The following is a 57,671-nucleotide window of genomic DNA, read 5'->3' on the forward strand; positions in this document are numbered from 1 at the left end:
ACATTTCAGGACGGGACATTCAGATACGGAAAAGCCCAAAGTTATTAGCTTTGGGCTTTTCTTCTAGCGACTGTGGTTGATTACAACCGAGTGATACGACAACCGAGTCTTACAGCGTCATATGCAGAATTGGAAATGGTTTTCCCATATCATCAAGTGGTGAGCGTGATTCTACTTTAAACCCCATGTGCTGATAGAAACCTACCGCTTGTGGGTTTTGCTCATTAACGTCAACTTTGGTGGCTGCTAACTGCTCAATCGCATGTTGCAACAGCACCGTACCTACGCCTTGCCCTCGAACTTCATTCAAAACGAAAAGCATCTCGACTTTTGCATCATGGACACCCACGAAGCCAACTATCGAACCACTTTCATTTTTAACGCATTTCAAAGAAACCGCAGGGAACGCATGTTCCATGATGATAGGTTTAAAAAACTCAATATCTTCTTCTGTAATAAAGTCATGAGTTGCTCGGACCGAATTCTCCCAAACCTTAAGCATTTCTGCATAATCTTCAGGAAGCACATTTTCTATAGTCATAATTTTCTCTAGATTAAATTGAATATAAACATGTGCAGCCGCGAGCCTGTAGTCTATCAATGGTTAGGAAAACAAAACAACCGCCTTCTCTATACCATTTACTCGCTTCGCTAGCCCTATTAATCGGGCATTACCACAATACCCATGGTTTCAAGCAGTTGCTCTTGCTGCCAAGCAACGATTTTAATCCCCGATGTGTCTACCTTGCGAGGGTCTAACCCTTCTAATTCAGCATGACATAAATTGGCACCTTGCATACTGAATTGCCCCCATACGTCTTCCGAGAACACACCTCGGCTTAGATCAGACTCTTTCAGAGACGCGCCGCCAAGGTAAGTGCCTATCCAACGGTTCTCAAACAGCTCGCACTTCTCTAAACAAGCTTGTTCAAAATTGGCATATGACAGGTTACAGCCCGTAATATACGCTGAGCAAAAATACATTCTATTGCTTACCTGATTGGCAAAATTCGCACGAGTAAAGTTCGCCCCTTTCAAGTCGCAATCACGTAGCTCAATACCATAGCAATTCGCGTTACTAAAGTTCGCCATCGCCAACTGACAATTCTGGAAGCTTGCGTCTCGTAAGTCGGCAATATCAAAGTGGCATCCCTCAATATCGCCTTGTTCAATAAACTTACAGTTAATAAACGTTGCGTCACGTAAGTTCGAACGTCTGAAATCACAACGGATAAACGTACAGGCTGTAAATGTAAGCTCTGATAAGTCTTGCTGAGCAAAATTGTGGTGATGATAAGTGCTGTTATTGGTGTCCATTTAGCCCCCTAAAGAAATTAAGCTAAGACTACCATTGCGATCTTAAGAAAACATCAAATTAAAAACCAACAAAAACAGCAACTTAAAACACCCTAATTTAGCCATTTTAAGACACCAAACAAGCCCTTTAAGGTTGTTATTTTCGATTTATAGGATTTGCTTATCTTGAAAAAAGTTTTGTCGCTTAGAAGTGCCAATAAGAGAAAAATCACTTTGACGAAACGAGTCAATTATTGACCGTGCCCTAACGCGCTAGACTGGACGGTTGGTATGTTGCTGGTTACACTATTCCTCATTCTCAGCATAAAGAGTAAGAACAATGAAAGACATGCGACAAGCTATGCTCGATGCAGGGTTTAGCCTTATTAATGAACACGGTTTTGCTGGTGTTGGCCTGATGAAGATCATCAACCAAGCGGAAGGCACGAAGGGTTCTTTTTACCACTACTTTAAATCCAAAGAGCACTTTGGTGAGATCCTTCTTACTAACTACTTTGATGAGCATCTCGCTAAGCTGGATGACTTTTTAAGTGATGAGTCGCTTTCTCGTCGTGACCGCGTTAAAGCCTATTTCGAGTTTTGGTGTGCGTCGAAACTGACTGAAGACTTCAATATCCAATGTCTTGTCGTAAAACTGGCGGGAGAAGTAGCTGGTTCTGAAAACCCGTTGCAATCGACCATGGCAGAAGGTGCAGAAAAGATCATCCTGCGTATGGCAAAGCTGTTTAAAGAAGGTAATGCCGATGGTGATTTCACTATCGCAGAGCCAGAATCGCTATCTCGAACGCTTTATGGCTTATGGCTAGGCTCAACGCTTATGGCCGCTATGCAGCGCAACCGTTCGATTCTAAACAATGCCATGGATGAGACCATTCTTGCCATGATCTCGGCACAAGAATCGGCTGACTAAATACCCCCGTAACCAGAAGCCAAATACCAAATACCAAATACCAAAAGGCTCGCACAATTTAGTGAGCCTTTTATCTAACTTTAAATCTTGATTGAATCCATTCACGCCTACTCCATTACCCCAGACGAGACGCAATATTATTGGCTTTGAGTAAACCCTTAATAACCGGGTCGACATGCTTGAAGAAGCTCAGCCAACCTTCACAGAGATAATTTAACCCCGCTTCACCATCTCGGCTTGTGATGATACGGTTTTTGGGGCATTCGCCATGACATGCAAATTTAAACTCACAGGCTTGGCATTGTTTCGGCAGAGACTTTTGTTTGGCGAACCCAAAACGCTGCTGCTTTGGCGAAAAGGCTAAAGTTGAAAGTGCTTGTTCCTGAATATTACCCAGCTGAAATTCGGGAAAGACATAATGGTCACATGAATAAACATCGCCATTGGGCTCAACCGCTAACCCTTTTCCGCAGATCTCACTCAAGATACACATGGTGCTTTCTCTGCCCATCCATACTCCGACAAAATTTTCAAAGTACGGCACTAATACCCGACCAAAATCGTGCTCAAACCACTCGTCAAAAATGGTAGTGAGGAATTGTCCCCATTGCGCAGAATCGACACTCCAAGCTTCAACCTCGCCTGATACGGGAATGATCGCTTGTTGGTTGCTCAACCATTTATTGTTGGTGTGAGCTTCGCGCTTATCGACCACAGGAATAAACTGCAATTGCTTCGAACCCACTTCATCACGCAGAAAGCGATAGACCTCTAATGGATACTTTCCTGTCACATCATTCACGCAGCTTAAAGTCGCGAACTCGACGTTATGTTGCTTCAAGTAGCGAATGCCACGCATTGTTTGAGAAAAAGTGCCTTTGCCTGCACGGTTGGTTCGGTAGTGATTATGTAAGTGCTCTGGTCCATCAATACTCACACCAATGATAAAGTCATTCTTCTTGAAGAACTCACACCACGCATCATTCAGTAAGGTGCCGTTGGTTTGAAGGTCATTGCTGATCTTGCTGTGACTAGGGCAATATTTTTTCTGCAGTGCGACCACCTTTTGAAAATATTCAATCCCCAACAAAGTAGGTTCTCCACCATGCCAAGAAAAGATGATTTCAGGCGTGTTCTGCCCTTCTATATATTGCTTGATATAACGCTCTAACAGAACTTCATCCATCGTATATTGAGAGCCTTTTGGGTAATCAAGCAGCTGTTGTTTTTCTAAATAATAACAGTAGGTGCAACTGATATTACACACCGCCCCAATCGGTTTTGCTAACGCCTGAAGTTTGCTGTGTGCTTTGCCATTGAACTGCGGAACTGAACTCAAATTTGATAGCGATAATGTCGTCATGAAGAGTGCCTCGATGTAAAAGTTATTGTATTAGCTAAAACAATTCGTAATTCCTTTACACGGTGTTCATCGGCCAACCAAGCTTGATGGCATTAGGTTGGCCGAGTGGTTTTTCCTCTATTTCACGTTTTCAAACGGGTTCCACGCTTCGTCAACCGGGACGATATTTTGCGCTTTTTCGTATTCTTGATATTCAGCGACCATTTCAAGGAACAGATCTGGCATTTGGTTTCTCAAGTCATGTTGCTCAGCTGGATCTTTCTTGATGTTGTATAAGTGCCACTCACTGTCACCGCCCATTCCCGTAGAAATTCGGATGATCTTATGATCACCTTTAAGCAGAATTCCGCTACCAAACAATTCAAATGGAATCACATTGTTGGCACTGTGCACGTCTGCCGTTTCGCCTTTGAAGTAAGGCAACAAACTCACACCACTCATCGGCGCCACTTCTCGACCTTGATATTCGGTTCCTGGATGATCGACCTCTGCAATCTCAAGAATCGTGGCTGCAATGTCCTTCACTTGGGATAAGTCGTCTGTCTGAGTTCCCGGTTGCAACGCATCTTCACCGTCTAAAAGCGCTTTGGCTGGCTTAACGATAAATGGCACACGGATACCGCCCTCTGCTGTGTAAGCTTTGTACCAAGATAGGCCACCGGTTGAAGCGCTTGCCCACTCAGGACCAAGTGACACACTGGAGTTCGCCTTACCCAAGTTTTCAGTCGAATTATCGAAATGATGAGCAGTCCATGTTCGGATCAAATCACTGATATTTTCACCGGTAATATCCGCCGCTTCTGGGCCGTTATCCGCTAGGTACATGATGTAAGTATTATCGTATTCCCCGATTTCTTTCAGGTAATCGACTATCTGACCGACTTGTTGGTCCTGCATTTCCATCATGCCCATCGCGACAGCCATTTTCTTGCCGTGCCACTTTTGTTCTTTTTCAGAGAGCGAGTCCCAAGGGCGGCTTAATGCGTTACGACCTGAAATATCGGCGTCTTTTGGAATCACGCCCATCTCTTTCATGCGTTGGAAACGATCTTCTCGAACCGAGTCCCAACCATGTTCAACGTAGTAATCGACTTTATCTTGATAAGCAGACTCAGGCGCTTGCAGTGGTAGATGAATACCGGTGAATGGGACGTAGGCAAAGAAAGGCTTGCCGTCGTCTTTCTTGCTGTCGATCATCTTGATGATCTCGTTGGTGTAAACTTGGTCTGAGTACTCGCCTTTGTAATTATCCTCAACCACTTCACCGTTGCGGTAAGTTGGCTCAACTTCAACACCGGGAATATCGCCTTTTTGCAACGCATCCGCTGTCGCAGCGTTTTTGGCCGGGAACATCATATCTCGGTTAAAGTGATTCGAGCCGCCCGCTAAGATACCGTAACTCTCACCAAAACCTCGATCGTCAGGTAAGAAGCCATCGTCGTGCCCCAAGTGCCATTTACCAGAGAGGTAAGTGTTATAGCCACTCTCTTCAAGCAGCGTGGCGACCGTAACACCTTTCTTGGTGAGGTAACCTTCATAACCCGGCTTACCAATCGCGCCCGGATACACGGCATAGTCGAAGGTGCCTAACCCAACCTCGTGGCTGTTTGCTCCGGTTAACATCATAGAGCGCGTTACCGATGAAGTTGGTGACGCGTGAAAATTAGTAAACTTAACCCCCTCTTCAGCCAGCGCCATTAGGTTTGGTGTATTGGCTTCTGAGCCATAAGGCTGAGTATCGGCAAAGCCCACATCATCGCCAACAATGACAACAATATTCGGTTTTTCTGATTCAGCCGCAAGAGCAGCACTGCTTGCCGCGGCCATTGCAGTGAAGACTAAAGATTTCTTGAATGTCTGCATAAGACGTTCTCCAATTTCTGTGATTAACTTGTTTCAGTAATTAACTTTTCTGCGAGTAACTTTTCTGCGAATAACTTTTTCTGAGGTTAACCTTTCTGTGATTAACCTGAGTTAGGATTTGAATTAGTGCGCGGCTTGCGACATCCAATGTAATAAGTCGAGCGCAGGGTCATACTCTTGAGCTGCTGCCATGCCGATCCAGGTGACAGCTTCCGCTTGGCTGGCTTGAACGCCACTTCCAGAGATATACATCAACCCAAGCTGCGTTTGAGCTTCAGGGCTACCGTTGTTGGCTGCGGTGACGAACCACTCCGCGGCTTTTTCATCATTCTGTTCTACGCCCTCTCCGCTCAGATATAAGTAAGCGACAGAGAGCTGGGCATCCAATTGCCCTTGGTAAGCCTCATCCAACAATTGCACGACATCTTGATACTGCTGCGATTGATCCATGGTGGCTGCGTTCTTAGAGCTTTCGCTTCCAACGCTTGCTTTGGCAAAAAACAGAGCAGCCAAAACACCAGTCAGAATCACGGTAGTTAAACGTTTATTGATCATTTATTTCCTCCTCGGGAATAAAGGTCACAACGTCCCTGTCGAATGAATTAGGTGAAAAGTAGGAATGGCGCGATGATGCACAAGCTTGATAGCAATACGTTTTCAATTTTCATAATTGGCTCTCGAGTAATAGTTGTAAGTGAATCAGGGACTGAACTAAATGGTCATAAGATTCAGTCGATTAAGACAGAGACTTAAATCGCTTTCTCAATGATGGTTTCAATCGTCTGTTTCGAGATAGGGTAGAACTGAAAGCAGATGTCTTTTTCAATCGCTTCTGCAATGTTGCTCTTCTCTTGCTCATCAAACTCCCAGCTGCTGAAACGCTTCATCGCACCAACACTCGTTTGGAAGTTGTTTAAAAAATCCAAAACTCGTTGGTAAATCATCTCATCGGTTCCCGTCGTGTCGACAGAGAAAGCTTGAGCTAACTTCGCCGCATTCGGCATATAAAATTCCGGCAGCGCTTCAATCACAACCGGCATCAGCACCGTGTTGGCATCGCCATGTGGAATGTGGCTAATCGCACCAAAGGCGTGAGCACAGTTATGAATCGGAATGCCGCCCAAAGACGAATAGAAAGCAGAGATCGCCATGGTACTTGCTTGAAGAAGATTGCCGCGCGCTGTTAGGTTCTCTGGCTCTTTAAGTGCCAAGGGTAAGTTTTCAACAATCAGTTTTGCCGCCTGAATCCCGTAAGCGTCGGTGAATGCATTACTCATTGGCGAGACAATTGCTTCAACAGCGTGTGTTAGTGCATCCATGGCGGTAGAACGAGTCAGGTGAGCTGGCAGCTTAGTGGTCACCGTTGGATCAAGAATCGCGATATCAGCTTCCAATCCCGATGCGACTAGGCTTGCCTTAATGTTTTCATGTTCGTTGTAAAAAACAGCAATCGGAGAGGCTTCTGCGCCCGTACCAGCCGTTGTCGGAACAGCAATGTGGGGCACTCGAATATCTTCATTGTTTGGCCACACATCCATATGACCACCACCTGCAATTACGGTGCGAATGTCATCTATCTTCTTATGAAATGCGTATTTCACACCTTTAGAAGCATCAGTCACGCTGCCGCCGCCAACAGACAAGATCGCATCAGCATTGACGCTGTTTGCAAACTCAATGGCTGCGTTGATGTTGTCGCAAGTCGCGTCTGGCGCGATATCGGTGTACACGCCAACAAGCTGAACCGCTTGTTGGTTCGCTTCCTGATTCGCACTCTGGTTTACAAACAACGCCGAGAACTGCTCAACAAAGCCAAGAGACTCCAAACCTTTATCAGAAAAGAGCACGACTCTTTGCGCACCTAAGCGACCAAACAGAGAAGGGATATTTTCAATGCCGTTCTCTTGAGCATGAACAATGGTTTTAAGTTGAAAGTTAAAATTATTGGTTGTCATGGTGTTTACCTCATTTCTAGTTGATGACTAAACAATAACCAAAACAAACCGGTCGGTCTAGAGTGTAAATGTCAAAGATATGTCAATTAAGATCTTTATGGATCATTGCCCCAAAACGAAAAAAGCCCGAAAATGCGGGCTGTAATCATAAGTAAGCTATTGATCATTATAGAAGTGTTATTGACTCACCCTGAGTAAGTCACAAACGGTTAACGATTAACGAAGGTGAGCTGGGACCTTACTCTTATCTCTAGTGAGGTAGTAGTACAGATAAACCAAAGAATAAACGGTCACAAAACCATCGAGCGCAAACACGCCGCTCCAGCCATAGAACCACTCATAATCGTTGATACACACGTTGTATAAGAAGATGCCAACAAACATCGACTTCTCAAATGCGCTGTAAATCATCGTCGAGGTGCGCAGCGATTTGTACTTCGCCGAGAACATCAACAACACACCAATACAGCCAACCATCACACCCCAGTGTTGATAAGTCCCCAGCAAGTACTCTTTGTTTTCCATCATGGTATCGTTGTACGAGAACAGCGTCTGCATACTCCAATCTGGCGCTAGGAAAGTGGAAAAAGCCGTCGCTGTTAAGAAACCGGTAATCATCAAATACGATTTGATCGTACGTTCAAAAAAACGTTCTAACATAAAAGTAACCTCTTAAAATAATTTCGTGAAAATAACTTTTTGAAAAATAAACAGTGTCATACCAACAGTGATTTACTGGCCAAGCATGCCCATCACTGCTGTTTTTAATTCGTTGTCTTCTTTTGAAAACAGATGTTTAACTCGATGATCTAAACCCGTTTCCAAGACTGTTTTGGCGTGGGAGAAAGTCAGGAAACCTTCTTTACCGTGATAGTTGCCCTGACCTGATTCACCAATGCCACCAAACGGCGCATCATCAACCGCTAAATGGAACACACAGTCATTAATACACATGCCACCGGAGTGAACTTGGTGCTTAACCTGAGCCTGTAAACTCAAATCAAAGCTCATCAGGTAGAGTGCTAACGGCCTTGGTTTGCTATTGATGACTTGGAACGCCTCTTCAACATTGCGATACGTAATCAAAGGTAATAATGGGCCGAAAATTTCTTCGTTCATCACTTTGGATGACAGGCTTGGTTCAACGATCAAATGTGTCACCAATCGATGAGTATCTAGGTCCATCGCTTCGTCATGGCAAGCAACGATTCGTGTCCCAGCTTCCTGCTCTTCATTCAATAAACCAACAATACGATCACATTGGCGAGGGTTAATGAGCGAGGTTAAACTCTCAGAGTAGATCCCTTCATCAAACAAGAATTGGTACTGTTTTTTATACTCAAGAATGAAGGCTTCAAGCTTATCTTCAGGGAGTAGCACGTAATCTGGAGCGACACATACTTGGCCGTTGTTTAGGCTCTTGCCATAAATGGTTCGCTCTACCGCAATATCTATCGGCATGTCTTCTGCCACGATAACCGGCGACTTTCCACCCAGCTCTAGCGTGACTGGAGTTAGCGTGTCAGCCGCTGACTTCATCACTTGGCGACCCACTTGGGTTGAACCCGTAAACAAAAGATGATCAAACGGCAACGCCGAAAATGCGGCTGAGATTTCTACCTCACCTTCAACCAAGCACACCTCATCGGCATGGAATACTTCCGCCAATAGCGCTGTTAATACTTGGTTCGTCGCTGGGGTAAATTCGCTCATCTTGATCATGGCGCGATTGCCAGCAGCCAGAGCAGAAATAAGCGGGCCGACGGATAACATGATCGGGAAATTCCACGGAGCAATAATCCCGACAACGCCTTTGGGTTGATAAACCACCTCCACACGAGAGGTTGAAAGTAATGGACCGGAATGACGAATTGAAGATGTCGACCAATGAGGCAAACACTCAATGCTGTGATCAATATTTCCGATACAAGGCAATATGTCAGCCATCAAAGTGTCTTGTCGGCTACGGTGACCATAGTCCTCACTCACGGCTACACACAAACGATCTGTGTAATCGATAAGCGCAGATTTAAGTGCGAGTAGCTGCTCAATTCTCTCCGATATCGCTGGCATCGGTTTCTGTGCAAAAGCTCCCTGCATGCTGTTCAACTTCATAGTCATTTGTGTTGGCGTCAATTCGTGTTTCATACATCACCTCGTGGTTAAGATGAACACACAATAATACACAACAGACCGGTCGGTCTAGAGTTTTATTGTCAGAGAATCGTCAATGGAGTTTTGATGACAATCCAATAAGGCGGCTACAAACGGGGCAAAAAGTCAGGGGAATTTAAAATAAGAAGGCGTAACTAACACGCAAGGCAAATAGAGATTTTAAATGGCAGGATCAAAAATGGCCGCTTAATGCGACCATTTGATAGTTATCTAAGTTGTTGTTCTAAATAAACAATTTAAAACTGACGTTAGCTCTTGGCTACGTTTGCAATGCCTTCAAGTTGAAGTACTGGAGCGGCGTCGATGTCTTCTGCGTTCATCATTGATGATACTCGCTGCATTGAAGAAAGCAGTAAGCTTTGCTCCCACGGCTCTAGGTTTTGGAATTTTTTAACGAAGTTATCTTGCAGCGGTGGTGGCGCATTGTTTAGCAACTCTTGACCTTTTTCAGTCAGATTTGCATGTACTTTGCGGCGATCTGACGAGCTGCGAACACGTTGTACATAGCCGTTCAGTTCCAAGCGATCGATGATCGTGGTTGTGGTGGCTTGGCTTACATTGGTGTGATTAGACAATTCTTTGATCGTCACATTACCCATTTCTTGGATTGCTCTCATTAAGATTAATTGAGGGCCAGTCAAACCATACTCTTTACTCAGCTTTTTCGAGTGTAAATCGATAGCGCGAATAATTTGGCGAATAGCGACCAGGATTTCGTCATGTTTGTCCAAGATGCAGACCTTTGTACTAATATACTGTGAATGGTTTTACAGCGTCGAAGCGATGATATGTCCTGATTATTTACGTCAGGCGAGCTCGAATTACACTGTAAATTGATAAATTACTTCATTGATTTTTCCGCATTGTACTGATGTTCATACTATTCTCAATCTTTTCTATACCACTAAACTTGCGTGGTACGGCACTTTTACTTAATGAAGGGGAAATGAAAGCTTCAATGAAGGCAAAAATAACGAGTCAGAGAATACAAGTTAAAAGAATAATATATTTTAATAATCATAGAGGTAGAGAGACTTAACCCTCTCCACCTAATAAAAAACCAGCCCTAATCGCCAAGCTGGAAAACGAAATTTTACGCGGCTGTATTCATCTGAAAATTACCCGTTAGTGCGTTGTAAAACTCGCTGTTATCCAGAATACCGACCAATTGATTGTCTTCCACCAGCAAAATCGGGTGATTACTTAGCTGTTTCAGTTTAATCGCATCACGCATGCCAATTTCCGGGCTTGCCACAACTACACTCGACTCGTTGATCGCAGTTAAGTCGTCAGATTCACTCCACTCGACAAGCGCCAAAGCAGATTCACCTTTTACTGATAAAGCACCTTCATTCTGTTCAATCCAGAGATCTTTAGAATCGCAGATCTTCCAGCTTTCATTCTCTTGCGTCAGTAAATCAAGAGGCTGCATTAAAGAGCGACCTTTAAGCACATTCAATGGATTGGTGTGAGCAACGAAGTCTTTTACGTATTCTGTTTTTGGCGTCAGTACGATCTCTTCAGGCTTACCGTGTTGAATCAGTTTACCTGACTCCATGATCGCTATGTTGTTACCAATTTTCAGTGCTTCATCTAGGTCGTGACTCACGAACAGAATCGTTTTGTTGAGTTTGTTTTGCAGCGTGATCAGTTCATCTTGCAGTTGAGCACGAATCAATGGGTCAAGCGCCGAGAACGGTTCATCCATCAATAGAATGTCGGTATCCATTGCAAAAGCACGCGCCAAACCAACACGCTGCTGCATGCCGCCAGAAAGCTCATGCGGGAATTTGGTTTCCCATTCGGCTAGGCCGACCATTTCTAGTTGTTCACGCGCTTTTGCACGACGAACATCTTTCGCTACGCCCTGCATCTCAAGACCAAACGCCACGTTGTCTAATACGTTAAGCCATGGCATCAAAGCAAACTTTTGGAAAACCATGGATACACGGTGAGTACGAAGATGACGCAGAGTCGCTTCATCACATTGCGCTAAATCGACTTGTTGATCACCGTCTTTGATTGTTAGTGAACCACGGCTGATCTCATTCAAACCGTTAACTGCGCGAAGCAAAGATGATTTACCAGAACCAGACAAACCCATCAATACACAGATCTCGCCTTCTTCAACGGTCAGCGACACATTGTCTACGCCGACAACTTGACCTGTTTCATCGATGATCTCTTGGCGAGTTTTACCTTGATCGAGTAGTTCCAGCGCTTGATTGGCTTTGTTACCAAACACAACATCAAGGTTTTTAATGGTAATCGCGTCCATTGCCTTTTGTTCCTGAGAGATAGACATGATTAAGCTTCCTTCTGGTTTGGTGTTTTGCACAAGCGGTCAAGGATGATTGCGACTAAAACAATCGCTAATCCGGCTTCAAAACCTTGTGAGATGTTCACTGTGTTCAATGCACGAACAACCGGTTTACCAAGCCCGTCAGCACCAACAAGAGCGGCGATAACCACCATCGAAAGCGACAACATAATACATTGGGTGACACCCGCCATGATGCTTGGCAGAGCGGCAGGTAATTCAACTTTGAGCAGTAACTTCATGCGACTTGCACCAAAGGCTTTACCCGCTTCAATCAGCTCTTCAGGGACTTTCGTTACCCCTAAGTAGGTCAAACGAATCGGTGCAGCTATCGCGAAAATAATGGTCGAGATTAAGCCAGGAACGATGCCCAAGCCGAATAGAACCAGAGTTGGAATCAGATACACAAACGTTGGGACGGTCTGCATTAAATCGAGAATTGGACGCAAAACTGTATAGAGCCAAGGACGGTGAGCAGCCATGATGCCAACCGGTACGCCAATTAATACGGAAATCGTTGTCGCCGCAAAGACGAGAACAAAGGTTTCCAGCATTTCTTGCCAGTAGCCGAGGTTAAGAATAGTCAGCAGTGCCGCGACCACAAAGATCACTAGCGAAGGTTTTCGGTGTAAGTACCATGCAATCGCAGCAGTAATCACGATTGGCAGAGCAGGCGGCATCCACTTAAATACGTCGACTAAAAACATAATGACGGTTTCTAGAAAAATCGAAATAGCGTCAAAGAATCCTGCTGCATTGATTGTTAGCCAATCAACACCCGCTTCCATCCATTGTCCGACAGGGATTTTGTTTTCCGTAATAAAATTCACAATATTGCCTTTTATTATGGGTGGGCTACTTCAAACCAATCGATAAATTGGCAAGCCCACCTTTATTATTTATGTAGCTGTTGAGATAGGTAGAACTAAGCTTTAACTTGCTTTAGGTATTCAGTAACGGCTTGAGTCGCTGATTCACCTTTATGCGTTTTTACGTTGTCTAACCAAGCTTCAACTTGTTGAGGGTTGTTGTTCAACCATTGTTGAGCCGCTTTTTCTGGCTTCACTTTTTGGTTAAGAATCTCTTCCATTAACTGGTTTTCCATCTCAAGAGTGAATTCTAGGTTTTGTAGAAGTTGACCGACGTTTGCACACTCAGACAGGTAGTTTGAACGAACGTTGGTGTAAACATTCGCGCCACCGTAGTTAGGGCCGAAGAAGTCGTCACCGCCTGAAAGGTATTCCATCTCAACATTGCTGTTCATCGGGTGCGGAGCCCAACCAAGGTAAACAATCCATTGGCTACGGCGTGCTGCACGAGATACTTGAGACACCATGCCCGCTTCGCTTGATTCCACTAAGCTGAAATCTTTCAAGCCAAACGCGTCAGAATCAATCATTGATTGGATTAGGCGGTTACCGTCGTTGCCCGGTTCGATGCCGTAGATGCGGTCTTTGAATTTGTCGGCATGTTTTGCTAGGTCTGCGAAGCTTTTTACACCTGAGTCGTACACGTATTTTGGTACGGCTAGTGTGTATTTTGCGCCTTCAAGGTTGGCACGAACGGTTTCAACCGTGCCCTCTTCACGGTACTTAGCAATATCGCCTTCCATGGTTGGCATCCAGTTGCCTAGGAATACGTCAATATCGCCGTTCGCCATTGAAGAGTAAGTCACCGGTACTGAAAGTAGATCGGTTTTGGTTTTGTAACCAAGACCTTTTAATAGTTCAGAAGTAACGGCGGTTGTTGCGGTAATGTCAGTCCAGCCTACATCAGCGAAGCGAACGTTTTCACATTGCTGCGGTTCTACTGCAGCATTGGCATAAGCACTGAACGCGAATGAACTGATTGCTAGCGTTACAAGCGCCTTTTTTGTAGCGGTTTGTTTATGTTGAGTCGTCATAATGATTCCTTTTTATCTTTCCTTTTTCTGCCCTAACTCATACTAATCAGGGCAGTTTTGCTGACTTTTGACTAATTTTGGTTGTTACTTTTTATTATTTTTATCTCAATAACAGCGACTTACACTTCTCTTACTGGTTTATTGATTCTTTGCTTCTCTTGCCATTCAGGTGCAATCCACACTGGAACGTCCTGCGCTTTGAGCATTGGCTTACCCAAAATCAAATCGGAAGCACGCTCAGCCACCATGATGGTCGGGGCGTTCAGGTTGCCGTTTGGAATAACAGGGAAAACAGATGAGTCGACAACACGCAGATTATCAATGCCGCGAACACGACACTCTTCATCAAGCACTGCCATTGGATCATCATCAGCGCCCATTTTGCATCCACATGAAGGGTGATACGCACTTTCCACGTTCTGCTTAACCCATTCGTCGATTGCTTCATCAGAAGTAACACTTAGACCCGGCTGAATCTCTTCGCCTCGATACACATCCATCGCAGGTTGCGACAAAATCTCGCGCGTCAGACGAATACAATCACGCCAATCTTGGCGATCTTGCTCTGTCGAGATGTAGTTGAAAATGATCTCTGGCTTGGCATGCGGATCAGCGGAAGTGATCGCGACCGTACCGCGACTTTCTGGCTTATTAGGCCCAACGTGTACTTGGAAACCGTGACCATCAAAGGCCGCTTGTCCGTCGTAACGCATCGCGGCTGGCAGGAAGTGATATTGAATATTCGGCCACTTCAATCCTTTGCGAGAACGAATGAACGCGCACGATTCAAAGTGGTTAGTGGCACCAAGGCCTTTGCGAGTCAGAATCCATTCCGCGCCAATCATGCCCTTGCTGACCAAGCCAAGCTTGCTGTTGAGCGTGATAGGTTCGTTACAGTGGTATTGGAAGTAGACTTCTAAGTGATCTTGTAGGTTTTCACCGACGCCACTGAGTTCGTGTTTCAGCTCAACGCCGGCCTTTTCAAGCACCGCTTTCGGGCCGATACCAGAAAGCTGCAGCAGTTGAACAGAACCGATAGAACCCGCAGAAGAGATCACTTCTTTGTTCGCCACAGCCACCTGGGTATTGCCTGACTTTTCAAACTCGACACCAACGGCTTTAAGGCCTGATTGGCCTTCTGAGTCTTGTGCTTCAAGTAAGAAACGACGCGCCACGATGCCTTTCTTCAAGGTCAGGTTTGAACGCTTCAATGCACGGCGTAGATAAGCGTTAGAGGTTGAGGCTCTAACACCCTTGTCTACCGTCATATGCATAGTGCCGAAGCCTTCTTGCTGGTAGCCGTTGTAATCGTTGGTTTCTGGGTAACCAGCGTCTTTACCTGCATCGATGAATGCTTGGTAAAGCGGGTTAAGCTCCATATCGTTACCATTACAAGTGCCGACAGGGCCATTGTCACCACGGTATTCATCACCGCCTTTGTTCCATGATTCAGCGCGGCGGAAGTAAGGCAAGCATGCTTGATAGTTCCAACCCGCTGCACCCTCTTCTTCCCATTGGTCAAAATCACACGCGTGGCCACGAACATAAACCATGCCGTTGATCGATGAGCTGCCGCCTAACACTTTGCCACGTGGGCAGTGCAGTTCACGTCCATCAAGGCCCGGTTCTTTCTCTGTTTCAAATTGCCAAGCGTACTTTTCAGTATTCATTGGGTAAGAAAGCGCGGTTGGCATTTGGATAAAAATACTCTTATCCGTGCCACCAGCTTCCAGTAATAAAACGCTATGTTCACCGCTTTCCGTTAGCCTATCCGCTAACACACAGCCGGCCGAACCCGCGCCGACGATAATATAATCGTAGCGTTGTTCCATGTTTTGATTTCCCTGAGATGAGTCAGTAGGGCTAGCTCTGTTAAGCTAACCCATAAAATTGAGTGTTACGCGTTAGGCATAAGGACTGGCGTAGTCGCCAAGTTCAATAAGAATGCTCTTAGTCTGCGTATAGTGAAGTAGGGTTTCTGGTCCATTTTCACGGCCAATACCTGAAAGCTTGTAACCACCAACAGGCATTTCTGCTGGTGAGTCACCCCACGTGTTCACCCAACAAATACCTGCCTGCATTTGATGAATAACACGGTGCGCACGAGATAGGTTTTGCGTGAACACACCAGCCGCAAGGCCATATTTGGTGTCGTTAGCGCGGCGAATCACGTCGTCTTCGTCGGTAAACTTCAACACTGACATCACAGGGCCGAAGATCTCTTGTTGAACGTGAGGCATGTTGTCTTCGCAATCCACAAACACGGTTGGGATAACAAAGTTGCCGTTTTCGAGGCCGTTGTCCGTCACTTGATAGCCGCCCGTCAGCAAGGTTGCACCCGACTGCTTAGCTAGCTCAATGGCTTCAAGGACTTTTGAAAGGTGTTCTTTAGAAATCAACGCGCCGATCTGAGTCTCCATGTCCATTGGGTTACCAATGATCAGCTTCTCAGTGCGTGTTTTAAGTTGGTCGATGAATGCGTTGTAGATGTTTTCGTGTACATAAACGCGAGTACCGTTGGTACACACTTCGCCTTGGGTGTAGAAGTTAGCCACCATCGAAGCGGAAACCGCATCATCCAATTTCGCATCATCAAACACGATCATTGGTGACTTTCCGCCAAGTTCCATGGTGACCGATTTCAGCGTTTTAGCGCTATCTGACATTACCGCTTTACCGGTACCGGTTTCGCCCGTGAACGACACTTTCGCGATGTCTGGGTGCGCCGTTAGCATCTGACCAACACGGTAATCGCCCTGAACCACGTTGAACACGCCATCAGGAAGACCAGCTTCGGTAAAGATCTCAGCAAGCTTGAGCGCTGTGAGCGGCGTTTCTTCTGAAGGCTTGAAAATCATCGCGTTACCCGCGGCCAATGCCGGAGCTGATTTCCACATCGCGATTTGAATGGGGTAGTTCCACGCACCAATGCCCGCACAAATGCCTAGCGGTTCGCGGCGAGTGTAGAAAAATTGAGATTCACTCAGCGGTTGTTGGTCGCCTTGTAGCGTTGGTGCCAAGCCAGCAAAGTATTCAATAACATCAGCGCCAGACGCCACATCTACTTCAATCGCTTCTTGCAGCGGCTTGCCCGTATCAACAACCTCAAGGTTTGCAAGGTCATTATTTCGAGCTCTAAGTATTTCCACTGCCTTCAAAAGAATACGGCTGCGTTCCACAGCGGTCATTGCTGACCATACCGCAAATCCGCGCTTCGCAGATTCAATAGCACTGTCGACATCCGCTGAAGATGCTTGGCCTAACGTCGCGATAGGTTCACCGTTGGCAGGGTTAATGCTATCAAAGGTTTCACCAGAGGTTGCTTTAACCGCTGCGCCATCGATGTATAACGAGTTCATTTCCATTTGAGATTCTGACTTAATTATTGTTATTAGACTCTACTGGTCTAGTTTGAATTTTGGGTGTAAGTATTGGTCGTTCTAGTGCTGTTCTAGTTCTAACACTGCGTTCTATTTGGTACTGCACGAGTAGAACGTAAGTTGTTTATCTAGATAATCATTGATGATGGCTCGCGCCTTTTGAGCATCGATACCATCTGGGTTTAGTGTGCCTCTCAGCCACAAACCATCAATCAGAGACGCAATCCCGTGAGCAACGAGATCCGCTTGTTCATGATTCAAAATACCTTTCAACTCAAGACGTAAGTGTGAAATCAAACGTTTTTCATTCACACGCTGCAGTCTTTTCAGCTGCTCGTCATGCATTGAATATGACCAAAATGCCAACCACGCCTTCGCGACCTTATTTTCAGCTTGGTAACCTTCGAAGTTACCATCGATGATCGCGTTAATTCTCTGTTGGTGAGCATCAACAGGAAGCGCTTTTAGTGAAGTCGTGATGGTATTGGAAAGTTGGCGAAGGATTTCACGCATGGTCTCTTCGAGCAGCCCATGCTTCCCGCCAAAATAGTGATTAATAATGCCAGTGGAGACTCCCGCTTCTTTGCTGATCAACGCAATACTCGCGGCATGCAAACCCACTCGATCAATCACCGTCATGGTGGCTTGAACAAGCTGTGGTTTACGTATATCAGGCATCCCAACCTTCGGCATTTCTCAGTCCTTTTATTTTATATTGAACGTTCAGTTAAATATAAAATGACAGAAATTTAGTTAGGGTTCAAATGATTATTTAAAACAAACTCATAACAATACAGCATTCAAAACAACAAAAATCATTATGGAACAACAGCTTAAATATCATTTAGAGCACTAACGAAAACAATTGAAGATTTGAGGTGTGATAGTTATTGGTCAAATGTTTTTGCTTAGAAAGTTCAAGAATCAATCAGTGAGAGTCCTTGTAGAAACTTTTTGGGGAGGGAGTGGAAAGGAAGTATCAAGGAATTTTCATACTGAAATTTAAGACAAGGAAATCCACAATCAACACAGGTAACGAATCAAAAAATGAACAAAAAAGGTTGGCGACAACAGCGTCATCACCAACCTTCTCAGTCGTTTCTAATGTTATTGCAAGCCTAAGCTACTCAATGCGTGTGATGAAACCGTATTTATCTGACTCAGCCTTAGTCACCCAGTGTTCGCCAGAAGCCGGAGCAGAATCCAACGTGAAGATATAGAAGTCGATTCCTTTGTCTCCCATTACCTTTTTAAAGTAGGTCGCTTGCTTGCGATGGCTTTCGTTCGTGTATGGGAAGTCTTTGGCTGTTTTATCATCCTCAGCCCAACTGTGCACACCAACCTGCTTATTAAGCTCAATGGCTTTAGTGGTATCTGCTCGTTGCAAAACTCGTGGGTTACCCGCAGCGAAAAGATCCGTGCCGCCAGAGAACACCGACCCCGTAGGCGTTACGATCGTCGTCATGTTGTTACTGTGGATCATGCGACCGGTGTACATATTGATATCATCGTCGGCACTTCCACCAATATGGTTGGTAAACTTCAACGTCATCTCACTGCCTTGATACAATTTCACGATATCAAAAAGCTGAGAATAGGTTGATGCGCCTAGAGTGGAAGTAATGCGATCAACAGCGCCAGTCTCGTTGAGCACATCACGGTAAAAAGCGTTGAAAGCAAACGAGGTGGTTATCGTTACCTTGTTCCCACTTTTAGTGTTACTCAGAATGGTAGACCCAAGGCTAGTCACGTATTGAACCAGTTCATTGTGATACTCAAGCTCGACGGGCTTATGAGTATTCGTCGTCGTGTTAATTAACGTGGTGTCATTGCCGATTGAGCGTTGAGCCGCACCACAATCAAACACGTCCAAACCCTTGCTCTCTGTGTAGATACCGCAGCTATCAAATCCTGCATCAGGGAGGTACAGATCCACACTTTGACCTAAACTATCCGCAAGCCTAACCACTTTTTGCTTATCACTAATATCTTCCGCAAACAGAACGATTTCATACTGCACACCGTTGTAATCAAGTTTTATGGATTCTTGGACCTCTTGTCGCTCTTTATACAACTCACCCAGTTTCGCTGATGAAAATACGTAATCCGCTTGAGGTTTTGCTTGCACTTTGGTGGCAGCTTTACCTGAGTTAGAGCTTGAATTACAGCCCGCTAACAGAATCAAAGGTAACGCCAGTAATGCATTTCTATAGTCGTTCATACCGTTATTCCCAAAATGTTTGATGAGAAAATTCTATTGTTTAGCGCTGAATTTATCTGTCTTGGAAATGTATGAGAATGTCGAGCCTATTTGAACGATGTTTTTTATTTTCCTATAAATGCCAATTCATCATTGAACTAACTTATAAAGTGTTTAATCATTCGCTTTAGGTATTTGGCGAAGCATCTGAACTTATATGCAATAGCGTATAATCGTAATGGTTCATCACGACGAAGACTCGCTCACCTAATCTCAATAAGTGAAACGCACGACAAGGCTGATAATGGAATGACAAAACCTAAAATGATCATCGTGGAAGACGATTTGAAACTTCAGAAAATGTTGCAGGACTACTTCGTCGCGCAAGATTTTGATGTCACGGTGTTGGACGATGGCAGTGATGCCGCACACACCATCCTCACGGAGCAACCTGACATCGTACTGCTGGATTTGATGCTTCCTGTAACTGATGGACTTACAATCTGCCGACAGACGCGTACGCACTATAAAGGTAAAATCTTGATGCTCACTGCTAGCGATGACGACTTTGACCACGTCGCTGGTTTAGAGACAGGGGCTGATGACTATGTCACCAAGCCAATCAAACCAAGAGTTCTGCTGGCCAGAGTTCGTTCGCTATTACGCCGCCAAGACACCAATACCGCTTCAGTCGATGACTCAGACACCCTTCAGTTCGATCAACTCGTTCTGAAAAACACTTATAAGAAGTGTGAACTTTCAGGTGCGGTTTTATCACTCACTGACAGCGAGTTTGACCTACTTTGGTTATTGACAAGCAACCCAGACACGCCGTTATCTCGTGACTACTTGACGCAAACATTGCGCGGGATTGAGTACGACGGAATAGACCGGACGATTGACAACAAGGTTGTACGTCTAAGAAAGATTTTGGGCGACGACCACACACCAGCAGAGAAAATTCAGACCATTCGCGGGAAGGGTTACTTATTTGTTTCGACCGCCTGGCGTTAACCTCGCTCAATACGAGCGTAATAAAAGAGAGCGATTATGCGACGTATCTTTTTGGAGTCCTTAATAGGGCTGTTAGTTTGCTTTATGGCCGGCCTTGTCGCCTACGAGATTAGCGTCTATCAGCTCAATACCGACTACGAATACGTACTGGAAGATTACGAAGCGGCTGCCCACCAGCAATTGATCGAGAACATCGCTAAAAATCAAGGCCTTGAAGCGGCTCATCAAGCGATAAACCAGTTTGTAGAAACCACACGAAATAAATTGGTTACATTCAGCCCAGACGATGAAATACCCAGCCCCGTTTCAGAGTTCTTCAGCACGAATCCGAATACCTTTGTTTTTCACGATGATGAACGGGACCTATGGTTTCGCTTAGCAAGCAGTGACAATACCTATCACTACCTCCCCAACAGTGAAGCGTTCGTTAGGCAAAAAATAGAGTTGGAGGATGACCTCATTTGGTTGTTCTTTTTAGCGAGCTTTATCTTATATGGGTTATGTCATCTATTTATTATCTTCCGCCGAGTTAAAAAGCTTGAGGCTGCCACTCTGCGTTTTGCGGAGGGCGATCTCTCGACACGAGCCGAGACTTCAAGTGGTATTGCGATTGGTTCACTGAACAAATCCTTCAACCTAATGGCCGACCGAATTCATCGCTTGGTAGAAAGTAATCGCTCACTCACTAATGCTGTCGCTCATGAACTGCGCACGCCAATATTCCGTATTCAGTGGCAAGCTGAAATGTTGAAAGACACCCAGCTAAACGCAGAGCAAGAAAGCACGATTGAGAGTATTGTCGAAGACACGGAAGAGATGGAAAAGATGGTCGATGAACTATTGTATTACGCCAAACTCGATAGCACTGACCTAGAAAACTTAAAAAAGCCATTAGAGATTCGAGACTTTCTCGACCACGCAATGACGCGTTGGAGTAAAGACACTCAACTCAACATCGACCTTTCACTACCAGCGCAACCTAGCTCAATACTTGCGGATGAAACACTACTCAACCGAGCACTAGATAACCTCGTGCGTAACGCAATGAAGTTCGCACGCTCGCAAGTGTCGATAGAAGCAAGCGTGCACCAAGAACAACTGAAAATTGCGGTACATGACGATGGTGATGGCGTTGCAGAGGAGCACCGAGCACATCTGTTCGATCCCTTTTATGTTGGCGACAAAGCACGTAATAAAGCTAAGAGCGGCCATGGGTTAGGGTTATCTATCGTCGAGAAGATCTGTGCTCAACATAACGCAACTGTGGAAGTGGGTCAGAGCCAAGCCTTAAAGGGTGCAGTATTCACCATAACCATTCAGCTATGTAATGATTCAGCTGACAAACCCATACAGTAACGACAAAACACCTCTGGAATAATGTTCAACATCGGTCGGGAGATGCTGTCTCCCATGAACTTATTAAATCTAGATAATCATGCCACTGCCTTTGTGCCTTGCCATCTAGGTTCCAATCATTCTTAAGGTATTTTTATGAAAAAGTTATTAGTTGTTTTAGGCATTGTTTCTCTAGCGGGTTGTTCTGGTATCAGCCACAACGAAGAAGTGTACACAGCGCACGCAGAGAGCTTCAACATTGTCGGTTTCCAAGTGCCAGGTAACACTCAAGACCGCGCAATGGAATTAGTACCTGAAGGTGCAACGGTTGATACGATTCGCTCAACAAACTCTGATACGAGCTCTGTTCTGGGTATCATCAACCGTATTATCGGTATCGACTACGTACAAGTTGGCGGTAAAAAGCAGTAATTCGCTATAGTGACGTTAGCCACGTACCATAATTAAGTGTCGCAGTTGCCTACCTATATTCAGTAGCCTGCACAAACTAAGTTAATCTAAGCCAGTGACCCGTCGCTGGCTTTTTTCATCCAGCAGATTTTGTGCTCTGTGCCAAACAAGTGCCCGATTCCCCTTCCCTCTTTTAACTAACAATTCGAAAAATAAGCCGAAAAGTCTTCGATTTCTTATCAAAATTGCCCCTAAATTCGCTAAATGGCCTTCTGTTTAAAGTGACACTTTCAAATCGTTGATCCTTCTATCAACCCAGAATCCGTTAATTGAGGCACAGATCAATTTACTCGAAAATCTTAATTTCCAAGAGAAATAAACACTTAATAAAAGTGTCACGATTTTATAAATAAACATATAGGTGCGTTCAAAAATAAACAGAAATGATAACTATCTGTAAATACGAGAAATATAAGTTTCATGAATAAAAGAGATCATTGCCATGCTACTAATTAATCAGATCGAATGATGTAAATTCGCTGTGATTAATTTGTTACGTTTTCTTGGATTTTACATGGAAAGAGAAAACAACAATGAAAATAAGAAAACGTTTAGTTGCCGTTGCTATAGCCAGTGCTATGTCTTTGTCAGTGCATGCAAGTGAATCCGTTCAAATCGATCAACCGATCAACTTTACTAGCTTCTCTGGGTTAAACGCTCAGTTAGGAGTCAGTAACGCCTCTAGCTTCAAGATGGTGAAAGAAGTAAACCTGAAAAAGCGTGGTATATATAAAGTTAAGATCCAGCAGAACATCTGGGGAACACCGGTATGGGGACATTACCTAAATGCCACCCAAAGTGTCCAAGGTGGCGCACTCAAGTCCGTTCAAGGTCGCTACCTTAAAACAACGACCTTAGAGCGATCTTTTGTTAAGCCATCAATCAACAGCGCTCAAGCGGTTGAACTCTCAAGTAAAGATCTAAAGACTCAAGGCTTAACCAGCAAATCTCTAGACAACGTTCAACATCAGCTATTTATCTATCAAGGCTCTGTGAAGCAAGGCATCGGACAGCAAAGCGTAGATAAAACACGACTAGTGTACGTTGTCTCTTACCTAGTAGAAGGCAGTGAACAGCCGACTCGACCGTTCACCATGCTAGACGCGCACACAGGCGAAGTCATCGACCGCTGGGAAGGTATTGCCCATGCTCAGATCGGTACTGGCCCTGGCGGCAACGAAAAAACCGGCATGTACGAATACGGCACCGACTACCACTACCTTGATGTGGTAGAAAATGGCACAGAGTGTGTAATGGAGTCTGAAAATGTCGTTACCGTTGACCTTAATGGCGCGACCGACGGCGACACCACTTACAGCTATGAATGTCCTCGTAACGAATATAAAGCCGTGAACGGCGCATTCTCACCACTCAACGATGCCCATTACTTTGGCAACATCGTGTTCGATATGTATAAAAACTGGTTCGACACAGCGCCACTCTCCTTCAAGCTCATGATGCGTGTTCACTACGGTGAAAACTACGAGAATGCATTTTGGGACGGCAGAGCCATGACCTTTGGTGATGGGGAGAGCTTCTTTTACCCGCTTGTTAGCCTAGATGTATCAGCCCATGAAGTGAGCCACGGTTTCACTGAGCAAAACTCAGGTTTGATCTACGCAAACCAATCGGGCGGTATGAACGAAGCCTTCTCTGACATGGCCGGTGAAGCCGCAGAATACTATATGAAAGGCACCAACGACTGGATGGTCGGCCGTAATATCTTTAAAGGCGACGGAGCTCTACGTTACATGGACGATCCATCACGAGATGGTTCTTCAATCAATAATGCATCCGAGTACTACGATGGCTTGAATGTGCACTACAGTTCGGGCGTGTTCAACAAGGCCTTCTACCACCTTGCAACCACGCAAGGCTGGGATACTAAAAAAGCGTTCGAGCTTTTCGTGCTATCCAACCAAATCTACTGGTCAGAAAACAGTGACTTCTGGCAGGGTGCTTGTGGCGTGAAAAACTCGGCAACAGACCTTGGCTACAATGCCGATGACGTTGTTTCTGCGTTCGGTCTTGTGGGTGTTACCCCATGTGCAGAGCCACCACTGCCACCAGAACCGGAATATCAACGCCTTGAAAATGGTGTTGAAGCCGCAGTTGCTGGTGAAACAGGTTCGAAAACTTACTTTGATATCGAAGTACCATCAGGCCAAGAGAAACTGACGATTGATCTTGCTGTGTCTACGGGTGACCCAGATATTTATGTCGGCCTAGATTATGCGCCAAGCTCTCAGGAGAATATCTGTAAGAGCGAAACCGTGACCGATGAAGTGTGTGTGATTGAAAACCCAACCGCAGGTCGTTACACGGTTAACGTTCTAGGTTACTCAGATTACGCAGGTGCAAATCTGAAAGCGTCGTACGAATCAGGCAGCGCTAACGTGCCGCCCGTCTCTTCTTTCGAACACACGATTGTCGGTAAAGAAGTCGAGCTACGCAGCACAAGTTCAGACAGCGATGGTCAAATCGTTTCTTACCAATGGAACCTTGGCGATGGCAACACACAAACCGGTGAAGTGGCTCGTTATACCTACGCTGAAGCTGGCGACTACGTGGTGACTCTGACCGTGACTGACGATGCAGGCGTTGCAACATCAACAAGCAAGTCGATCACGATTGAAGGTGACTCTGCGGAAGGCTTCCCACTAAAACTGAAGTTTGGTAACAAAAATCCGAACGGTAAGGCGCGCGTTAAGCTGGCATGGGATTACGACACCAATGACTACTTTGTGATTAAGCGTAATGGCAAAAATGTTGGCGCTACAGACTTCAACTCATACGTCGACAAGTTCCGTCACAACGGCACAGTAGATGTTGAGTACCAAGTATGTACCTCAAGCGATATCTGTTCAGAAACCAAGCACTACCGTTTCATTAAAATACAATAATCGATAGTAAATTCAGGGCTCCGAAAGGAGCCCTTTTCGCGGTTAACTGTTCAGAAAATGAAACATCTACACAAAAACATCCACGTATTACACAAAAATCACCCCCATCAACATAACAATACTCACCATAAAAAGGACGACAAATGGCTATTCAAAAAAGCATGCTAGCTTTGGCTGTACTCGGAGGTTCTTTAGCCTTAATCAACAGTACTTCGGCTTACGCATCCCTAGGCATCACACCACCAGCGAACGAAGAAGTTTGGATCACCACCGATGCTGACGCACAGCATATAATGACTCAGCATGGCGCAACGGTTTATCCAAGCGTGACAGGAAACAAGCATTCCATCGTCGCGAAAATCAACCAGAAAGAGCTGGCGAAACTATCTAGCCACATGCACGAAAAAACCCACCGTTGTGGTGGCTACATGGTGCACGAAGACAAAGCAAGCGCACTCAAAGCGGCAGCTATGCCACTGACCATGAGCAACTTCGAAAAGCCAGTTATCAGCCATCAAGATACGGTGAACGACCTACTCGCTCAGGTCGAGCCGAACAACATGGTCACGACCATCGAAAATCTAACCAACTTCACCAACCGTTTTTATACTACTTCTACTGGTGTCGCTGCTTCAGATTGGCTTTTAGAACGTTGGGAGACGGAAATTAAAGATGTGCCGTATGCGTCTGCACGCCAGATCACGCATGCCGAATACCCACAGAAATCCGTTGAAGTGACACTGCTTGGCGCTAAATATCCTGAAGAGATCGTCGTGGTTGGTGGACACCTTGATTCGACCGTTGGATCTTGGACAAGCGAAGGCACCATCTCACCGGGAGCCGATGATGATGCGTCTGGCATTGCAACGGTAACAGAGTCGCTTCGCCTGATGATCGCCAGTGGCATTCAACCAGACAAAACCATTAAGTTCTATGGTTATGCTGCTGAAGAAGTAGGGCTACGTGGCTCACAAGATGTCGCCAACGCTTTAAGAGATGAGCAAGCCAACGTTTTGTCCGTATTGCAATTAGACATGACCAACTACAACGGTTCTGCGCACGATATCACCTTCATCACGGACTACACCGACAGCAACCTCACCGCCTACTTAAGCGAGCTAATCGACACTTACGCGAGCGACATCAGTTACGGTTTTGATGATTGTGGCTATGCCTGTTCTGACCACGCCTCTTGGCACAATGTTGGCTACCCAGCTGCTATGACATTCGAAAGCATGTTCAATGATTACAACCCAAGTATTCATACCCAACACGACACGCTTGAGAATTCCGATCCAACCGCAACACACGCGACCAAGTTCGCTAAGTTGGCGATTGCTTACCTTGTCGAAACCAGCCTTGATTCACCGGTTGCTGGCCCTAAAGAGCTGCAAAATGACGTCCCCGTTGAAGGGCTTTCTGCAGGATATGGTGAAGAGCAATTCTTCACATTTACGACGGAAAGTGCAGGTCAGTTAACGGTAACATTAACAGGCCCTCGTAGTGGCGATGCCGACTTATATGTGAAACACAACGGCACCGTATCGAAAGCGAACTACGACTGCCGCCCATACCAGAACAGCAGCAACGAACAGTGTGTATTGAACAAGCCAGCGGGTGAATTCAGCATCATGGTGCGCGGTTACCGTAACTTTAGTGATGTCACCATCGTCGCTAACTTCGTTCCTGATTGGCTTTAAGGTTGGTTAATTGACTAACAATTAAACCTAGCAAACACGGCTAAAACTAAAAATCCGCAAGCCCACGATCATAAATAGATTGGAGCTTGCGGATTTTTTATTGTCTTCGGAGAGCATCTCAACTTAATAACCTTTAGTTATCATCAAGCCGTCTTTTTCATTACCTTGCCACAGATGTACTCACCAATCGGCATTGCAGAGGTCGCAGCCGGTGATGGCGCGTTACATACATGTAAGCTTCTTGGGCTTTCGGCAAACAGGAAATCATGGACCAAGGTGCCATCCTTCAGTACCGCTTGAGCACGAATCCCAGCAGGATAAGGCTTAAAATCATCAACCGTAATACTCGGGCAGTATTTGTTCACTAGCTTTAGATATCCCGGTTTCCACCACGAGTTCTTAAACTCGACCAAACCCGTTTTCAAGTGATTCGCAGTCACTTTCCAAAAACCCGCAAAGCTCAGCATCTGCCAAGTGTCCTTGAAGCTAAAGTTAAGCTTGCCATAACCTTCTCGCTTCCAGCCTTGAACTGCATTTGGCCCTACTGTTACGGAGCCATCAATCATGCGTGTTAAATGCACGCCCAAGAAAGGCAGTTCTGGGTCAGGGATCGGATAGATAAGATGATTCACCACTTGGTTGTGCTTAGCGTCTAACTGATAATACTCACCGCGATAAGGCACGATTTGGAAGTCGGTTTCGATGTCTAACATCTTGGTCATTCTATCGGCCATCAAGCCAGAACACGTGATCAAGAATCGACTGTTCAGTTGAAGAGTCTGACCATCTACTTTGCACGTTAACTGCACTTCATCTTCTTGCTCATCGGCCATGATCACTTCCGTACCAAGGCTAAGCTTACCACCCGCCTCAACAAACTCTTGAGCCATCACTTCGGTGACTTTTTTGTAGTCGACGATACTGGTGGTTTTGACATAAATCGCACCCAAACCCGTGATATTTGGCTCGGCAAGTTTGAGCTGAGCTTGATCCAACAAATCAACATCAATATCGTTATCGTGGCAACGCTGATAGAGCGCATTCATTCGCTCCACTTCTTGCTCATTGGTCGCGACCAACAACTTACCGCAGTTTTCGACGGGGATATCGTGTTGGCTACAAAAGGCGATGGTGCGCTCTACGCCGCGTTTACAAAAATCCGCCTTTAAACTGCCCGGAGCGTAGTAAACACCAGCATGAATCACCCCGCTATTATGGCCAGTTTGGTGCTGCGCGAAACCACGTTCCTTCTCGACTAAAAGGATACTTTTATCAGGGTGAGCTTGCTGTAATTGCCAAGCCGTAGACACGCCAACAATGCCGCCACCAACGATAATATAGTCGTATATTGAGTTCATAATATTCCTACATTCAATCCTTTTAATTATAGGGAAGACGCGACAGTGTTAGACCCGGTTTGAGGTAACTTTTTTTCCTCACTTTCTGATTCCATTTTCACTTGATTAGCATCGTATTTACGACCGCTGTAGATAAAGATGCCAACAAAAATGGCAACACATACCAAACGGATCACGACTGAAACATCAGGCCATACTAGAGCTATACCTACCGCAACCAACACTACTCGAGTAATAATATTAACTTCGCTCTCTAGATAACCTTCAATCGCCGCGATAAACGCGTAAGTACCAATAACAGCAAAGCCACCCGTGACTAACACGGAGATCACATCCCAACTTACCAAGTTAGTGTAGGCAATCAACAATGGTACTAAATACAAGCCTTTGGCTATCTTCCATGCCATTAATCCCGTTCTCATCGGGGGTGTTTTAGCAATGGTTGCAGCCGCAAATGCAGTTAAACAAACAGGCGGAGTCACGTTGCTGTCTTGCGATAGCCAGAAAATGATCAAGTGGGCAGAAAGCAGTGCAAGGCTGATCGCTTCTAAGCCAAGGCTCTGTTCAAGCAGAGTTTCCACAAAATCAGCAGGGACTAACGCAATCATCTCTTTGGCTGTTTCAAGTGCCATTGGCGCGTTCAGCAAATCAAGCTTATCTGGCGCAGCCAACATGAAGATAGCTTTCGCCTGTTCCGGTAACTGTCCCGAAACCAACAGGTCGAGCAACTGACTTTCAGCAATCAGTTTATACAAAGCTGGTGCAGACAGAGTACCCAACACGATATAAGCCGCGGTTACTGGTAAGCCCATGCCCAGAATCAAAGACGCCAGTGCAATTAAGGCGATCATCACCAGTAACTCGCCATTCGCCCAGCTGTTGATCATCAAAGAGAAGGTGTTACCAATTCCCGTAGTGCTAATGACATTAACAACTAGACCAATACCCACTAGCAACACAGCCGTGGTCGCCATGTTTTTTGCGCCTTGAGAAAGCGCTTCGATGATCGCCTTTGGACCCATTTTGTGATTTTTAGAGAACCATGAAGCCACCACGACAGACAGAATCGAGATGCCCGCAGCGTAAGTCGGCGTAAAGCCCTTCACCAACAGAGTCACTAACACCGCTAATGGGATCAGGTTGTGCCAACCCGACAGCAATACTTTCAATAGAGGCTCACAGCCAGAAGTCACCTTTTGCACACCACTGCGTTTTGCTTCGATGCGCACGAAGAATGCCACAGACAAAAAGTAGATAAGCGCAGGAACGAAGGAAACCGCAATAATATCGACATAAGGAATTTGCGTGTAAGAGGCCATGATGAACGCGCCCGCACCCATCACAGGTGGCATCAGCTGCCCGCCAGTAGATGCAGCCGCTTCAACACCTGCCGCGAAGCGCGAAGGGAAACCTGCCTTTTGCATCAAGGGAATACTGATCACGCCCGTCGATACTGTGTTTGCTACGCTCGACCCGGAGACTGAGCCCATCAAGCCGGAGCCAATAACGGCAATGAAACCAGGGCCACCAATCACTTTGCCCGCCGCTGCGCGAGACACATCAATAATGTAGTCGCCGACACCAGATCGAACTAAAAATGCGCCAAATAAGATGAACATGAACACGAAGGTCCAACTGATTCTTGAGATCGAACCAAACATCCCTTCTGATGAATAAAAGCTTCGATAAAGTAACGTCTCAAGGCTTAAACCCGGAAAATGAAAAATACCGCTGGTCCATTGTCCCCAAAGCACTACATAGCTTAAACACACTAAGATAAGCACTGGAATGAACCAGCCCATAGTGCGTCTAATCAGCTCGATGACGATGGCAATCGCCAAGATAGAGAAAAACCAATCACTGGCGATAAATTTTACGCCTCGGTCATAAAGGGCGTCTTCTGCGAAGGGGATATAGATAAGACAAGCCAGAGCCGCCAAGGCAATTCCGATGTCGACAGCCAGCGCTATCTTGCTCTTTTTCAGCGAGATATGAGCGGGATACCAGAGTGCACAAATGATCGCAAAGCCAGCGAAGTGGGTCGCCGAGATCCAAAGTTCAGGCAAGGTAGATAAGGTGTTAAACCAAATGTGTAACAACGAGAGGAGCACTCCCATTGTCGTTATTGCTTTGCCCACCCACGGAAAATCCGTTCGGGTCGGCAGTTCAAATTTTTTCAGTTCCTGCTGCAGCGAATCGCTCATAGAAAACTCCTGCTCTCCGCAGCAAACACGAAGAGAAAATCCATAAAGTGAGGAGGTGCACGAACACATTCTTGAGCGAACGTGCACCAAGCAATTAAGTCACGAAGGGGTTAGTTGATGACAAACAGCTAGTTCGCGACAAATCATTAGCTCACGAACCAATAGTTACCTGACAACAGATAAGCTAGTTAACGATCAACTCAGAAGGGATCTCGATGCCCATCTCTCGATAATAACGAGCAGCGCCTGGGTGAAGAGGAACAGGCAGACCTGCGATCCCTTTCTCGAGTGCCATTGCTTTGGTTGCTTTATGGATACCTTGTAGGAAAGGTAGGTTTTCATAGATAGCTTTGGTTAGTTGGTACACATCTTCTTCAGAGATGTCTTCACGAACCGCTAGAAAGTTAGGTTGGGCGATAGTGGTGATCGGCTTATCAACACCTGGGTAGGTGTTTGCTGGGATCTCATACTTGGTCCAGATATTGTAATCGCCGTTCGCTTGTTTGATCTGCGCATCGGTAAATGACAGGATTTGAATGTCTTCCCCCAAGGCAGCAAACGCTTGAGTTACTGCGCCAACCGGCACGCCAGCAGGTGTGTTCATGCCATCAATGGTGCCATTCTGTAGTGCACTGGCACTGCCGCCGTAACCCATAAAGGCGAGTTTAAATTGTTCTGGATCTACCGACAGGCCTTGCATGATCTGGCGTCCTGAGTTTTCAGTACCTGAGTTTTTCTTACCGATAGAGAATTTCTTACCGTTTAGATTTTCCAAATCGCTCACGGTGCCTGTTTTTGCTAAATCAGAGCGCACAATGAAGTGTTCTACGTTTTGCCATAACATAGACACAGAGCGAAGCTGTGTTTGTTGACCTGATTTCTCATATGGACCAAGCCCTTGCCACGCCCACGCACCATACAAACCTTGCAGAATGGCAAACTGTGCTTCGTTCTCGTTCAACAACTTTACGTTCTCACCCGAGCCCGCAGAACTAATAGCCGCCAAAGAAAAGTGCTGCTTAGGCGCAAGCTTAACTTTACTCAATGTCGCTAAGGCCACACCCACTGGATAATAGGTACCACCCGTTGAAGCCGTCGCTAAAATATAGCTGCGATCTTCTTCAGCTGACGCATTACTGATAAGGCCAAGAGAAGCCATTGCTAGCGCTAAAGTTTTAACCAGCTTGTTGTATTTCATTGTTACTCTCCATGTAGGGTTATTCACGTTATATTTTTGTTAACAACAATAGATAGCAAGCGTAATGCCAGTTTTTAACTATTTGTTTTAATTTACTTTTATTTTAAAACCTATTCAAAATAAGCCGTTTTTTGCTTATTCCCCTGTTATTAAGTAAGCCATTTTTGGCTTATCGGCTACCGGAATTAACACCTGTAGATCGGGAAGCAAGTCACACCATGTTGCATTTGTGTGATCAATGTATGTAAATTGATAAATATGCAATGAGCCATTTATTGCTCATTAAAAATCAACAAGCACTGCGATGAAGCCGCTCTCTAAGGGTCAACATAGTCACTTCGATTTAACCCATAACGCACCATCTTTTGGTTCAATGTTCGACGAGGTAAATCCAAATCTTGCATCACGTCATTGATACGCCCTTTATAACGAACTAAGGCATCATGAATCACTTTCCTTTCAAAGCTCTGTACTTGAACCGCCAAAGGGATGCCCGCCGTTGTGGACTCTGTGACAGAATTGGGACGACACGCCAAAATATCCCCAACGGTCAAGCTTTCATCCAATGCAAAACGAATCGCAACATTACGCAGTTCACGCACATTGCCCGGCCACGCATACGAGAGCAGTGCATAGCGATCAGCCTCACTGGCTATACGTGTTTCGGAATTGGCTTCTTGGGTGAAGTGTTCAAACAAAAGTAAGGCATCTTCTTCACGCTCACTGAGTGGAGGCAAATGCAGCTGGGCAACATTCAAACGATAGAATAGATCTTGGCGAAAGTCGGGGTGATTCAGTAGATCGCTTTTCGAGGCAGAGACCACTCGTAGATCAACATGTTGTTGCTGATTCCCCCCCACGCGTTCGACGACATTATCTTGCAAGGTACGCAGCACTTTTACCTGCATCGACAGCGGCATACTCTCTATTTCATCAAGGAACACTGTGCCTTTGTCGGCAAATTCCAGCTTACCAATGCGTCGTTTGGCCGCACCAGTAAACGCTCCGGCTTCGTGTCCAAACAGCTCGCTTTCAAAGAGATTTTCTGGGATTGCGCCACAGTTGAGCGGAACAAACGGATGGGTTTTACGTTGGCTGAATTCATGTAAGCAAGAGGCGACCAGCTCTTTACCACAACCCGTTTCACCATAGATGATCACGTTGGTGTCTATGGAAGCGACTTTCTGGATTTGCTCGCGCAGTTCACACATCACTTTACTGCGACCGATCAGCACCTGTTCAATGCCCTTAAGGTTATCCAGATAGTTCTGACGACTGTTTCTGTCTTGGCCACTTTGATGTTTATCTACCGCTTCCGATACCGTTTGAGACAGACGCTCTGGGTCGAATGGCTTCTCAATGAAGTCATAGGCACCTTGCTGTAAGGCTTTCACCGCCATATCGACATCACCATGCCCAGTAATCAAAATAACAGGCACATCTGGCACAAGACCTTTGAAACGCCCTAGCAGATCAACACCATCAATATCAGGTAAACGAACATCGGTGATAATGGTTTGAAAATCACCCTGCTCTACGGCGTTTAACGCATCTTGTCCTACTTCAAATGCGGTGACATCGAAGCCCGCCAGCTGCAACCATTGGCTGGTTGCTTGACGCACAATCGCGTCATCTTCAATTAAAGCAATACGCTGCATAGTTTGGTTCCGCCACTCTACATCTGATTAATATCGTCCACGGTATGTAAAAAAACCTCAGACGAAAAGGAGCTAGCTCCCACTTTGAATAACACTCCTTTAACAGTTTAATAATGTTTGTTAGCTTCGATTTGTCTCACTCTCCATTCGCTTAAAAAGCAAACATAAAACCTTGTCAAACCACTAGCTCAAAGAGGCAAGCCACTAATTTTAAAGGGATTTGATCAGAAATGATGAATAACAATCGATATTGGTTATTCCTGTGTACCTGTTTATTGATTGGTTTGGTGCAGGTCACCACCAAGAATGGCATCAGCCAGTGGAAGCTTGAACAAGCCCAACGCTATGCCGAACAGCGCTTCCTTGGCTACATTGCCGAAGCAAGGCGAACCCTTAAGCGTTTCTATTATCTGCCCTACCTAGTAACCAATGATGAAACCAGTGTGCGCTTCATTGATGGTGAAGCCCGCCTAGAAAAACGCATTAAGAAGCAGCTGATTCAATTGGATAAAGCCGCCAACACCAAGGGCTGGTATCTGCTTTCTGGCGAAGGGGACTTGTTGGTATCGAGTGTTGAAAGAAGCAAACTGAGCAATAAGAACGCCAGTACAATTGTTTCGAAGATCCACCAACAAGGTGGTGCGATTTCAGTGGTGACAAAAAACAAAGGCGTGACACCCGATTACTTCATAGCGGCACCCGTATATCGAGCCTCTGATGTGGTTGGCATTGTCGCGGTGCAAATCGATTTGTCATTGTTAACCGATCAATGGTTTGCCGATGGTGAGGCGATACTGTTTCAGAACCCTCGCGATCAGTTCTTTCTCTCCAGTGACAACAGGTTGAGTGCCGATTGGTTCAATGACACCTTCAATTCTCAGCCCACAGCGACAAAACGTGAGCTGTATGACCAAACCCATATTCGCGTGTGGCGATTGCAAGATAAAGATTACCTAATTCAGTCCATCAAGTTAGACGATCTGAATTGGCGTTTAACCTACCTAACGCCATTAACCAGCCTCAACCAGACCACGAACTGGATCAGCTGGAGTGTGGCGGTTGGCTGTCTTTTCATTCTGTTACTGTTGGTTATTCTTTACCAAAGACGCCAGAAAAAGCTCAGCAATCTGAGAATCCAAAAGCTTATCGAAGAGTCTGAGAAACGACTGTCTGGGATGATCAATAAAACCCATGTTGGGTTAATACTGATCGATAAACACGGACGCATTCACGATATCAACCTGATGGCGAAGAACTACTTTTCACTATCTGATTCAATGATCAATAACATCAAGGCGTGGCAGTTATTTGAGGCAGGTAATCCGAATTCAACCACCTTGCAACTGCTCAAAAACTTAGAGCAGCATCAAGAGCTGGCCGAGATAACTAGCGTCGAAACCATGGCAAGACGCAGCGATGGCAGCTACTTCCCTGTTTTATTCTCTATTAGCGCCTTTCCTTGGCATGCGACGACTTACTACCTGTGTACCGTAATCGATATCAGCAAACGTAAGAAAGCCGAAATTGCGGTGCAAAACGCCAATAAAACGCTACAACTGCGGGTCGAAGAGCGAACTCAAGATCTAAAAGATGCGCAGCAAGAACTTGTCGAATCTAGCAAACTGGCTGCACTAGGGCGGATGTCGAGTGCGATTACTCATGAACTCAATCAGCCGCTTACTGGCCTAAAAACGCTACTTTCAAGTAACCAGCTATTGATGGAAAGAGGCGAGACCAAGATGTTGAAAGCGAACATGGACTTAGTCATGAGCCTGATCGACAGAATGGCTAACATGACCAGCCAATTGAAGTCGTTCGCCTTCCAAAGACTTGAAAAGCCTTACCCAGTTTCACTGACAGACGCACTGCAAGAAACCCTGCGAATTCATCAAGCCGAACTGGAAAACGTCGATATTCGCGTGCGTGTCGCTTCCAATATTTCGATGGTAATGGGAGAAGAGGCGCGACTTCGTCAAGTGCTTGGTAACCTGCTTAGAAACGCTGTCGATGCCACGCAGAATCAGAAACCAGCAACCATTGTGATCAGCGCTCATACCGAGCAACAACGCGTGATCATCAAGGTTCAAGATAACGGTTGTGGTGTGTCTGAAGATCAACTCGAAACCATTTTCGAACCATTTCATACCAACAAAAAGATGGGCGAAGGCTTGGGGCTCGGGTTAGCTATTACAGCCAACAATGTACGGGATATGCAAGGCACCTTGATAGCAAAGAACAACCCAGACCAAGGCATGACATTCACATTAACGCTGAAGAATATAGATAGTGAGTAGTTACTAATAAGACTCAAAAATTACGATAATTGACTCGTATATATTTTAGCTTATTAAGAGAGTACATCTTGGTAGGTATTCGTGTCTGACGCATGAACCGGTTGAGCAAACAGTGACTAAAGTATCAACGAAACAATCAAGCAAGAACCTAGACATCAACCGCACTCTGTTCAAAGGGCAAGACGTTGAAACCGCAGCCAGCTGGCTACATAACACCAGACAAATCATTGCTGTCGGTATCGGTGGCGGTTCGACAATCGCCTCTCAAGAGCCGTAACACCGACTGTTTCGATTAATCTAACCAACCGAGGCTAAGATAAACTCGACTCGTACCTCAACAGATAGCTTAGGCACTTCCACCAGCTGATAACCAAACTGATTATAGGCTGTCACCATCTTTTCATAGGTGGCGATCGCTTCATCAAAATCTTGCTTGCGCTCTTGGTCATTGATGAAAATCGAATCCCATGGCGGGAAGATAAATACCTTGCTGTTGTATTCCAGTTCATTACAGTTATTCAGCAAAGACTCTGAAATAGGCAACGTTTCTAACAAGCTGTAACCGTATGAATCTACGATGCTTCTATCAAAGAAAACGAGTTGCTCACTTTCCTCAAACGCTTGGTAATTCGCTAACTCCTCTCGCACCATTTCGTCACGAAAAGTCACTTTATCTAACCACGGCAAGGCTCTACCTTGTTGCTCGACTTGTTGCTGAATCACTTTACGTCCAACTTCTGGTGCGCAGCGATAGCCCAGACTTTTCAAAGCATCGATGACTGAGGTTTTTCCAGATCCCGGCCCTCCGGTAAATACGATTAGATTGTTCAAATAAACCTCTTCAAAATGGAAAGTTAACGAATCGGACCTAAACGAAACCCAAGTTAACGAATCAAGGATAGAATGAGCTTAAATTCTGGTGCGCGGCAATCTTTCACTAGCTCGTATAAGCTCATTTCTAATCCCGTAATTTGGACACCAGCGTCCTGTAATCGGCTGATAGCCAACTTCTTATTCAATGCTGTCCGTGAACCAATACAGTCGCCAACTACCTGAACCCTGTACCCAAGCTCCAACAAACCCAATGCGGTTTGATAAACACAAATATGAGCCTCAATCCCACACCAACCAAGTCTCTACATCCTTGGTTTGAACCGCCTCAACAAACTTGGGCTCATCACACGCGTTAAACGTGAATTTAGGTATTGGTTTAGCATCACTCAAAAGGTCATTGAGTTCATCAACCGTCGCACCTAGCTTCTCTGGATTCTGCTCCAAACGAATAATTGGCAGACCCAAAACCTGTGCGCCCTTAATCAACTTTCCACAGTTAGAAATAAGTGTCTCACTCTCATCAACAAGGCGTGCAAGCTTACCTTGCACGTCCACAACCACCAAACATGTATTTTGTTTCATTAGCATGTGTATTCCTTGTTTTTGGCAGCCTAACTCACTAAGCAACCGGATGAGCATTTTATCTACTATGTAACGATTTAGCTTACAAAGCCATACAGTAATACGTATAAGACTACGGAATAATGCTCACCAACGGTCGAAAGGCCGACAACAAAAATAATTGATACTGCATGACATTAAAGAGTGAGTAAGAACAATGAACAAATTCGCGAAATCAGCATTAGCACTGGGTTTAATCGGCGCGGTTTCTCTTCCTGCATTAGCAGCAGGCACTGACGGTGGTGCGTACATCGGTGGCGGTCTTGGTGTGTACCAAGATTCTGATACAGACGGTCAAGGCAACCTAGACTCAGACGGCATGGGTTACAACCTATACGGCGGCTACCAGTTCAACCGTATCGTAGGTGCTGAGCTTGGCTACAACGACTACGCAGACTACAAAAAAGGTACAGAAAAAATGTCTCCAACGTCTGTTTCTGTATCAGCAAACCTAGGTTACACGTTCGACAACACGATTCGTCCGTTCGTATTGGCTGGTTTAAGCTCTGTTGACCTACACGCAAATAAGAGCGCTGGTTACGATGATGACAGCGGTACCGGTTTCCACTTTGGTGTTGGTGTTGAATACACGCCAATCGAACATCTAACACTACGCCTAATCTCACAAGCAGACGCAGTGAGTGTTGAGAACGACTACGGCTTTAAGAAAGAAGACAAAACACTTGCCTTCAACAGCATTAGCTTCGGTGGTTCTTACAACTTCTAATGTGATTGAACCACATAGAATAAGCTGAACATACTAATTCACTTTGCTGTTCCACCTTGTCATGAAGGTCACTCAGTAAAGTGAATTTTTTGTTTCTACACGCACTATCGCGTCATTTCACTTTAGCCGGTTTATCGCTCACCATTACTTACTGAGCTTTATGCGTTGATATTAGAGCTTTCTTGGTAGCGAGACTAAAATAAAGGGATAAGAGACGCAGGAAAACAAGACCTATGAATCTACCAAGCTTTAACATGTCGATAAACAAGCTGCCTTTTGTGTTGGCCGTGTATTATCTGCTTGTCGTCAATCTACCTCTCTCCCAAGAACTGTTTAGTATTGTTCAGGCATCGAAGTCTGAAAGCGTTGCGTTTCTTATCTCCATTCCTATCTTCTTCCTTGCTGCCTTTAATTTAATCTTCCAAGTCTTCAACTGGCCTATTTTCTCTAAGCCGTTTTTCATCTTATTGCTGATCACCTCAACCTTAGTCAGCTACAGCATGTTCAATTACGGCATATTCGTCGACTACGGCATGATAGAGAATGTGTTTGAGACCAATAGCGGTGAAGCAGCCAGCTATATCAGTGGTCACTCGATCTTATGGCTACTGGCTATGGGTGGTATTCCATCTCTCATCCTGTTGTTTACCAAACTTGAAAAAGAGTCTTGGAAGGATTTCTTTGTCTGGAAATCGATTGGCTTGCTCTCTTCCTTGATCGTCATTGCGATTATTGCCGGGCTTTTCTACAAAGATTACGTATCGATTGGTCGCAATAACTCGCACATCAAAAAGATGATCATTCCGACCGAGTATGTAGCATCAACAGTCAAATACATCAATAACACCTACATCAAACAGCCCATCCCCTATCAAGAATTGGGATTAGATGCTCAACTCAAGCCACAAGCAAAAGCGGCAACCAAACCGACCTTATTGGTGTTTGTGCTTGGCGAAACCGCTCGCGTGTATAACTACCAATATTATGGCTATGAGAGAGAAACCAACGCTCATACCAAGCCTTATAACCCGATATTTTTCTCTGATGTTCAGTCGTGCGGTACAGCCACCGCAGTTTCAGTACCCTGCATGTTCTCGAACATGAATCGCAGCAACTATGATCGCGACAAAGCCTACAACCAAGATAACGTGGTCGACATTATGAACCGCGCGGGCATTCACTCTATTTGGAGAGAACATGATGGTGGGGATAAGGCGGTCGCACATCGAATCAAAGAGATGACGCTCATCGCCAAAGACAGCGACCCATTGTGTAATAACGACGTATGCTACGACACAGCGATGCTAGAGAACTTCGAACAAGATACGCAAGATCTCAAGCAAGATAGCATCATTTTCTACCATATTTCTGGTTCTCATGGCCCGACTTACTTTGAACGCTATCCAGAAGAACATAAGAAATTCACCCCAGACTGCGCTCGTGCAGATATCGAAAACTGTACCAAAGAGGAAGTGGTTAACACCTACGACAACACCATCTTGTATACGGATTTCTTTCTCTCACAGGCTATGCAAAAACTAGAGAAACTCACCGATAAGTACAACGTGGCGCTGATGTACATTTCCGATCATGGTGAATCTTTAGGGGAAAACGGCGTCTACTTGCACGGTATGCCTTATTCATTGGCACCGAAAGAGCAAACCCATGTGCCTATGATCATGTGGATGTCTGATGGCTTCGCCGAGCAGAAAGGGATAAACCAAACCTGCTTAAGAAAGGCGGGGAAAGAGCAGAGCTTTTCTCACGATAACCTGTTCGACTCCTTGCTTGGCCTAATGGACGTGCAAACCAAAGAATACCGAGAGAACCAAGACATTTTTGCTTCTTGTCGCTAGTGCTTTTGCTTATGTAAACCATCGGAAAACTCGAGTTGCCTGAGCAAGCTCTCCGCAACCTCCCCTAAAAAGAAAAGACCTCGGTCTTTTCTTTTTTTCGTCGCTAACATGGAGCCAGAGTGCTAATTTATAACGACGAAACAATGAGCTACATTTAATAGAGACAATAATGGAAGAGTCCGTCGTACTCCAAAGACCAACATGTCTTATTAGACTTCATCTCACTCACATCGCTCATTGAACTTACCACGATTAAGCTCAGTTCAATACCGCGCCTGAATGGCGCCTAATATCAATGTTTACGTCATATCATTAAGGACAAATGAATGGACGCTTTCATAATTTCAAGCTGGCAATTTTCTGAGGGGGTGGCACATGAACACACCACCAGCCCAGCCTCATTCGAGCAATCAACTTGGTATCACTGCCAAAGAGATGCTGACGGTTTGAGAGAATGGCTCCACAGTAATACGGTTCCAAATGCCATCATCGATTCATTACTCACCGATGACACCCGCCCTCGGTTCGAACAATTTGGCCACGACTGTTTTTTGATGATTCTGCGAGGCATTAATCTAAACGAAGGTGCTAACCCTGACGACATGCTTAGCCTACGCATCTTATGGTACAAAGGCACTTTAATATCGACACGTAAAGTTCCTTCAAAAGCGGTCAGTAATCTGATATCTGATCTCAAACAAAACCAAGGCCCTACATCATTACCTGATGTGTTGTTGGGCATGATCCGTGGAATCAACCACAGTATTTCAACCTTCCTAGCACCCGTCGAACTATTAATTGACGAGTTAGAATCTACATCCAATATCGACATAAGATCCTTTAACGCTCTACATTCAAGGCTACTCAGACTAAGGCGTTATTTGAAGCCACAGAAATACGTTTTTGAAGATTTAATGAGTGACCTACCTGCGCCATTGAGTAAGCACAACAGTCATATAAAGAACAGCCTTGATACCATCCTGAGAATTAACGAGTCTGTTGAGTTTTACATCGAACAAATTAATGTATTTTTAGCGAGCCTAAGTCAGCAACAAGCTGAAAAAATGAATAGAAATACGTACCTATTTTCTATCATTGCAGGTATTTTCCTCCCTGCTGGGTTTTTCACCGGTTTACTGGGTGTCAATATCGCTGGGATACCCGGAACAGATAACCCGATAGCATTTCCACTATTTTGCGTTGGGCTGCTCGTGGTCATAGCGGCAGAGGTCGTTATTTTGAAAAAATTGAGGTTTATTTAATGGTTGAGTTTTTGCAATCCAATATGTGGCTTAGACAAGTAGTTTTAGGTTTACTTCTTATCACTGTGTATTGGGTGATCAAACGCTTAGGTAAGAACTGGATAGAAACATTAGCGGAAAATAAGCGTGTCGAATTGAAGCGAAAGCAGTTCGTGATTAAGTGTTTCAATATTGTTCTGTTTCTACTCTTCATCGCTGTGTTTACGATTGTTCTTAACTTGGGTTTTGGTGATATTTCTCTGTTCTTGTCTTCGATATTTGCGGTGCTGGGTGTCGCTTTATTCGCGCAATGGTCGATTCTAAGTAACCTCACAGCCAGCGTACTAATATTTTTCGTCTTCCCTTATCGCATTGGCGACAGAGTAAGAGTCGCGGAGAAAGACGAAGACATCAGCGGTGTGATCATCGATATCACCATGTTCCATGTTATTCTTCGACACAGTTCGGGCAACATTATCACCTACCCTAATAACCTGATCCTACAAAAAGGCGTGATAAAGGTATTAGTTGATCCTGAGTTAAAGAGTGAAACTGTCGATACAAAACTCATCAAAGCTGAAGACTCAGATAAGTAATGCGCCCTCTGTTGAACTTCCACATCAATAAGTTCAACAGAGGGTAAGATATCTTGCCCTCTTTCAATTAACATAAGCTCTCCTGTTAATACTTACACGCCTTTCAAAACTGTCGTTTTTATTCAATATCAATCTAGAGTACTCACCTACAATTGCTGCTATTGAAACGTGGCTTGGCTAATCAATTTATCTCATCGTCCGTTGACGCACCTGAGAACAAGATGACAACCACGCACTCTACCGAATCGAAACAACAGGAATTAACGCGATGTTAGACATCAAAAAAATCTCAGTACTTAGCGACTTAAGCGAACTTAAAACGGCTTACTTTGCTGAATCTACAGCTCCACTCGATGGCATGTGGCATTTTGGCTTTGTACCTATGTCTGACCATTACGGCTTTTACGAAGATGACAAACTTGTGGGGTATTGCGTATTGAACGGAGAAGGTTACTTACTTCAATTCTACCTAGCACCAACAGCCAACACCAATATAGAAGACTTGTTTACCTTAATCGTAGAAAACAACAGCTCTGTGATTGGTGAAGTGAAAGGCGCATTCGTAAGCACGGCAGAACCACAATACTTGTCACTATGCATGGATAACACCCATTCATTTAAGGTGAACTCCTTGATGTATTGCCAAGACCAAGAAGCTAACTCTAGTCGTAATTCAGGTCGTATTGAAGACATCGAGATGACTCTCGCGACGCAAGAACAACTCGATCAATTAGTCGAATTTGCTTCATCAACGATTGGTGCGCCAAAAGAGTGGTTAACCGGCTACTACGGCAATTTGATTGCCCGCCAAGAGTTATGGGGCTACTGGGAAAATGGCAGCGTTCTCGCAGCCGGTGAGTGCCGTAAGTTCGATGAGCATCAAACACAGTTTGCCGACCTGGGTATGATTGTCGCTCAACAAGAACGCGGTAAAGGCTTAGCGACGCGTGTTCTTAACTTTCTAAAGCAGCACGCTAACCAGCAAGATTTGGAAGTTATCTGTTCAACAGAAAATAGCAATATTGGCGCGCAAAAAGCTATCACACGCGCTGGGTTGTCATCAAAGCATCGCATCTTACAGTTTGATTTTCGCTAGTTGAAAACTCAGCTTTACCTCGCACTGAGCATGCGCACTCAGTGTGAAGTGAAGCTAAGATGCCAAGCGCAAGCACTTAGTATGGATAAAACTGTCACAGACAACGATATCCACATATAGTGGTAAAGTACTCATCAGAAATAGAAGTTCGAATGATCAATTGGTTACAGTCGCCAAAATCCCCTGAAATCGCTCAGTTCATTGATTGCTACTGGCTTATCGAGAAAACGCCCGATGCCCAAACTCATCAGTTTCCGATACTCAACCCTGACCCTTCAGCGCATTTAATCCTGTCCCCCTGCGATCAGCCGTATCACTACACAATAGAGCAGCAAGTCGAGCAAGGGGTTGGCAGCCACCTGTTGCTGCCCCATCACAAAGCCATTGAACTTGATCACTCGAAGCCGTTTATTCACTTGGGCATCAAGTTCCACGTTGGTGCTTTGTATTCGTTAGTCACCCCTGATTGCCCGCACCCAAGCCTAGATCGCGTCAATACCATCGACCTTGCAGATTTACTAAACAACTCTGATGTCGATACGATGTCACTGATTAAGCTTGCTCAAACCGACTTTGAAGCTTGTTGCCAGAAGCTGGATGATTTACTACTTCCATGGTTATCGACCGGTAAAACAGATAGACACAGTGAAATCACTCACAAAGTGTTGGGTGTACTTGATTCGACGCCGATTGCAGAGCTTAGCGACAAGCTGTTTTGCTCGCAAAGAACATTAGAGAGAAGCTTCAACAAGGTAACAGGGCTGACATTAAAACAGTGCCAATCGATGAACAAACTCGAAGCTATGTTGGAATACTTGTATAAGAGAAATTTGGATGACATCGACTGGATGGACGTCGCCTTTCAATTTGGGTTTAGTGACCAACCGCACCTAATTCGTTACCTCAAGAAAACCATTGGCCTAACACCCAATACCTATGCCAAACAAGGGGGATTAACTATAGACGTTTATGGCGGGGTCAGGTCAGAATAACGAACTGCCACTACGACACTCTCTGTCTATTGTGTCCCATTCACAGCAAGTTTTGTTGAGTTTAGAATTGCGACTCCATATACTGAAAACACCATCAGTCGGAGGGCAATAATGAATAATAAAAACAAACATATAGTTTTAATTCATGGCCTATATATGCCTGCGTTGATCATGCTATATCTGGATAGAAACTTCAAAAAACGCGGCTTTACAACGCACAAGTTTGCCTACAACTCGCTGCGTTTCCCTTCTGCAGCCAAACGCCTCAATCGCTTCGTAAATGCTCGCTTTAATGAGTACGATGAGGTCTATTTCTTTGGTCACTCACTCGGTGGCTTGCTGATTCGCCACTACTTTAAGTTCTACCAACCCGACTTTGCAGACACCTGCATTATTACCGCAGGTACGCCGCACAATGGGGCAACCATAGCCAAAACGCTTTCGAATCATGGTCTTGGATTTATATTTGGTTCGAGCAAAATGATCTTAAGTGATGGCTTGGGTGACTACGATATTGATGTGCCGATTGGCGTGATTACAGGCACCTACGACGCCGGAATTGGACGTATTGTACTGGGGAAAAACCCGGGCGATGGCACAGTCACACTCGAAGACGCCAACCTGAGAGGAGCAACGGATACTTACGCCCTCAAACTCAACCACACGGCGCTTGTCTACTCCAAAGAAGTCGTAACACTGTCGGCTCAGTTCATCGAACACAGAGCTTTTAAGGACGCTTCATAGCTTATTTCCATTAGCTTTTGCGCGTTGACTCCTGTATCGAGCTCTGTTCTCTTATATGTGAAAGACAAAAACAAAAATACCACTCTGCGATAAGAGTGGTATTCAAAGATTCATTACTGAAAGTGAGTGCTTGTTACAGACGATTTACTCGCGTTGGTAAAAACACCTCACCCAACATGCATCGTACCGAACCACCGCCAATGTCTTCAATCGTTTTCACGTTAAATGGCAGCAGCTTTCCATGCGTCGAAAGCTGAGCTAACTGGGCTGGAGAAAACGCATCGTAAGCCGATTGAGACATCGCGATCACCTTGTCGCCATTCACGGTTTCAAGCTGCAGGATGTTGCCACAGAAACGGTTCATCTGATCAATTGAGATAGAGATAACCTGCTTATCTTTAGCAAGCGACTTCACCACAAAGCGGCGTTCAAACTCAGGAATCACTTCATCACAGATCACGCAGAAGTTATCGCCAATCGCCATCATCACATTGGTATGGTAAATCGGTTGGCCAGACGGTAATGCCGTTTGGAACGAGACCACGCGAGAATAACCAATGCGCTTCGCATAATCTTCTAACACTTCGCGGTCACAACGCTGAGAAAGCGCAGCGTAGATGGTCTTGTTGATATGGTCGATCACCATCACGCCAGTACTCTCTAGATAAGAACCTTGCGCGATGTAAGACTCTAGAGACTCGCTATGGTTAACAATGCGACCCGACGCTTCTAACGCTTCAATAAGAGCATTTGGCTTAACTTCATTCTGACGGTTTTCACACGCCATAGGGAACGTGAATAAGCTTCCATCACTACAGGTACTGAACCAGTTGTTTGGGAAAACAGCATCCGGAGTTTCAACGCCCAATTCTGGGTAATCAAACTCTACAACTTGCACACCTTCTTTACGCAACGAAGCGACCATAGCTTTAAATTCGGCCATCGTTTCTACTTTCACCTCAGCTTCGGTCAGATTAACTCTGTGCTGAAATTCGTTATCACGTGCTGTTTCTTCGTTAAATTTAAACTCTTTTGGTGGCACCATAACAACGCAATTGGCGTTTTGAACATTAGTGATATGAAGTGATTTTTTGTGTAGGTTTAACATTTCAACCGTCCCTATCTTTTATTTACTTCAGAATTGTAAACAACTTGTTACGACAAGATTCACTGAAAAGAATATTTATTTGAATATTTATCCCAAACAATTACTGCAGATCTTAGATTAATCGGTAATTTTTACTGCAAGATAACAGCACATCAGAAAGAACCAACTGTATGCATATTCGTTAAGTCACTTTATGGATAAATATTCTGATTCCATTTTCTCGCCCATCACGAGTTTTGATTACAATTCAATCCATTTAACGTTAGGATTATCACCGTTGCATAACAATCAATTACGTTTGAAATAAGCTTAACTTTTCCTGTCTAATTCAATCTAAAATACGCGTCATGAAAGACACTCTTTGGACCTTTCCTGTATCGCTTAGACAAAGTTTTAGTGTTTTAAAGCCAAGTGCCTAAATAGGCGCTAGAACAAAATCCATCGAATGACTTAATGCTGATAAGAACCCATGGGCGCTTATATAATTTCAAACTAAGGCAGTTAAATTTCGAATCAAGACCATAAAAACAAAGCTGCACCAACGATGCAGTCGCTTATAGATGCACTAGTTTATAAAGGGAAATCTATGTACAAGAAATTTGAAGGCTTTACTGAAGCCTTTCCAAAGGGAGAGCCGATACAACCTCCTACTGGCATACTGGCATTCTGCCGCCATTACACTCGAGGTTTCGAAAAACCATTGATTTTGCTCGGGTTGATGAGCATGACCATCGCGATCATCGAAGTCGCGCTGTTCGGTTACATGGGGCAATTGGTCGACTGGCTATCAACAAGCAACCCAGACACTTTCTTAGCAGACAACGAATCGACATTGATGGGGCTCGGTATTCTGCTGTTGGTTGTGATGCCAATCTTGATCAGTGTTTACTCGCTATTGCTTCACCAAACTTTGCTGGGCAACTACCCAATGTCGATTCGTTGGTTAGCACACCGCTACCTTTTGAAGCAAAGCCTGTCCTTCTATCAAGATGACTTCGCCGGACGTGTCGCGACCAAAGTGATGCAAACCTCGCTTGCAGTGCGCGAAACTGTGACCAAGATGGTCGATGTGTTTGTCTACGTGACGGTTTACTTCACGGCGATGCTGTTCATGCTTGCTGAATCAGATTGGCGCTTGATGGCTCCGATGCTGATTTGGCTATTCGTTTACATCGGTATTCAACTGCACTTCGTGCCAAAGCTAAAAGACGTGTCTTCAGAGCAAGCGGATGCTCGTTCACTGATGACAGGTCGTATTGTTGATAGCTACACCAACATCGCGACGGTGAAATTGTTCTCACACAGTAAAAGAGAAACCGAATACGCCGAAGAAGGCATGGAAGGCTTCCTAGATACTGTGCACCGCCAAATGCGCTTGGTAACCGGCTTCAACATCTGCGTGGAATTCGCTAACTATCTATTGGTGTTCAGCATTGCGGGTATCTCTATCTACCTATGGCTAGATAGCGCAATCACCGTGGGTGCAATCGCGATTGCGGTCAGCTTGGCTCTGCGTATTAACGGCATGTCGAAATGGATCATGTGGGAAATTGGTGGTCTGTTTGAGAACCTTGGTACCGTGATTGACGGCATTAAAACTCTGTCTAAGCCTATTGCTATTGAAGACAAGAAAGACGCGAAGCCTCTGGAGGTTCCACAAGGCGGTATCAACTTCGACAATGTAAGCTTTAACTACGGTGAGAATAAGGGGGTGATCAACAACCTAAACCTCAACATCAAACCGGGTGAAAAAGTGGGTTTGGTTGGCCGTTCAGGTGCAGGTAAATCGACCCTAGTTAACTTACTACTGCGTTTCCACGATGTAGAAAGTGGTCGCATCCTGATTGATGACCAAGAGATCTCGAGCGTTACTCAAGATTCTCTGCGTAGCAACATAGGTATGGTGACCCAAGATACCTCACTGCTGCACCGTTCGATCAAAGACAACATTCTTTACGGTCGACCAGAGGCATCAGACGAAGAGGTATACGCGGCGACTAAACAGGCACACGCGCATGAGTTTATCGAAACGCTAACCGACCCGTTTGGCAACGTTGGTTACGATGCTCAAGTGGGTGAACGTGGCGTTAAGCTTTCTGGTGGTCAGCGTCAACGTGTGGCTATCTCACGTGTTCTTCTAAAGAATGCTCCATTACTTGTTCTCGATGAAGCAACTTCTGCACTCGATTCTGAGGTAGAGGCAGCGATTCAAGAGAGCTTGATTGAGCTAATGGAAGGCAAAACGGTTATTGCGATTGCACACCGCCTGTCGACCATCGCAGCGATGGATCGCCTGATCGTGCTTGATGCCGGCAATATCGTAGAAGAAGGCACGCACCAAGAGCTGATTAACCAGAATGGTATTTATGCGCAGCTATGGAATCACCAAACCGGTGGCTTCATTGCCGATGACCTTGAGCAAGCTACAAACGCTTAATTTTTGTGCTATTTTAAAAGTGCGATGTGATTCACAGCAATTTGTTTATTAGCGGTAAATTACACATGGCAGAATGTTATGTCGTAATTATATAATGACATTAACACCAAAGACGCCTCGCTTGCGCGTTCTGGAATAAGGCTAGACTTCGGGGGGAGGCTAGCCTTTTTTATGCCTGCTATTTGGCGCTCTTTGCTACCTGTCCAATAAACTTCATCGATCCTTTTGTTTTTTTCTTGGCGTTTTTTTCTTAAAATGCGCGCAATATTCTTTCTAGAGATCAACCATGAACAAAAGTGTCTTAACTAACGTTATCGCGTTAGCGCTGCTTGCTGGCGGCTATGCGACAGCAAACCAATACTTGCTTTATGCAGGCCTATTCGCCTTTTCTGGTGCCATCACCAACTGGCTTGCGATTCACATGTTGTTCGAGAAAGTACCCGGCCTATACGGTTCTGGAGTGATTCCAGCGCGCTTTGAAGAGTTCAAGGCAGCCATCAAGCAACTGATGATGGAGCAATTCTTTACAGAAAGTAACATCGACCGCTTCCTAAGCAGCGAGATGACAGGAAAGTCGCTCAATCTAGAGCCTGTGATTCAGAAGATCGACTTTAACCCTGCATTCGACTCACTGGTGCATGTTATCGAGAACTCTCAGTTTGGCGGTATGTTGGCAATGTTTGGTGGCACAGAAGCACTAGAGCCAATGAAAGCGCCGTTTGTTGAGAAGATGCAAGAATCTGTGATTGAAATCAGCAAGAGTGATTCTGTAAAAAATGCCATCAAAGACGAGCTAGAATCGCCTGCGATGATGGATGAAATCAAAGAAAACATTGAGGCGATCATCGATCAGCGCTTGAATGAACTAACACCTAAGCTGGTTAAAGAGATGGTTCAGACCATGATCAAGAAGCACCTTGGCTGGCTTGTGGTTTGGGGCGGTGTATTCGGTGGTGTGATTGGCTTAATCTCTGCGGCCATTACGCTTTAAGGCGAACAAGTTTATCGGATTGCTCTTTATCTGACGCTCAACAAAAAATGGAAGCTTATTGCTTCCATTTTTTATATCTAAATCACGTTGGTAAGCGAAATTAGGCCACTATTTTAGAGTTGCCAACAACTCAGGGTTCACGCCGAAGCCCTTTTTATGCTCTTCAATCACCACTTCACTACGTGTCTGAATCACACCAGGCAAGGTGCCCAACTTCGTTGCCATAAACGCTTGGTACGCCTTCATGTCTTTCACTCGAACCTTGATCATGGTGTCAAAGTCACCCGACAGTGAGTAGCACTCTTCCACCTCAGGCATCATTTCCACGGCTTGGGCAAATTTGTCGAAGATCGAAAAGCTAGTCTGATCGAGACGGATATGGATAAAGACTTGAACATCGAGTCCCAGCTTTTCTGAACAAAGCTCAGCGTGATAGCCCGTGATGTAGCCCTCTTTCTCCAATCGCTTGAGTCTATCAGAGCAAGGTGACGTCGTAAGGTTGACCTGTTTTGCCAGTTCAACAACAGGTAAACGCCCTTTCATATGCAGAATTCTTAGTATCTCTTTATCGATACGATCGAGCTGATGCTGAGACATAACATTCCTTAAACATTCTAAATTCCGCTCAGTATATTCCATACCAAGTGCAATCGAAGAAAACCTCGCTCACACATTTAAAAACTAAATGCACGGATGATATTCACGCCAGATATAAACACATACAAATAGATAAGAACCCTTATAAATCAAACTCTGGTTATTAACAAATTATTATAGAAATGACCCGATTAACAAATAAGTTGAGCCGGAAACGAAAGAAAGGATATAGGCCAAAGTGAATAATATAATTATCAAAGAGAAAGGATGACTCTATTATGAAAACGCAAGAACTCGCATATAAACCTTACGGTATTGGTTCATGGACACACGTAACGGTATCAAAAGATGTTGCTCAGGCACTAGCAAATGAATACTCAAACTATGGTTGGGATGTGAAGATTGATGGCGACGCCATTGTTGCCGAGCTAGCACTCAAAGCCGCATAGAAACGCAAAAACCTCCTAAAACGGAGGTTTTTTGATCTAAGTTAGTGAGCGCTTACTGTAAGTTAAGCTAAACCAATTTGGGGTACAGTACTTCCTGTTTCGCAACGGCAGTTACACGTGCGGCAGAAGTGCTGAGTTTCCATATCGTAGTGCAGGTTTCCACTAAATAGCTTTGACGTCCATTGCATCATACGGCCAGAAGCTGTCTCGGGCTCTGATTCACAACGTTTCATTATAGACTTATGTAGTGTTGTTTTTTTACATCCTTTGCAATAGAGATCAGGCATACCTTTGTCCTATAGGTCTTTAGTGGTTACTGACAATTGACACATCATGTCCAATTCAGTTCAACAATTCACCGAGCTAATGACAAAAGTGAGCGCCAAGTTCAAAAAATAGCCATTTTTCTGTTTTATTTTTTGACATCAAACGCCACCAACAAGACAGACCTTTCATTTCTCGCTCAAGATCCTTCGCTTTCGATTTACATTGTAAACCCCCATTTCAATATCAGAAAACCTCGAATAAACTTAATTTGAAATAAGACAAAGGTCGTACTCACATAAAAAAATAGAGCCACCGAAGTGACTCTATTGTTCATGTCTTTTGCTAATTCATTGGTATTTTTACAATGTAAATTAGTCTAGCTCAACGAGGTTCTTCTCGAACTCAGCGTGTTGCTTCTTAACTTCGTCTTCAGGCTCGCCCGTAATTAGACTCACGATAACGATAGAAAGAGTCGATAGGATGATTCCCGGTACGATTTCGTACACATCGAACCAACCGCCCGTGAACTGTTTCCAAAGTACGATAGTCACACCACCAACCACGATACCCGCGAGAGCGCCGTTACGGTTCATACGAGACCAGTACAGGCTCAATACAATAGCTGGGCCGAATGCAGCACCAAAACCAGCCCATGCGTAAGACACAAGGCCAAGTACTGAACTGTCTGGCGTCATCGCTAGTACAAGTGCAATCAGAGAGATTAGGATAACCGCGAAACGGCCTACACGAACAATCTCTTCTGACGTTGCGTCTTTCTTCAGAATTTGCTTGTACAAGTCTTCTGCCATTGCAGATGAAGAAACAAGAAGCTGTGAATCCGCAGTACTCATGATTGCCGCTAGGATTGCCGCCAGTAGGATACCTGCGATTACTGGGTGGAACATCGCGTTCACAAGAAGCATGAAGATCTTCTCGCCATCGTCTAGCTTAGGTGCACCAGAGTTCGTTACGTAGATTAGACCAACAAGACCAACCAGCATTGCACCAATCATAGACAGTGCAGTCCATACCACCGCGATACGACGCGCGGTTGTTAGGTCTTTATTGCTACGCGTTGCTTTGAAACGAGCAAGGATATGTGGCTGACCGAAGTAACCTAGACCCCATGCTGCTAGCGAGATGATCGCGATTGCAGAAAGAGGCTCACCTTTCGCATCATTCCATAGCGTGAGTAGTTCTGGGTTGATGTTATGAAGGTCAGTAGATAGCTGACCAAGGCCGCCGTTCATTGCTGCGATTGGTACAATCAATAGCGCAGCAGACATCAGCAGACCTTGAACCAAATCCGTCCAAGATACCGCAAGGAAACCACCAAATAGCGTGTAAGAAACCACACATACTGTACCGATGATTACCGCTGTTGTGTAATCTAGGCCGAATACTGTTTCAAACAATTTACCACCTGCTACCAAGCCAGAACTTGTGTAGAAAAGGAAGAATAAAAGGATAAAGAAAGCAGAAATTGTTTGGATCAGCTTAGAATTATCATTGAAACGACGAGATAGGAACTCAGGTAGCGTCAGTGACTCTGTTGTAATGCTGTAAGTACGCAGACGCTTAGCACTGATTAACCAGTTCGCCCAAGTACCAACTAGCAGGCCACCAGCAAGCCAGAATGCTTCAAAACCAGCAGCATAAGCGTAACCCGGTAGACCAAGTAGTAGCCAACCACTCATGTCTGATGCACCAGCAGAAAGTGCAGCAGGCCATGGGCCTAGCGAACGACCACCTAGGAAGTAGTCTGTCGAGCTAGAAGTACGTTTGTAAGCAATAACACCGATTGCCAGCATCATAATTAGATACGCAATGAACGTCGTCGTTATTGCAAAACTGTTTTCTATCATTTGATAGTCCTCATTTGTAAAAAGCCTTCCATGCCTAATTCAATGCAAGACACTCACCGTAAAGGCAAGCGAGTGCATTGAGTTAGGTATTGAGGCTCCAAGGCACTATGAGTTAAATCCAAAGATGGTGAAACCAACAATGGATAAAACAAAAGTGCTTAGAGCCAATGTTACTGAAGGTTAGTGAGCTTCGCTTCCAAGTTCGAGCAAGGTCGCGTTACCGCCCACGGCTGTTATATTTATAGTTCGCGTACGCTCGGTAATGAAACGCAGCGATAAGTGTGGATCGTGAGCAACATTCATTGTCGCCAGATCCGTTTCAGCCACTAAACCGACGATTGCACCGTCACGCTTAGCAAGCTGTAAATTGATAGCTTGTGCCGTTTGTGAATTACCTACGTAACCCGCGCTTCGCACATCGCAAGACAGCAGCTGTTGAGCAGCGTCGTACGAGGCAACCTGCACCAAGTTGGTTGGTAGATTCGCTTGTTTTGCGGCATCTGCAATTAAGGTATTGAACTGCACGTCATCACTGCACAATTGAACGCTGTTACCTGCCAATAGTGCTGCAGTAATCATCGCTGTTGCAGTTTGCAGTGCGGGCACTTTCTCTTCACAATCATCAACAACCACCAAAGCCACACCGCGGCCTGCGGCATACAACTCATTGGTTTCGCCCGTAGGACCTGCCATTAGGTGATGTTCAGAAAGCAGCGCAGACGCTTGCTCTAGATGATAAGTTGCCACTGCAGCCAAAGGCACAGATTGACTTTCGATCTCTGATTTCAGCGCAAGTACCTGAGCACTCTTGTAATCAAAGTCGGTAAGATTCCATTGTTCCCACGCTAGCAAAGCATCAGAAAAACCTGTCACTTGATGAACCATGATACTGCTCCTTATGCCTTGTCTTGTGATTGAGAGAAATGAACATCTGTAAAACGGTATAGGTAGTGAGGACCACCCGCTTTAGGGCCAGTACCTGACAAGCCTTGACCACCAAATGGTTGAACACCAACAACGGCGCCCACTTGGTCACGGTTGATGTAGCAGTTACCCACACGAACGTGTTTTTCGATCCAACGGTAAGTGGTCTCGTTACGGCTGTGGATACCCATAGTTAGGCCAAAGCCCGTTTGGTTGATTTGATCGACCACTTGCGTCAACTCACTCGCTTTGAAGCGAACAATGTGCAGCACAGGGCCAAACTGTTCCTCTTTCAAGCAGCTGATGTCATCGATTTCAAACGCACTTGGTGGAACAAAATCACCATGTTCACAATCACTACCTAGAGAAAGTTGAGCCACCTTCTTCTGGGTATTGGTCATGTTTTCTAAGTGCGCCAACAACTTCTGTTTCGCATTTTGGTCGATAACAGGGCCAACATCCGTTTTATGAAGATGTGGGATACCCACACTCAATTCGTCCATTGCACCGTGAATCAATGCAACCACGCGGTCTGCGATGTCTTCTTGAATGTAAAGCACACGCAGCGCAGAACAACGTTGACCTGCTGAAGCGAATGCAGAACGAATAACATCACGAACTACCTGTTCAGGCAGTGCGGTACTGTCGACGATCATCGCGTTTTGGCCACCTGTTTCCGCAATAAACGGAACAGGCTTAGCGTTACGACTTGCCAATGAAACGTTGATGCGTTGTGCCGTTGGTGTTGAACCCGTAAAAGCAACGCCAGCAATTGCATCATGGCTGGTTAGTGCACTGCCGATCTCAGCACCGCGACCCGGTAGCAACTGAATGGTGCCAGCAGGGAAACCTGCTTCATTCATCAGTTCCACTGCGCGAGCTGCAATCAAGCTTGTTTGCTCGGCAGGCTTAGCCACAACCGTGTTACCCGCAACCAAAGCTGCTGTAATTTGGCCAAGGAAGATGGCCAGAGGGAAGTTCCAAGGGCTAATACAAACGAACACACCACGACCTTGTCGTGAAGCGATTCGTGTTTGGCCATCAAAACCTTTTAGTTCGAAACCTTGTAAGTTATCCGCTTGTTTTGCGTAGTAACGACAGAAGTCGACCGCTTCACGTACTTCATCAACACTATCGTGAATCGTCTTACCTGCTTCTTGATGACAAATTGCCACCAGCTCAGCGAGGTTGTCTTCCATCAGGTCAGCCAACTTATCAAGCGCCGCCGCTTTGGTTTCAACTGAAGTTGCGTTCCAATCAGCAAATGCAGCATCAGCGCCAGTGATCGCTGCGGAAACATGATCAAGGTTAGCAAAAGCCACCTGACCCACATTAATACGACGATCATAAGGTGCAGTCACTTGCTCAACATTCTGATCAGCCTTGATCATGCTTTCGGCAAGAGATTCACCGTTGATCACAGGGCCCGCAGTCCATTGGTTGTTTAAGAAGCCTTTTACTTGCTCTTCAAACTGATGCGCTTCGCTTTCAATATCAATGTTCACACCGTAAGAGTTTTTACGCTCAGGGAATACCGCTGGAGGCAGAGGAATCTTAGTGTTGTGCAATGTATCGAACGCCAGAAGCATATCGACAGGGTGTTGAGTCAGCTCTGCCACAGGGCAACGCGCATCAACTAGACGGTGTACAAACGAGCTGTTTGCGCCGTTTTCTAGTAAGCGACGTACTAGGTATGGCAGTAAGTCTTTATGGCTACCAACCGGTGCGTAGATACGTACCGACTGCTGGTAAGCTTCCATCGCGTGGTTGTACAGAGAATCGCCCATACCGTGTAAGCGTTGGAATTCAAAGTCTTTATGCTCTGTCATTACGGCAATAGCTGAAACCGTATGAGCATTGTGGCTCGCAAACTGCGGGAAGATATTGCCGCGAACACTTGGGCTCAATAGATAACGCGCACACGCTAGGTAGGCTACATCAGTCGCTTCTTTGCGAGTGTAAACAGGGTAGTTATCGAAACCAGCTTGTTGTGACCATTTGATCTCACTATCCCAGTAAGCACCTTTAACTAGGCGAAGTGGGATTAAGTCACCCTGCTCTTTTGCTAGGCGGTTTAGCCAAACTAGAACCGGTAACGCACGCTTTGAATACGCTTGAATAACCAGACCAAACTTGCCCCAGCCTTTCACTAGCTCGCTGCGATACAGTTTTTCGAATAACTTAAGCGAAAGCTCTAGGCGATCCGCTTCTTCTGCATCAATCGTGATCGCAACATCAAGCTCAATCGCACGGCGCAGTAACTGCTCTAGCGTGTCGCATAGCTCAGTCAGTACGCGGTCTTCGTTCGCCACTTCGTAACGAGGATGAAGTGCAGAAAGCTTGATAGACACAGATGGCGCTGGGCTAGATTTTGAAGAGACATAAGTGTCTCGACCTACGGCTTCAATCGCCATTAGGTAATCTTTAAAGTACTTATTTGCGTCAGCTGTGGTCAGTGCTGCTTCACCTAGCATGTCGTATGAGTAGGTAAAGCCTTTGTCGCGCATCGACTTACCGTTCTTTTGCGCTTCAGCAATGCTGCGGCCAAGAACAAATTGGTGACCCATCACTTTCATCGCTTGGTGCATCGCTTTACGAATTACCGGCTCAGAAAGCTTGTTCACTAAACGGTTAACCGCTTGTCCAGCACTCTGCTCGTTCGATGAAAGTCCAACCACCTTGCCTGTTAGCATTAAGCCCCAAGTTGAAGCGTTAACAAAAACCGAATCAGAATTCTTTAGGTGAGACTTCCAATCCGCAACGCTTAGCTTGTCGCGAATCAGTGCATCAGCCGTTGCTGAATCAGGAATACGCATCAAGGCTTCCGCCAGACACATCAGCAAGATGCCCTCTTGAGTATCTAAGCTGTATTCAAGCAACAGTGCATCGATCATCTGGATAGAAGTCTTATCCGCACGGATAGCTTCGATCAAAGAAGTCGTTTTGTCTGTGATTTGCTGCTTTTCAGACTCAGAAGGGGTAGCTAGTGGCAGAAGTTGCTCTAGCCATTGGGTTTCATCCACCATATATAATGGTGAGATAAGCGTCCAAAGATCAGCAAGCGACTGCTCATTGAATTCTGGCTTTAACACATCAGTAGCTGTAAACATGCGTTTTCCTTAATCTCACACCCGAAAAGAGTTCGGGATCTCTACAATGGCTGCAGTGTATTTAGAGTATATAAGGATTACTTGTCAAAAACTCCGAGTTTTTTGCTAAAAACTCGCTTTATTAACAAAACAAACACAAGGTCACATATGAAACTTTAAAATAATATGCCGTTTTGTTTCACTATTTAACAGAAATTTTCTTTTTGTATTGGGATGGTGACATGCCTTGAAGGCGTGAAAAGGTGTGAGTAAAGGAAGATTGACCGGAGAAACCAGCCAGTTCAGCGACCTGACCAAGGCTTAGATTACCTTGTTCAATTAAACGACGAGAACGGTCGATGCGCTTGCCAAGAACGTACTGGTGAGGGGTAATGCCCATTTGCTCTTTGAATAACATATGGAACTGGCTTTCACCCAAGAACACACTACCCGCAAGCTGCGCGACGGAGATCTTGTTTGCTAAATGCTGTTCTATGTAGCGATCCAACGCTTCAAGATCAAAGCGTGAATCTTTGATTGAGGTTTCAAATGCCGAGATGTGCCTTTGCATCAATGCAATCACCGTATCATTGCACGCACGGCTTAATAACAGATCATCAGGACTGGCCTGCATCTCTTGCACCAACATATGGATAAGCTTTTGAATTTGCGCATCTAATTGGAAGTAGACGTTCGATGATTCTAACTGGTTAATCTTCTCTAGCATCAGAGGGTCATCATCGGTTGGCATAGGCATGTTGAGCACGAGAATATCCGACTGACCAACCACTCCGCCGAAAGCATGATCAGAGCTCGCTGTCACCACACAACCTTGTCCTGGGCCAACAAGATTCCCCTTACCACTCACTTCAAATTCCGCCTGACCTTTTAAACCAATCACCACCTGAGAATAATGGTGATCGTGGCAATCCATATGCGATGGCAAAGTGATGATCTCAGCAGGACGAGGGCCAGTAAGGCCTAGCGGAGAAAGGTCTAGGTTAGGAAAGGGTAAAGGTTTAGACATGACAGAAAAATACTCGGGTCAACATAGTAAGAATAATACTCTTAAATGCGCATAAGATGAATTTGTAAATGCTCATGAGAGTTATTTGCTCGCGAGAATGAAAAGATCATTATCGCGATCATCTTGATCATGCCTCCGGAAGGATGATCAAGAGTGTACAAACTACGGGCATTGTAAAACCAATCGTTCCGGCGAGTTTAGGGACTTCACAAGCAATCACACAAGCACGAAAAACCATGTGGTCAATAAATGCTTTTTCACGCCAACATAATGAATAAATTTTCTTATATAGCTCAAATAATTGGCTATAAGCCTGTAAAAAGTGTATCCGAAGTACCGAAACTTGGCTTTTGAGTAGATTGGATAGCAATAAAACGGTATAAAGACGGGTACTGTGTTAATTGCTAATAACTAGTGACTCACAACTAGGAAGTAGACACTTTATTAACGAGCCAATTTTCAATCTACAAGTTGCAGGGACCTATGACTAACTTTCGAATTTCAGCGCTTTTACTTGCGCTATCCCCACTTTGGGTATCTGCATCGGTATCCGCTGAAGAACTGAATCAAGTCGATCCCGTTTCAGCTATCGATGCAAAGCTAACAGAGAAGAACTCAGATATTGAGCGTATTTCAGCAACCAAAGTATCGGCGACTGAAAACCTAAAACAACTTCAAAACAAGAACAG

At 45.1% G+C, this 57,671-nt stretch carries 46 protein-coding genes and 1 pseudogene (1 of these 47 running past the window's edge); 19 read left to right on the forward strand and 28 right to left on the reverse strand.

From position 1 onward, the window contains the following. Window positions 1–109 precede the first annotated feature (109 nt). Window positions 110–541, reverse strand: coding sequence for a GNAT family N-acetyltransferase (locus AB4482_RS11835; protein ID WP_017065189.1), 432 nt, complete (start codon window positions 539–541; stop codon window positions 110–112). Window positions 542–660: 119 nt separating this feature from the next. Beyond that, a complete protein-coding gene (locus tag AB4482_RS11840; protein WP_102491301.1) occupies window positions 661–1,317 on the reverse strand; it encodes a QnrS family quinolone resistance pentapeptide repeat protein in 657 nt (218 codons plus the stop codon). Between the two features lie 319 nt (window positions 1,318–1,636). Between AB4482_RS11840 and AB4482_RS11845 the strand changes: the two genes are divergently transcribed. Beyond that, window positions 1,637–2,227, forward strand: a complete 591-nt coding sequence (locus AB4482_RS11845; RefSeq protein WP_372180984.1) for a TetR/AcrR family transcriptional regulator — start codon at window positions 1,637–1,639, stop codon at window positions 2,225–2,227. 115 nt (window positions 2,228–2,342) lie between these two features. Here AB4482_RS11845 and AB4482_RS11850 read toward each other — a convergent pair whose 3' ends face one another. The 14 genes from AB4482_RS11850 to AB4482_RS11915 form a co-directional block, all read right to left on the reverse strand. After that, window positions 2,343–3,590, reverse strand: coding sequence for an anaerobic sulfatase maturase (locus tag AB4482_RS11850; protein WP_372180986.1), 1,248 nt, complete (start codon window positions 3,588–3,590; stop codon window positions 2,343–2,345). A gap of 117 nt (window positions 3,591–3,707) precedes the next feature. Beyond that, window positions 3,708–5,453 (reverse strand): arylsulfatase, encoded by a 1,746-nt coding sequence (locus AB4482_RS11855; RefSeq protein ID WP_372180987.1) that lies wholly within the window; start codon window positions 5,451–5,453, stop codon window positions 3,708–3,710. A gap of 123 nt (window positions 5,454–5,576) precedes the next feature. After that, on the reverse strand, window positions 5,577–6,008 hold the full coding sequence (locus tag AB4482_RS11860; RefSeq protein ID WP_372051352.1) for a tetratricopeptide repeat protein: 432 nt from the start codon (window positions 6,006–6,008) through the stop codon (window positions 5,577–5,579). A 194-nt stretch (window positions 6,009–6,202) separates the two neighbouring features. Then, on the reverse strand, window positions 6,203–7,408 hold the full coding sequence (locus tag AB4482_RS11865; protein ID WP_372180989.1) for an iron-containing alcohol dehydrogenase: 1,206 nt from the start codon (window positions 7,406–7,408) through the stop codon (window positions 6,203–6,205). Between the two features lie 216 nt (window positions 7,409–7,624). Further along, entirely contained in the window at window positions 7,625–8,068 is a 444-nt protein-coding gene (locus AB4482_RS11870; RefSeq protein ID WP_017070129.1) for a hypothetical protein, read from the reverse strand. Between the two features lie 72 nt (window positions 8,069–8,140). Continuing rightward, window positions 8,141–9,556, reverse strand: coding sequence for a coniferyl aldehyde dehydrogenase (locus tag AB4482_RS11875; RefSeq protein ID WP_372180990.1), 1,416 nt, complete (start codon window positions 9,554–9,556; stop codon window positions 8,141–8,143). Between the two features lie 275 nt (window positions 9,557–9,831). Next, window positions 9,832–10,314: a MarR family winged helix-turn-helix transcriptional regulator gene (locus tag AB4482_RS11880; protein WP_017061075.1), complete on the reverse strand. Its 483-nt coding sequence runs from the start codon at window positions 10,312–10,314 to the stop codon at window positions 9,832–9,834. Between the two features lie 362 nt (window positions 10,315–10,676). Continuing rightward, window positions 10,677–11,888, reverse strand: a complete 1,212-nt coding sequence (gene choV, locus AB4482_RS11885) for a choline ABC transporter ATP-binding protein (protein WP_372180992.1) — start codon at window positions 11,886–11,888, stop codon at window positions 10,677–10,679. Window positions 11,889–11,890: 2 nt separating this feature from the next. Next, a complete protein-coding gene (gene choW, locus AB4482_RS11890) occupies window positions 11,891–12,733 on the reverse strand; it encodes a choline ABC transporter permease subunit (RefSeq protein WP_102398299.1) in 843 nt (280 codons plus the stop codon). Between the two features lie 95 nt (window positions 12,734–12,828). Then, entirely contained in the window at window positions 12,829–13,806 is a 978-nt protein-coding gene (locus AB4482_RS11895) for a choline ABC transporter substrate-binding protein (RefSeq protein ID WP_050643493.1), read from the reverse strand. A 119-nt stretch (window positions 13,807–13,925) separates the two neighbouring features. Next, on the reverse strand, window positions 13,926–15,638 hold the full coding sequence (betA, locus tag AB4482_RS11900) for a choline dehydrogenase (RefSeq protein ID WP_372180994.1): 1,713 nt from the start codon (window positions 15,636–15,638) through the stop codon (window positions 13,926–13,928). Window positions 15,639–15,710: 72 nt separating this feature from the next. Continuing rightward, complete coding sequence (betB, locus tag AB4482_RS11905; RefSeq protein WP_372180996.1) at window positions 15,711–17,171, reverse strand: betaine-aldehyde dehydrogenase; 1,461 nt, start codon at window positions 17,169–17,171, stop codon at window positions 15,711–15,713. Window positions 17,172–17,276: 105 nt separating this feature from the next. Then, entirely contained in the window at window positions 17,277–17,879 is a 603-nt protein-coding gene (gene betI / locus AB4482_RS11910) for a transcriptional regulator BetI (RefSeq protein WP_048610022.1), read from the reverse strand. A 430-nt stretch (window positions 17,880–18,309) separates the two neighbouring features. Further along, window positions 18,310–19,407, reverse strand: coding sequence for an alpha/beta hydrolase (locus AB4482_RS11915; protein WP_102393797.1), 1,098 nt, complete (start codon window positions 19,405–19,407; stop codon window positions 18,310–18,312). 288 nt (window positions 19,408–19,695) lie between these two features. On the opposite strand from AB4482_RS11915, the gene AB4482_RS11920 reads away from it, so the two are divergent. The 5 genes from AB4482_RS11920 to AB4482_RS11940 all read left to right on the forward strand — a co-directional run bounded on the left by AB4482_RS11920 (window position 19,696) and on the right by AB4482_RS11940 (window position 26,809). Then, the gene (locus AB4482_RS11920; protein ID WP_372180998.1) at window positions 19,696–20,400 is read left to right on the forward strand and encodes a response regulator; all 705 of its coding nucleotides are present in this window, start codon (window positions 19,696–19,698) and stop codon (window positions 20,398–20,400) included. A gap of 36 nt (window positions 20,401–20,436) precedes the next feature. Beyond that, window positions 20,437–21,756, forward strand: coding sequence for a sensor histidine kinase (locus AB4482_RS11925; RefSeq protein ID WP_372181000.1), 1,320 nt, complete (start codon window positions 20,437–20,439; stop codon window positions 21,754–21,756). A gap of 135 nt (window positions 21,757–21,891) precedes the next feature. Beyond that, complete coding sequence (locus AB4482_RS11930) at window positions 21,892–22,167, forward strand: hypothetical protein (RefSeq protein ID WP_017065177.1); 276 nt, start codon at window positions 21,892–21,894, stop codon at window positions 22,165–22,167. Between the two features lie 572 nt (window positions 22,168–22,739). Beyond that, complete coding sequence (locus tag AB4482_RS11935; RefSeq protein ID WP_372181001.1) at window positions 22,740–25,109, forward strand: M4 family metallopeptidase; 2,370 nt, start codon at window positions 22,740–22,742, stop codon at window positions 25,107–25,109. Between the two features lie 143 nt (window positions 25,110–25,252). Beyond that, on the forward strand, window positions 25,253–26,809 hold the full coding sequence (locus tag AB4482_RS11940; RefSeq protein WP_372181003.1) for a M28 family metallopeptidase: 1,557 nt from the start codon (window positions 25,253–25,255) through the stop codon (window positions 26,807–26,809). A gap of 143 nt (window positions 26,810–26,952) precedes the next feature. On the opposite strand, the gene lhgO is transcribed toward AB4482_RS11940, so the two are convergent. From lhgO to AB4482_RS11960, 4 genes are all read right to left on the reverse strand, one after another. After that, the gene (gene lhgO, locus AB4482_RS11945; protein ID WP_017065174.1) at window positions 26,953–28,167 is read right to left on the reverse strand and encodes an L-2-hydroxyglutarate oxidase; all 1,215 of its coding nucleotides are present in this window, start codon (window positions 28,165–28,167) and stop codon (window positions 26,953–26,955) included. Window positions 28,168–28,193: 26 nt separating this feature from the next. Then, window positions 28,194–30,371: a TRAP transporter permease gene (locus AB4482_RS11950; protein ID WP_104216319.1), complete on the reverse strand. Its 2,178-nt coding sequence runs from the start codon at window positions 30,369–30,371 to the stop codon at window positions 28,194–28,196. Between the two features lie 184 nt (window positions 30,372–30,555). Continuing rightward, a complete protein-coding gene (locus AB4482_RS11955; protein WP_104216318.1) occupies window positions 30,556–31,569 on the reverse strand; it encodes a TAXI family TRAP transporter solute-binding subunit in 1,014 nt (337 codons plus the stop codon). Window positions 31,570–31,886: 317 nt separating this feature from the next. Then, a complete protein-coding gene (locus AB4482_RS11960) occupies window positions 31,887–33,227 on the reverse strand; it encodes a sigma-54 dependent transcriptional regulator (RefSeq protein ID WP_102321268.1) in 1,341 nt (446 codons plus the stop codon). A 230-nt stretch (window positions 33,228–33,457) separates the two neighbouring features. Here AB4482_RS11960 and AB4482_RS11965 point away from each other — a divergent pair, with 230 nt between their 5' ends. Together AB4482_RS11965 and AB4482_RS11970 are read left to right on the forward strand one after the other, a co-directional pair. Then, window positions 33,458–35,521, forward strand: a complete 2,064-nt coding sequence (locus AB4482_RS11965; protein ID WP_372148551.1) for an ATP-binding protein — start codon at window positions 33,458–33,460, stop codon at window positions 35,519–35,521. 112 nt (window positions 35,522–35,633) lie between these two features. Next, window positions 35,634–35,798 (forward strand): hypothetical protein, encoded by a 165-nt coding sequence (locus AB4482_RS11970; protein WP_016785428.1) that lies wholly within the window; start codon window positions 35,634–35,636, stop codon window positions 35,796–35,798. A 20-nt stretch (window positions 35,799–35,818) separates the two neighbouring features. On the opposite strand, the gene AB4482_RS11975 is transcribed toward AB4482_RS11970, so the two are convergent. Next, complete coding sequence (locus tag AB4482_RS11975; protein ID WP_016785429.1) at window positions 35,819–36,352, reverse strand: AAA family ATPase; 534 nt, start codon at window positions 36,350–36,352, stop codon at window positions 35,819–35,821. Between the two features lie 53 nt (window positions 36,353–36,405). Beyond that, window positions 36,406–36,943 (reverse strand): annotated as a pseudogene (locus AB4482_RS11980) (hydrolase). 190 nt (window positions 36,944–37,133) lie between these two features. On the opposite strand from AB4482_RS11980, the gene AB4482_RS11985 reads away from it, so the two are divergent. The 7 genes from AB4482_RS11985 (at window position 37,134) to AB4482_RS12015 (ending at window position 44,228) form a co-directional block, all read left to right on the forward strand. Next, window positions 37,134–37,703, forward strand: a complete 570-nt coding sequence (locus tag AB4482_RS11985; RefSeq protein WP_372130894.1) for a porin family protein — start codon at window positions 37,134–37,136, stop codon at window positions 37,701–37,703. A 233-nt stretch (window positions 37,704–37,936) separates the two neighbouring features. After that, the gene (locus tag AB4482_RS11990; protein WP_372181005.1) at window positions 37,937–39,559 is read left to right on the forward strand and encodes a phosphoethanolamine transferase; all 1,623 of its coding nucleotides are present in this window, start codon (window positions 37,937–37,939) and stop codon (window positions 39,557–39,559) included. Between the two features lie 326 nt (window positions 39,560–39,885). Next, window positions 39,886–40,821: a CorA family divalent cation transporter gene (locus AB4482_RS11995; protein WP_372130898.1), complete on the forward strand. Its 936-nt coding sequence runs from the start codon at window positions 39,886–39,888 to the stop codon at window positions 40,819–40,821. Then, a complete protein-coding gene (locus tag AB4482_RS12000; RefSeq protein WP_017062014.1) occupies window positions 40,821–41,396 on the forward strand; it encodes a mechanosensitive ion channel family protein in 576 nt (191 codons plus the stop codon). The genes AB4482_RS11995 and AB4482_RS12000 overlap by 1 nt, the downstream gene beginning before the upstream one ends. 268 nt (window positions 41,397–41,664) lie before the next feature. After that, a complete protein-coding gene (locus tag AB4482_RS12005; RefSeq protein ID WP_065584472.1) occupies window positions 41,665–42,492 on the forward strand; it encodes a GNAT family N-acetyltransferase in 828 nt (275 codons plus the stop codon). A gap of 152 nt (window positions 42,493–42,644) precedes the next feature. Continuing rightward, window positions 42,645–43,484, forward strand: coding sequence for an AraC family transcriptional regulator (locus AB4482_RS12010; protein ID WP_017062012.1), 840 nt, complete (start codon window positions 42,645–42,647; stop codon window positions 43,482–43,484). A gap of 111 nt (window positions 43,485–43,595) precedes the next feature. Continuing rightward, entirely contained in the window at window positions 43,596–44,228 is a 633-nt protein-coding gene (locus AB4482_RS12015) for an esterase/lipase family protein (protein WP_372098822.1), read from the forward strand. A gap of 133 nt (window positions 44,229–44,361) precedes the next feature. Here the strand turns inward: AB4482_RS12015 and AB4482_RS12020 are convergent, their stop codons facing one another. Beyond that, entirely contained in the window at window positions 44,362–45,336 is a 975-nt protein-coding gene (locus AB4482_RS12020) for an arginine deiminase-related protein (protein ID WP_017061193.1), read from the reverse strand. Between the two features lie 586 nt (window positions 45,337–45,922). Between AB4482_RS12020 and AB4482_RS12025 the strand changes: the two genes are divergently transcribed. Beyond that, window positions 45,923–47,773 carry an ABC transporter ATP-binding protein gene (locus tag AB4482_RS12025; RefSeq protein ID WP_065584473.1) on the forward strand — a complete coding sequence of 617 codons (1,851 nt, stop codon included), beginning with the start codon at window positions 45,923–45,925 and terminating at the stop codon, window positions 47,771–47,773. A 286-nt stretch (window positions 47,774–48,059) separates the two neighbouring features. After that, entirely contained in the window at window positions 48,060–48,764 is a 705-nt protein-coding gene (locus AB4482_RS12030) for a hypothetical protein (RefSeq protein ID WP_017065155.1), read from the forward strand. A gap of 108 nt (window positions 48,765–48,872) precedes the next feature. Here the strand turns inward: AB4482_RS12030 and AB4482_RS12035 are convergent, their stop codons facing one another. Beyond that, window positions 48,873–49,361, reverse strand: coding sequence for an Lrp/AsnC family transcriptional regulator (locus AB4482_RS12035; RefSeq protein ID WP_004732526.1), 489 nt, complete (start codon window positions 49,359–49,361; stop codon window positions 48,873–48,875). Between the two features lie 278 nt (window positions 49,362–49,639). Between AB4482_RS12035 and AB4482_RS12040 the strand changes: the two genes are divergently transcribed. Beyond that, window positions 49,640–49,810 (forward strand): hypothetical protein, encoded by a 171-nt coding sequence (locus tag AB4482_RS12040; protein WP_017061196.1) that lies wholly within the window; start codon window positions 49,640–49,642, stop codon window positions 49,808–49,810. Between the two features lie 638 nt (window positions 49,811–50,448). Here the strand turns inward: AB4482_RS12040 and putP are convergent. From putP to AB4482_RS12060, 4 genes are all read right to left on the reverse strand, one after another. After that, complete coding sequence (gene putP / locus AB4482_RS12045; RefSeq protein ID WP_372181013.1) at window positions 50,449–51,939, reverse strand: sodium/proline symporter PutP; 1,491 nt, start codon at window positions 51,937–51,939, stop codon at window positions 50,449–50,451. A 183-nt stretch (window positions 51,940–52,122) separates the two neighbouring features. Continuing rightward, window positions 52,123–52,827 (reverse strand): 1-pyrroline-5-carboxylate dehydrogenase, encoded by a 705-nt coding sequence (locus AB4482_RS12050; protein ID WP_372181008.1) that lies wholly within the window; start codon window positions 52,825–52,827, stop codon window positions 52,123–52,125. Window positions 52,828–52,838: 11 nt separating this feature from the next. Next, the gene (putA, locus tag AB4482_RS12055) at window positions 52,839–55,976 is read right to left on the reverse strand and encodes a bifunctional proline dehydrogenase/L-glutamate gamma-semialdehyde dehydrogenase PutA (RefSeq protein ID WP_372181009.1); all 3,138 of its coding nucleotides are present in this window, start codon (window positions 55,974–55,976) and stop codon (window positions 52,839–52,841) included. A 181-nt stretch (window positions 55,977–56,157) separates the two neighbouring features. Then, on the reverse strand, window positions 56,158–56,982 hold the full coding sequence (locus AB4482_RS12060) for an AraC family transcriptional regulator (protein ID WP_017065150.1): 825 nt from the start codon (window positions 56,980–56,982) through the stop codon (window positions 56,158–56,160). A gap of 483 nt (window positions 56,983–57,465) precedes the next feature. Here AB4482_RS12060 and AB4482_RS12065 point away from each other — a divergent pair, with 483 nt between their 5' ends. Continuing rightward, window positions 57,466–57,671, forward strand: the 5' end (the start) of a protein-coding gene (locus AB4482_RS12065; protein ID WP_017065149.1) for a PEGA domain-containing protein. It continues 898 nt past the right edge of the window; only the first 206 of its 1,104 coding nucleotides appear in the window; the start codon lies at window positions 57,466–57,468; its stop codon lies beyond the right edge, outside the window.

Origin of the sequence: Vibrio sp. 10N.222.55.C7 (assembly GCF_041473335.1) — a bacterium.
Classification (GTDB): Bacteria; Pseudomonadota; Gammaproteobacteria; order Enterobacterales; family Vibrionaceae; genus Vibrio; species Vibrio crassostreae_C.

Excerpts from the sequence above, each read along its gene's own strand:
- AB4482_RS11835 (WP_017065189.1), bottom strand. The coding sequence starts at position 541 with ATGACTATAGAAAATGTGCTTCCTGAAGATTATGCAGAAATGCTTAAG.
- AB4482_RS11840 (WP_102491301.1), bottom strand. The coding sequence starts at position 1,317 with ATGGACACCAATAACAGCACTTATCATCACCACAATTTTGCTCAGCAA.
- AB4482_RS11845 (WP_372180984.1), top strand. The coding sequence starts at position 1,637 with ATGAAAGACATGCGACAAGCTATGCTCGATGCAGGGTTTAGCCTTATT.
- AB4482_RS11850 (WP_372180986.1), bottom strand. The coding sequence starts at position 3,590 with ATGACGACATTATCGCTATCAAATTTGAGTTCAGTTCCGCAGTTCAAT.
- AB4482_RS11855 (WP_372180987.1), bottom strand. The coding sequence starts at position 5,453 with ATGCAGACATTCAAGAAATCTTTAGTCTTCACTGCAATGGCCGCGGCA.
- AB4482_RS11860 (WP_372051352.1), bottom strand. The coding sequence starts at position 6,008 with ATGATCAATAAACGTTTAACTACCGTGATTCTGACTGGTGTTTTGGCT.
- AB4482_RS11865 (WP_372180989.1), bottom strand. The coding sequence starts at position 7,408 with ATGACAACCAATAATTTTAACTTTCAACTTAAAACCATTGTTCATGCT.
- AB4482_RS11870 (WP_017070129.1), bottom strand. The coding sequence starts at position 8,068 with ATGTTAGAACGTTTTTTTGAACGTACGATCAAATCGTATTTGATGATT.
- AB4482_RS11875 (WP_372180990.1), bottom strand. The coding sequence starts at position 9,556 with ATGAAACACGAATTGACGCCAACACAAATGACTATGAAGTTGAACAGC.
- choV (WP_372180992.1), bottom strand. The coding sequence starts at position 11,888 with ATGTCTATCTCTCAGGAACAAAAGGCAATGGACGCGATTACCATTAAA.
- AB4482_RS11895 (WP_050643493.1), bottom strand. The coding sequence starts at position 13,806 with ATGACGACTCAACATAAACAAACCGCTACAAAAAAGGCGCTTGTAACG.
- betA (WP_372180994.1), bottom strand. The coding sequence starts at position 15,638 with ATGGAACAACGCTACGATTATATTATCGTCGGCGCGGGTTCGGCCGGC.
- betB (WP_372180996.1), bottom strand. The coding sequence starts at position 17,171 with ATGGAAATGAACTCGTTATACATCGATGGCGCAGCGGTTAAAGCAACC.
- betI (WP_048610022.1), bottom strand. The coding sequence starts at position 17,879 with ATGCCGAAGGTTGGGATGCCTGATATACGTAAACCACAGCTTGTTCAA.
- AB4482_RS11915 (WP_102393797.1), bottom strand. The coding sequence starts at position 19,407 with ATGAACGACTATAGAAATGCATTACTGGCGTTACCTTTGATTCTGTTA.
- AB4482_RS11920 (WP_372180998.1), top strand. The coding sequence starts at position 19,696 with ATGACAAAACCTAAAATGATCATCGTGGAAGACGATTTGAAACTTCAG.
- AB4482_RS11925 (WP_372181000.1), top strand. The coding sequence starts at position 20,437 with ATGCGACGTATCTTTTTGGAGTCCTTAATAGGGCTGTTAGTTTGCTTT.
- AB4482_RS11930 (WP_017065177.1), top strand. The coding sequence starts at position 21,892 with ATGAAAAAGTTATTAGTTGTTTTAGGCATTGTTTCTCTAGCGGGTTGT.
- AB4482_RS11935 (WP_372181001.1), top strand. The coding sequence starts at position 22,740 with ATGAAAATAAGAAAACGTTTAGTTGCCGTTGCTATAGCCAGTGCTATG.
- AB4482_RS11940 (WP_372181003.1), top strand. The coding sequence starts at position 25,253 with ATGGCTATTCAAAAAAGCATGCTAGCTTTGGCTGTACTCGGAGGTTCT.
- lhgO (WP_017065174.1), bottom strand. The coding sequence starts at position 28,167 with ATGAACTCAATATACGACTATATTATCGTTGGTGGCGGCATTGTTGGC.
- AB4482_RS11950 (WP_104216319.1), bottom strand. The coding sequence starts at position 30,371 with ATGAGCGATTCGCTGCAGCAGGAACTGAAAAAATTTGAACTGCCGACC.
- AB4482_RS11955 (WP_104216318.1), bottom strand. The coding sequence starts at position 31,569 with ATGAAATACAACAAGCTGGTTAAAACTTTAGCGCTAGCAATGGCTTCT.
- AB4482_RS11960 (WP_102321268.1), bottom strand. The coding sequence starts at position 33,227 with ATGCAGCGTATTGCTTTAATTGAAGATGACGCGATTGTGCGTCAAGCA.
- AB4482_RS11965 (WP_372148551.1), top strand. The coding sequence starts at position 33,458 with ATGATGAATAACAATCGATATTGGTTATTCCTGTGTACCTGTTTATTG.
- AB4482_RS11985 (WP_372130894.1), top strand. The coding sequence starts at position 37,134 with ATGAACAAATTCGCGAAATCAGCATTAGCACTGGGTTTAATCGGCGCG.
- AB4482_RS11990 (WP_372181005.1), top strand. The coding sequence starts at position 37,937 with ATGAATCTACCAAGCTTTAACATGTCGATAAACAAGCTGCCTTTTGTG.
- AB4482_RS11995 (WP_372130898.1), top strand. The coding sequence starts at position 39,886 with ATGGACGCTTTCATAATTTCAAGCTGGCAATTTTCTGAGGGGGTGGCA.
- AB4482_RS12000 (WP_017062014.1), top strand. The coding sequence starts at position 40,821 with ATGGTTGAGTTTTTGCAATCCAATATGTGGCTTAGACAAGTAGTTTTA.
- AB4482_RS12005 (WP_065584472.1), top strand. The coding sequence starts at position 41,665 with ATGTTAGACATCAAAAAAATCTCAGTACTTAGCGACTTAAGCGAACTT.
- AB4482_RS12010 (WP_017062012.1), top strand. The coding sequence starts at position 42,645 with ATGATCAATTGGTTACAGTCGCCAAAATCCCCTGAAATCGCTCAGTTC.
- AB4482_RS12015 (WP_372098822.1), top strand. The coding sequence starts at position 43,596 with ATGAATAATAAAAACAAACATATAGTTTTAATTCATGGCCTATATATG.
- AB4482_RS12020 (WP_017061193.1), bottom strand. The coding sequence starts at position 45,336 with ATGTTAAACCTACACAAAAAATCACTTCATATCACTAATGTTCAAAAC.
- AB4482_RS12025 (WP_065584473.1), top strand. The coding sequence starts at position 45,923 with ATGTACAAGAAATTTGAAGGCTTTACTGAAGCCTTTCCAAAGGGAGAG.
- AB4482_RS12030 (WP_017065155.1), top strand. The coding sequence starts at position 48,060 with ATGAACAAAAGTGTCTTAACTAACGTTATCGCGTTAGCGCTGCTTGCT.
- AB4482_RS12035 (WP_004732526.1), bottom strand. The coding sequence starts at position 49,361 with ATGTCTCAGCATCAGCTCGATCGTATCGATAAAGAGATACTAAGAATT.
- AB4482_RS12040 (WP_017061196.1), top strand. The coding sequence starts at position 49,640 with ATGAAAACGCAAGAACTCGCATATAAACCTTACGGTATTGGTTCATGG.
- AB4482_RS12050 (WP_372181008.1), bottom strand. The coding sequence starts at position 52,827 with ATGGTTCATCAAGTGACAGGTTTTTCTGATGCTTTGCTAGCGTGGGAA.
- putA (WP_372181009.1), bottom strand. The coding sequence starts at position 55,976 with ATGTTTACAGCTACTGATGTGTTAAAGCCAGAATTCAATGAGCAGTCG.
- AB4482_RS12060 (WP_017065150.1), bottom strand. The coding sequence starts at position 56,982 with ATGTCTAAACCTTTACCCTTTCCTAACCTAGACCTTTCTCCGCTAGGC.